This window comes from uncultured Vagococcus sp. (assembly GCF_963518325.1).
Lineage (GTDB): Bacteria > Bacillota > Bacilli > Lactobacillales > Vagococcaceae > Vagococcus_D.
This window is the reverse complement of the sequence record NZ_CAUQJB010000017.1, coordinates 1-57,671: the sequence shown is the minus strand read 5'-3', so window position 1 is coordinate 57,671 and position 57,671 is coordinate 1. Positions and strand designations below refer to the sequence as shown.

Below are 57,671 nucleotides of genomic sequence, written 5' to 3'. Positions count from 1 at the left end.
ATGCTGCCAGCGATGTCTTCATGGGCCAATTGGTAATCAAAGGGAATTGAGGCACCGAAGCTGTTGACCCAGTCCTCACTTTGAGCTTGAAAGCGGCCACTCCATAATTTTTCCATCTAATTAGTTCCCTTCTAGCGAGGCTTGAACCTCTGCATGGACTTGTGATGGTAAGCCCCAAAGTTTGATAAAGCCAATGGCAGCATCCTGATCAAACGTATCAGCAGATGTGTAAGTCGCTAAGTTTTCGTTGTACAAGCTATTAGGTGAGGTGCGTCCTTCGACAATGGCGTGCCCTTTGAATAATTTCACACGAACTTTACCGTTGACGTAAACTTGTGTCGATTTAATAAAAGCGATTAAGGCATCTGTTAAAGGATTGAACCATAAGCCGTTGTAAATGACTTGGCTTAATTGATGTTCAACGATTGGTTTAAAGTGTGCTAATTCCCGAACAAGTGTTAAATCTTCTAATTCTTTGTGAGCCAATAAGAGAGTCATGGCGCCGGGACATTCGTAGACTTCACGAGATTTAATTCCCACTAACCGGTTTTCTACATGATCAATCCTACCAACACCGTGTTTACCTGCCATGCTGTTTAAGGTTAAAATTAAATTAGCCAAACTTAAGGTTTCATCGTTTAAGGAAACAGGAATTCCTTGTTCAAAAGCAATTTCAACGTAATCTGGCGTGTCAGGTGCTGCTTCCAAGCTGACTGTTAAGTCATAAGCATCTTCTGGCGGTGTTGCCCAAGGGTCTTCTAATATGCCACATTCATTGGCGCGACCCCATAAGTTTTGGTCAACCGAGTAGGGGCTATCTAAATTAATAGGAATGGGAATCCCTTTTTCTTTGGCGTAGTTAATTTCTTCTTCACGAGACCATTTCCATTCTCTTACAGGTGCAATAATCTTTAAGTTTGGGTCAAGAGTTGCAATGGCCACTTCAAAACGAACCTGGTCATTCCCTTTTCCAGTACAACCATGAGCGATCGTTGTGGCGCCAACTTCATGGGCCAGTTCCACTAACTTCTTGGCAATTAAGGGACGAGATAATGCGGAGACTAATGGGTATTTATTTTCATACATTGTGTGAGCTTGTAGTGAAATCAAGGCAAAGTCATGGGCAAACTCCTCTTTCGCATCAATTGTATAAGATTCGCTGGCGCCAACGGTTAAGGCTTTTTGTTTAATGGCTTCCAGATTTTTTCCTTCACCAACGTCTAGGCAGCAGGCGATAACGTCATATCCTTTTTCGACTAACCACTGTACTGACACGGATGTATCTAAACCACCTGAATAGGCTAAAATAATTTTTTCTTTCATAATTGTTCCCTCCATATGCAATTTCAATCTATATTATCACTAAATATACATAAAAACAAGTGTTTTAAGAATAAATATTCATTCATGTGTAAAAAAACACCCTTCAACCAGTGAAAGGTGTTAGTCAGAGCTATTCCAAGACGATATCCTGTACAAGACCGCTGGCTTTCATAAACATATAGGTGATGATCGGGCCGACAAATTTAAAGCCTCGTTTTTTTAATTCTTTAGCTAGTTTTGCAGAAAGGGCGCTTTGGTTCGGTACATCACCAGCTTCTACATATTCAAATTGAAGAGGGGGATTGCCGACGAAGTCCCATAAAAAATTAGCAAAACTACCATATTCTGTTTGAATACGTGTAATAGCTTGAGCGTTGTTAATGGTGGCTTCTATTTTTCGCGGGTTGCGAATCATTTCAGGATCACTGATAATACGTTCCAAATCATCCGGCATAAAGCCTGCCACTATTTTAGGTTCAAAGTTGGCAAAATGTCGCAGGAAAACGGGGCGCTTGCCGACGACGACCTTCCAGCTTAGTCCTGCTTGAAAGGTGCCGACGGTTAATAATTCAAACAAGCGCTGATCGTCATAGGTAGGAGTTCCCCACTGAGCGGAGTACCAGGCGGTTTTTTTAGGTGTTTCTTTTGACATGAATCTGCCGTCCTTTCATATGGGAATTGGTTTAACTGCTTCTAATATATCATACTCCTATCGATTATAAACGAACAAATTCAATTAGTGTTCTGGTCAATATGCCGATATTTGCCAATTAAAAGTAATTCTAGATGTAATTTCACAAAAACTTTGTTAGAATAGAAGAGATTAAGGATAAAGTTGGGTGAACACCCTAAAATAGTTAAATGGAGGACGTTATGCCAGAATCTTATGAAGATCCATGTTTAAAGATTTTTAGTTTGAACTCAAACAAACCACTTGCAGAAAAAATTGCGGCGGTTGTGGGGGTAGAATTAGGAAAGAGTAGTGTCCAAAAATTCAGTGATGGCGAGATGACCATTAATATTGAAGAAAGCATCCGTGGCGATGAGGTCTATGTCATCCAAGGTACCAGCTATCCAGTGAATGACCATTTATTAGAATTACTGATTATGATCGATGCTCTTAAGCGAGCAAGCGCCAAGACGATTAATATTGTAATGCCCTACTACGGTTATGCCCGTCAGGATCGGACGGCTAAACCAAGAGAACCGATTACTGCCAAACTAGTGGCAGATCTATTAGAAAAAGCAGGAGCCACTCGTGTCTTAACCCTTGATTTGCACACGGTTCAGTTGCAAGGCTTTTTCGATATTCCAGTTGATAATTTGTTTACGATGCCATTGTTTGCTAAACATTATCAGGATTGCCAGTTAACAGGTGAAGATATCGTGGTAGTTTCACCCAAAAATAGCGGGGTTGCTAGAGCTCGTGTGCTAAGTCAGTACCTAGATGCTTCATTGGCAATTGTGGATCAATCAGACCGAGATGCGGATGTACGTAGTGGTTATGTGATTGGCGATGTGACTGGAAAAACCTGCATTTTAGTTGATGACATCATCAATACAGGGGAAACTCTGGGAATAGCGGCCAAGGTGTTATTGGAAGCAGGGGCAAAAGAGGTGTATGCCTGTGCCTCTCATGGTGTTTTTTCCGCTAATGCAGCAGAACTCTTAAGTGAGATTCCCTTTAAGAAAATTTGTGTGACTGATTCAGTTGATATCCCGGAAGAGGCCAAGTTGCCTAATTTGGATATTATTACCTGTTCTGAGTTAATGGGGGATGCCCTGAAACGCATCCATGAAAATACCCCGATGAGCCCTTTGTTTGGCTACCGGGGCTAAAGATAAGAAACAGGCGATTGCCAGTGTCTAACGACACGACAATCGTCTGTTTTTCAATTAATTGGTAGAAGGGAGTGTCTCCCATGTTAAACAGTCATTGAAGAGAGCCATTTGTTTCAGAGCGGCATTGGTCTTGTTTTCGATTGTTTTGGTTAGTTTTTCTTTGTCTTCCAACCAGTAATTAGCCAGTTCCAAATGTTGGGCTTGGCGGTTGACTTTTAGCTCAATCCGACCGATGAAGCGATTACCGTAAAGAATGGGCAAAACGTAATGACCGAATTGTCGTTGTTCAACAGGGGTATAAATCTCCCATTTATAGTCGAAATCGAATAAAGCACTGATTAATTTGCGATCCCAGATTAAGGCATCTAAGGGAGCGATAAACTCCAGTCTAGGGGTGAAACGCTCAGTTGTTAGGACCGTTTCAAGGAAGTGTTGATCTTTTTTTAATAAATAAAGGGGGGCAGTAAGTCCTTCAATAATCAGTTCGATTAAGGCGTTTTGTTTCAGTAGTTCGTCGAAGCTTTTTTGGCGATCAGCTGCTTTAAATCCAATGCCTAGCCAGGCATCTGAGGCTTTGTTCCAGAGAAATCCCACATTAGAAATTCGTCGTTGTACCATCCAGGTGTAAAAGGCTTGCTGGGATGGGAAAGGATTTTGATTACGAGTCAGTTTAGGATCACTCATCACTAGTTCCGGTAAAGTGTAGAATTTACGCGTTTTATCTTTATGGTGAATCAGCAATTCACCGCTGTGATAAAGATATTCCAAGGCAGCTCGCGATAATTTATTTTGTCCCCAATCCCAGTCAACTTTTTGATTCATATCAAAATCATTAGCGGAAACGAATTGTTTTTCCCAGATGGTAGAGGTGATAAGAGGCCGAATCATCTCAATATTCGCCACTTTTCGTTGTTGTTCCTGGTGCTTTTTTTTACTGTAGTAAAATTGTTGGAAATCTTCAATCGGAAATATCCCCAGATTTTTATCAAAATAATCGATCAATTGCCGATCGGAATAGAGCAGTTCTTCCAAATACGATTTACGATAGCTTTTTACTCGAGAGAGCAAGGTGACATCTGCTGTTCGTCCGCAGATATCTATTGGATCAAATTGTAAAGAACCAATCTCACGGATATAATCCAGGGTTCCTGTTTTCCCCTGATACTGCTTTGCACCAAGTAAACCTTGACGCAGAAGTAATAAGTTACGTGCCTGTTGATTTGTGAGATAATAAGAGTCTATCATGGTCTGCTCCTCCTTGAGGCAATCTGCCCTGATGGGCTTTAGTTAATTGTACAGGGAACGAGCGTTCGTGTAAAGGGGAACAGCCTAAATGATTAATTGTTGACCGTTGGCAAAGTATTAAAAATTTAACGTTTTTTAAGCAGAGCTATTGCATTTTTGCTTAAAACTTATTAAGATGACATGTATTGCTTTTTTAGCAGGCGATTCTAGTGACAGGTCGTATAATAATCCGAACTTCTCGTTCCACTGATCGATCGGCATAATCAAGAGAACGAGTGAGACGTTTAGCTTCTTTTCACTTAGAAGCTTAAGGGATAGTCGTGATTATTTAACAGAAACTATATGGATAAAGGGGAACGACAGTGAAGCAATTATCGATATTTTTAGGCAGTATCAGTGTGATTATTTTACTTTTATTTAGTGGTAACCAGTTATTAAATGCAGCGACACCGCAGTCCAATGATCCGAAAACGAAATTGGTGATGTTTAATTGGGGAGATTACATTGACCCTGAACTTATCAAAGAATTTGAAGAAGAGACGGGATACCGTGTTATTTATGAAACCTTTGATTCTAATGAGGCCATGGAAGCTAAGTTGAAACAAGGGGGAACCCAATACGATATAACCGTTCCCAGTGAATTTATGGTGGAGAAGTTAGCTAAAGAAAAGTTATTACTGCCATTGGATCACAGTAAAATAAAGGGCATGGCGTCCCTTTCATCTTATTTATTAGATGGCGAGTTCGACCCTAAAAACCGCTACTCAATTCCTTATTTTTGGGGAAGTTTTGGGATTTTATATAATTCAAAAGAAATTGATGGCTCGAAAATTAATAGCTGGGAAGATTTGTGGAGCCCGGAATTTAAGAATCAATTAATCTTGTCAGATGGTGCCAGGGAAACCTTTGGAATCGCCTTACAAACCCTGGGGTACTCAAGTAATACAACGAATGAGGGTGAGCTACAAGAGGCGTATGAAAAATTAGTACAACTATTACCAAATGTTAAAGCGATTTTGACCGATGAAATTAAGACCTATATGAAAATTAATGAGGCTAATCTGGCCGTTGCGTACTCAGGCGACGCAGGTGCCGTAATGGCGGAAAATCAGGATGTCAGGTATGTGATTCCTGAAAATCAGAGTAATATTTGGACGGACAATTTAGTTATACCTAAAAGTAGCCGTAACCCAAAAGCTGCCTATGCCTTCATTAATTTTATGTTGGAACCGGGCCATGCAGCTCGCAATTCCTTGTATGTGGGATATGCGACACCCAATGAAGCCGGTCGCAAGCAGTTGCCGAAAGAGTTAACGGAGGATCAGGGAATGTATCTGCCAATTGAGCAAATTAGCAAAATGGAGCATTACAATTTACTGGATCAAGTGACGTTAGAACGATATAATGAGTTATTTTTAAATTTGAAAATGGCCCAGTAGGAGAGTGACAATATGTTTGTGAAAAGTGATTATATTTACGATGCCATCAGTGGTCAAACCTTTGCTGGTTATCTGGAAATTGAAGAGCAACGAATTAAAGCAATTTTGACAGAAGAGCAAGGTCAACCATCAATCGGTGAAGGGGCTGTGTTACTTGATTATAGTCAACAAATGGTCGTTCCTGGGTTTATTGATGCGCATACTCATTTTTTTCTATCGGCCCTCATTCATCAGCAAAAAATTCATCCGTTGATCACGCGTTCAGAAGAGACCTACGCTCGTGAAGCCAGTCGTTTTAAGCCGTATAAGGGGTGGACGGTGGCTATTGGCTGGTACAGCAGTGACTGGGAAGAAGATCACTTGCCGACCAAAGAGTCCTTGGATCGGTATTTTGGCGAAGAACCTTGTGGCATGATCTCTGGTGATGCCCATACGCTATGGCTTAATTCTGCAGCAATGATTTCTTTGGGCATTACACCTGAATCAATCCCACGTGAGATCGGTGGCGAGGTGGTCATTGAAGATGGACAGTGCACAGGCGTTTTCTTTGAAGCGATTGCCATCTACTATTTAGGCAAAATTTTAGCGCCTTATCGGGAGAACAGTGTGGCGGATTATCGTGAGTATATGAGTTATTTAAATCAGTTTGGCATTACAAGTTGTACCGATATCGCTTTAACAGGTGATAAAGGGGATGATTTAATCTACCCAGCTGTTTATCAAGAATTATTAGCAGAGACACCGACCATGAGAATTAGTCTGTATCCTGCCATGCGGGAAGATACAGAGCGGATTTTAACAATGAAAAAGGAATTAACGGGAGATTATCTGACCTTAGGCGGGGTTAAGCAGTTTTTTGATGGGGTTACAAGCACTCGAACGGCTTTAATGATGGAAGAGTATCCCGAGCCGAACTACCCTGGGGAAAGCGGTCAGACATTGATTCCCTTGGATCAAATGAGAGCTTTTATTCTAGAGGCAAATCGCTTGGATTTACCTATGCGAATTCATGTAGTAGGGGATCGAGCCACTCATTTAGCTTTGGATTATTACGCTGAAAGTTATGAACGCCATCCTATGTCGGAAGGGAAATACAACACATTGGAACATTTGGAGTGTGTCCATCCCACAGATTTCCAGCGTGTCGGCCAACCTCAACTGGTATTATCTGTCCAACCCAGTCATCTATTAGTTGGGTACGAAAGTTTAGTGGATGAAGTTGGGCCAGAACGATTGCCCTTTATGTTTGCCTTCAACACATTTATTGAGAACCATGCTATTTTAGGATTTGGTACCGATACGCCTGTCGTTTTGGATGTGACGCCGCTTGACAGTATTTTTTATGCCGTCTTTCGTCAAGGTCAGGATGGTTTGCCTGTGGCGGGTATTAATCCTCAGGAGGGGATCACGATTGCTCAAGCTTTAACGGCTCATACCTTTGGGGCAGCTAAGGCCATGAGTCGCAAAGATATTGGTCATTTAAGTGTGGGGACTCTAGCCGATTTTGTTGTCTTAGATCATAATATTTTATTTGATGACCCAGACGCGTTGGCAAAAACAAAGGTAGTTGCTACTTATGTCGGTGGCCAACACGTCTGTTAAAAAGAAGGACAATTAGTTATCACCGCTAATTGTCCTTCTTTAGTTTGGATTGGATGCCGAAAATGAATTTAAAGGTGTTGTGTTTTTTTTTGGTTTGTTTGAAACCTTCATTCGTACTTATAATAAAAACGCTCTTGCCGATCCAGAGGCGGAAATAGTAGCCCACTGGAATGAGGGGACCAACGATACCTTGACATTCATATTCCTTGTCAGCTTCTTCAAATTCTGTCCTCACCAACCACGTGTTACCGATACCAAATTCGATGTATTTCAAGTTAATGTCCTTTCATACGTCATATGACTTAAATACATGTTATCACAAAATTGTTGCCAATCATATTTCTTTTCTGGGGATTATGCAAAACACGAACTATATAGATGTTATGTAGATGTTTTTACGTCATTGCTATTGATTTCCACCTTTCTTTTGTCGTATAATGAGCTCTACTAATCATAACTCGAACAACAAAGGAGCCGTTAAGTTGACTTACTCACTAATAATTAAAGGAACTGGTTTTACTAGTCGTGACAGACAAAAAGTTGATGTTTTAAAGGATGCACTTTTTTTGATTGATGATCATGGTGTGATTGCGGAGGTCATCGAAAGGAAGGAGTCATCTTATGACTCGATTTTAGCAAAATACGAACAATCGGAATATTTTATAGCTTTAGGTGAAAATGAGTATCTGCTACCAGGAATGGTTGATTTGCATATCCACGCCCCTCAGTGGGCGCAGTCTGGGACCGCATTAGATATTCCGCTGGCGGATTGGCTGCATACGTATACGTTCCCTTTAGAAGCTAAGTACAGCAATTTAGCGTTTGCGGATCAGGTTTATTCTGATTTAGTGGCGCAACTTTTAGGGGCTGGTACAACCACAGGCTTATATTTTGCGACGGTTCATCAAGAAGCCAGTTTTCGTTTGGCCGAAATTTGTGCTGCTAAGGGGCAGCGTGGTTTAGTTGGAAAAGTCGTCATGGACGATCCAGAGCAAAATCCTGAGTATTACCGAGATGGGTCAACAGAGGAGGCGCTAAATGCGACCGAGGCGTTTATTCAACGGGTCCAGCGCTTAAATGAAACTACTAAACAAGGGGTGTACCCAGTAGTCACACCACGTTTCATTCCAAGTTGTACGGATCAGGCCCTAGACGGACTTGGAAAATTGGCTGCTAAATACGATGTTCATATCCAGTCACATTGCAGCGAAAGTGATTGGGAGCATGGATATGTTCGAGAGCGTTTTGGGAAAAATGATGCCTTTGCTTTAAATGACTTTGGGTTGTTGGCGGATAAATCAGTGATGGCACACTGCAACCATTTAACAACAGAAGATGCTCGACTTTTTGCGGAAACAGGAACTGCCATTGCACATTGCCCCATTTCCAATGCTTATTTTGCTAACGGTGTGCTTCCTTTGAAAGAATACGCTGAGGACTTTCAGTTGGAAATAGGCTTGGGAACAGATATAAGTGGAGGTTTTTCAAAGAGTATCTTTGATAACATCAAACAAGCGGTTATGTCATCACGTTTATTGGAAGATGGAGTAAATACTCGTTTATCTAGTACTGAGCGGGGGGTGCCTAAATCAAGCGTGACACTAAATGAAGCTTTTTACCATGCGACTGCGGGTGGTGGTCAAGCTCTTTCCTTGCCGATTGGTAAACTGGCAAAAGGTTATGCCTGGGATGCCTTAGTTATTAAAGCAGATGTCCCAGAAGCAAGGTTGCCGATTTTTGATCAAGACGAAGCGTTAACCGATGTTTTCCAAAAACTAATCTATATGAGTCAAGCAGCAAACATTCGAAATGTCTGGGTACAAGGTCAACTTGTGCACACCAAAGGAGCGACTAATGGAAACCACAATTAGAGAAGAGCAAACAATAAATGCCCGCTTAACCGTTGGGCCAAATGAACCAGTTTCAACACCACAGGCAATTTTATTGGGCATTCAGCATGTGTTGGCCATGGATGTCTATGTTGTGCCATTTATAATTGCCTCGATTATTGGGTTGAGCGCTAAAGACACCTCAGCCTTAATTCAGGCTACTTTTTTATCAGCGGGAATTGCCACGATTATTCAATCTTACTTTTGCATGAAATTGCCTGTGGCTCAAGGACCTTCCTTTATTCCTATTGGTGCAGTTGCAGGAATTTATTTTGCAAATGGTAGTGGTACAGCAGGCTGGTCCAGTGTTTTAGGGGCATCTTTAGTGGGGGCGATTGCGATTACCTTATTGGGTTTTACTGGCGTCTTTAATAAAATGATTCGACAATTTGTGCCGCCAATTGTCGGCGGAACTATCATTTTAATCGTTGGCTTATCTCTGATGCCAGTTGCCTTAAATGATAATATTTTTAATGGGGCTGGTGGCTCGATTAATCAAAATTTACTATTGGCAACTTTAGCCGCAGTTGTTTTGGTAGTTTGTTCATTGGCGGCCTCGATTTTTCCAAAACAGGGGCGTATGATTAAAATCGCTTCAGTTATTCTAGCTTTAATCATTGGCTCAGTAACAGCTAGTTTTATGGGGCTATTGGATTTATCTGCTGTTGGCGATGCTAGCTGGTTTTCGATGATTCATTTGCCCTTTAAGGATTTTGGTTTTAGTTTCAATCCTTCGGCGATCTTTACGATGATAATCATTTACATCGTGTTAATGGCAGAAACTACGGGAACATGGTTCGCTGTGAGCAATGTCTGTGATGAAGAATTGACGGACAAACAATTAAATCGTGGGGTTATCGGTGAAGGGATTGGTTGCTTAGTGGCGAGTCTCCTTGGTTCAACGCCAGTTACTGGCTATTCTACTAATGCAGGAATTATTTCAATTACAGGTGTTGCCAGTCGGAAAGTCTTCGCGGCAGCAGGTGTTTGGTTTATCGTTTTTGGTTTTTCAGGGAAATTGTCGGCGCTGATTTCAGTTATTCCCTCTGCCGTAATCGGAGGTGTTTTTGTAGTTGTTTGTGGTATTATCGCCATTAGCGGTTTCCAAGTCATGAAGGTGATCGAAATCGGAGAGAAAGAAACGTATGTCATAGCTATTCCGATTATTATCACATTGGCTTTGACATTTATTCCAAAGGACTATGTGAGCACATTACCTCAATTTTTACAGTATCTACTAAGTTCACCTGTAGCGACTGCATCGATTGCAGCTATCGCGTTAAATAAAGTTTTGCCAAATGAAAAAAGATCATAAAAATTTAACTCAAGGTGGGACATAAAGTTGTTTGTTTTCTCGTTGGACAACTTGCCACAGATCAACACATGCTCCGAGCACTACGCAAGCTTCGATACCTTAACTCTATCCGACCTTTAATGCTGTAATATATATAGATAAGGGATATCGAAGAGAGCAGACTTTCGGAGCGCGTCTATCGCACCATATTCGTAAAAAGTATCTGCGGCTGGGACAAAATTCCCGGCCTCAGTTTTTTTGAATTAAGTTTTTTAATGGTGTAATTAAAAGGTGGCTTGGCTGAATGCCCATAAAGGACTTAAGAAAGAACAATTAAAGGAGCACGAATAAAAGCAATAATTAAATTATTATGTCGTCTTGTACTAGTGACAGGTTCTGGTTATGGAATGCTGCTGATGTTAGGGTTATTATCTGGCCAGTTTGATAGCTCTCAGCTGATTTTTTATACCATTCAAAGTAATCTTGTGATTCTTATTAGTTACGGCTATTTACTGCTTAAAAGCTTATTGGTGTCCCGTAAGGCTCAGAGGCTAGTAGCAGTTGATTTCAACGCTACGATTATGGGAGCCTTAACCTTGATGAGTTTAGTGACAGGACTGATTTACAACTTTGTCCTTGCGCCACAAATGCCAGTTGATGTGGCTTACTCAGTCAATAATTGGTCCAACTTTTTAGCTCATACCTTTACCCCGGTAATGGTATGTATCGACTGGTTAATTTTTGCTGATAAATCAACCTTAACGAAATTATCTTCTGTGACATGGCTGATTATTCCGCTGGCATACTGGCTCTTTTCAATTGTGAGAGCTCCCATTGGCGGTGCTATTCCGCAATTAGGAAATCAGAGCAGATATCCTTATTTCTTTATTAACTCGGATTTGAATGGCTGAAGTCGGGTATTAATGAATGTATTGATTTTAGTGATGGCCTTTATTGTCCTTGGGTATGTTCTTTATGGGATTAGTTTGTTACAGAAAAAGGTGGTAAGGGCTCAGCAAAGTCCTTTATAAATGGTTAGAGGTTCCTTAAGGGGACTTCTTTTTTAGATTGATGTTAATTTATCTGGTTTTTCATGGTCAGTTATTTAGTAAGATAATGATAGATTAATGGAAATGAGGAAATCAAATGATCAATCAATTTAAGCGTTTAAAGGACAGCCACTTTCAAGTAGAACCTTTCTATCTAACCAATTGTTGGGATGTGGCTTCAGCCAAACTTATTGAGAAACAAGGAGCGGTAGTTATTGGAACAAGTAGCTATGCTGTTGCTCAAAGTCTGGGGTATAATGACGGGGAAGAGGTGCCATTTAGTTATGTGGTTTGGCTGGCAGAGCGCTTAGTAGGTAATACGACCTTACCTGTTACCCTTGATGCTGAGGGGCTTTATAGCAGTGGATTAAAAGAACTTGGCCACCATGCAGAACACCTGATTAGGACGGGAATTAGTGGTCTTAATTTTGAAGATCAGCTACTGAGAGATGGGTCAGGACGTTGGCCAATTCAGGAACAGGTTAAACGCATTCGACTTATTAAAGAGGTGGCTAGTCAGCTTGAAGTAGAGATTTTTCTCAATGCTCGTACCGATGTCTTTTTTCAAGGGACAAATCACCAAGGATTAGTAGAAGAAGTCATTGAGCGGGGGCGGGCTTATGCAGAGGCTGGGGCAGACGGTTTTTTTATTCCAGGAACAACAGATGTTGCTATTGTTGAAAGAGTGGTAAATGAGGTCCCTCTCCCGATTAATATAATGGCTGAGGGCAAATCCTCCCGAGAAAAGTGGCATCAGATTGGGGTTAAGCGTATTAGCACAGGCCCTCACACGTATCTAGACCATCAGAACCAGTTAGCTAAAAAATTAAGTGAGGTGATGTCAAATGATTAAAGAACAAAGAGTGATTGATAAATATTATCAAATGTTGATAGAAAAAAACTCTCATTATGAAGGAACTTTTTATGTTGGGGTTAAAACTACCGGTGTATTTTGCCGGCCAACTTGCCCAGCAAAAAAGCCTAAAAAGGAAAACTGTCAATTTTTCGAAACAGCTCAAGAGGCGACTCTATCAGGATTTAGACCCTGTAAAAGGTGTCAGCCTCTCAACACACCTAGTACGTTGTCGCCGGCGGTAAAAAAATTGATTGAAGCCATCGAGGAAAACCCTCAGAGAAAATGGACTGATCGTGATTTTGATCAGTTGTCGATCAGTGCTAATACGGCTCGGCGGCAGTTTAAAACTCATTTTGGTATGACCTTTATTGAATATTCAAGGGCTCGCCGGCTTGGTTTAGCTTTTAATCATATTCGTAATGGTAAAACAATCATTGAGACTCAGTTGGCATCTGGTTTTGATTCAGGTAATGGGTTTCGTGATGCTTTTTCCAGTTTTATGGGAGTAGTGCCGAAAGACAATGCTGCTATCAAGGTGTTGACAATAGCATGGATAGAAACAGTTCTTGGGCCGATGACAGCGATTGCGGATGATCAAGGTCTGTATTTATTAGAGTTTGTTGATCGGCGGGGCTTAGAAAAAGAAATCGACACCTTACGAAAGAAATTGGGTGTGGCACTTGTGCCTGGAACTAACCCAGCGATTAAGCGAATTACTTGGGAGTTGGGTCTTTATTTCAAGGGAGAATTGAAGGAGTTTGAGACTCCAGTTGTGACGACATTCGGCACAACTTATCAACAACGTGTCTGGGCTGAGTTGTGTCGTATTCCGATGGGGCAGACTATCAGTTATAAGGAATTGGCCTTTCGAATGGGTGATCCAAATGCAAGCCGAGCTGTGGCTCGCGCTAATGGAGGCAATCAGTTGTCACTTTTAATTCCGTGTCATCGGGTGATTAATAGTGATGGTCAATTAGGTGGGTATGGCGGTGGTTTAAAGCGGAAGGAATGGTTATTGAAGATGGAGAAGCGAGTTAAAGAATAAAAAACACCTTCTGAGCATGCTCAGAAGGTGTTTTGATTAACTACCGCTTGATGACGGGATGAATTTTGCCAGAGCACCGGCTAACCCTTGTAAGTTACGGGTCTGAATGAGTACTTTACCCCGACCGTGAAACTCGTTGACAAGTCCTTCACCAGTAGTAAAGCCAAAAGTACCAGAAGCAACGCGGATATCATAATCTAGAGAATCTTCCCAAGCGACGACATGTTCATTATCTATAATAAAAGGAATTTGTCCATCAAGGTCCAATTCAACTAGATCACCAAAACTTGTAACTAAAAGAGAGCCACGACCAGCGGTTTCCATGACGAAGAAGCCACCAGTACCGCCAAATAAAGCGCCACTTAATTTTTGTTTTTTCATGTTGTATGTCACGCTGTCGTCACAAGCTAAGAAAACACCTGTATTTAAACGCCAGTGGATATCACCGACTTCCAGTTCGCGAATCGAACCGACAGATGGTGGTGCAATCGCAATTTTAGCCTGATCTTCCAGTCCGCTTGCTTGCGAGATAAAGAAACTTTCGCCACTTGTCATGGAGCGACCCAAGGCACTTAAAACGCCTCCAATGCCAGCTTTTCCATTGCTGTTCATTTTGCCTTCTAGATGAATTTGACCATTGTGATAAACCATGGCACCTCGTTCTAATTTGATTTTTTCACCACGATCCAAGATAATCTCTACCAATGGAAAGGCAGTTCCAGCTGTTAATTCGTATTTCATCCTAACTCCTCGCTTTCTCTTCTCTAAATATTCTGTCAAACAATTGAAATGTATTGTTTCAGCAGTCATCGTCATTAACCAATAATGAGTTTAGTTTATGTTTATAACTGATGAGTATGTCACAGGTATATAGTGATATAATTCAAGACACTTTCAATTTTATGTCTGACTATCTAGTACTGATTTCAGTTTATCAATAGTTATACCGGATTACAATCAGTCTCAGGTATTAATAGTGATAAATGGATTATTTACGTGGGCCTTGGGACTAGTTGTTAGTTCACTAATCTTAGGGATTGACTCTGTCACAGTGGTAGACTTTATAATAGGAATGAGGTGAGTGGGATGGAATATATTGAAGCGAGAACTATTTTAATGAAGACGAAAACAAGGGAGTGGTTTGGGACTGATTATACGATGAATGTGTATAAGGGCTGTCATCATGGTTGTGTTTATTGCGATTCTCGAAGCGAGTGCTACCAAATCGATCAGTTTGATCAAGTTCGAGGGAAGACCTCTGCCAGCCAATTGCTAAATCAAGAACTTCAGAGTAAGCGGCAGAAAGGCGTGGTGGGAGCTGGTTCGATGTCAGATCCCTATAACTATTTTGAACGTCAGGAATTATTGACAAGACAGTCTTTGGAATTGTTTAACCATCATGGTTTTGGTGTCTCTCTGGCAACTAAAAGCGAACTGGTTACGAGAGATATCGACTTGTTTCAAGCCCTGAAAATACATTCTCCTGTGGCTATCAGTTTATCCTTTTGTACGGTTGATGAGCAGTTAGGGCAAAAACTTGAACGTTATGTTAGCCCACCTTCAAAAAGACTGTCAGCTTTGGAAAAATTATCGGCGGCAGGAATCTATACTGGGGTAATGTTGATGCCGGTACTGCCTTATTTGACTGACAGTTGGCCGATAGTTGAATCCGTCATTAAGTCAGCCTACGAAAGAGGAGCTAGATATGTCTATCCACTGTTTGGCATGACGTTACGAGACCGTCAACGTGATTACTATTTTGCATTTTTAAAGAAGTATTATCCCGAAAAATTAAGGTTGTATAAAAAGGTGTATGACAATCAGTATTATTGTCAAAGTCCAAACCATCAGAAATTGGAGCAACGGATGAAGGAATTGTGTGATAAGTTAAACGTGTCAATGACCATGTCTAGCATTATTCGCGACTATCAGGAACCTTATCAGGTGGAACAAGGGCAGTTGTTTTAGGTTAATTATAAAAAAATGAAAAGAGCTATGATGAGCTCTTTTTTATTCTCACGGAATATTCCTGAAAATTTGCAGAGCTCTATGAAAAAGTTGCAACGGAGCAGCGCCCATTTCATCCTATACTAAGTAAGTAATCAACACAAGCTTTGCGAGTTAGCTCTTCAGGAAAAGATAAAAATTGACGTGAACCCCACCTCAACTTTTCTGTTTTTCTATAAGAGCTAAGAAATTTCAAGAAGTGTTTAACTTAGAAGGAGTGGATTCGATGAAATGGTATCAAGTGAAAATTAGTGAAATTTATGAGACGTTAAAAAGTTCGTCAACAGGATTGTCTCAAGAGGATCGGCAACAACGTTTGGCTAAAGACGGTGAAAATAAATTAACAGGCAAGCAAGAGATAAAAGAGTGGCAAAAAATTGCCAAGCATTTTAAGGATTTACTGATGATTATACTGATGATTGCGGGCGTTTTAAAGGCGATAACCGGGGATTATGCGGAGATGATTATCATCTTTGCAGTCGTCATTATCAATGCTTTAATCGGCTATTGGCAGGAGAAGAAGGCAGAAGAGTCACTTAATGGCATCAGTCAATTACTGGGTGCTGAAGCCACGGTTTTATCTGAGGGACAACGATTGACTATTGGATCAGAAGAACTTGTTGTCGGTGATGTGATTGTCTTAAAATCAGGTGATATCGTTCCTGCGGATGCTCGATTAGTCGAGACTCACCAACTGGTGATTGAAGAGGCGATTTTAACGGGCGAGTCGTTGCCAGTTGAGAAGAGTCATCAAGCATTAATCGGTGAGGCAACAACTGGTGACCAGCTAAACATGGCGTTTTCAGGTACTCAAATTCAGTCTGGGACGGGGATTGGCATCGTTGTAGCAACAGGTGATGGGACAGAAATTGGAAAGATTAATGAAGCTCTCCAGGCTGTTCCGAAACAGGAAACACCTTTGCTACGTAAGATGAATACATTAAATAAGCAGATTTTTAAAGGTTTGATGTTTTTAAGTGTTTTCTTACTTTTCTTCACTTCTTTTCGTTACGGAATGGAATTAAATCTGTTAATTTCAGCAGTTATCGCGTTGATTGTAGCCGTTGTACCTGAGGGATTACCAGCTGTACTTTCGATGATCTTGTCAATGGGTGTCAGTCGAATGGCTAAGGAGCAAGCGATTGTCAAAAGCATGCCTGCTGTTGAAACCTTGGGATCCATGACGGTGATTTGTTCTGATAAAACAGGCACCTTGACGAAAAATGAAATGTCAGTGGTATCGGTGGTAACGGCTGATGAGGCGATTGAAGTTAGTCAAAATCGACTTGAGAATCAAGAGCGATTATTGAGTATTATGGAAAATTGTCAGGATACATTGGACGAAGGGCAAGAGCTTGATTCAGTCAAAGGCAATCCGACTGAGACTGCGTTGTTACACTTTTCTAAAACGTATCAAGTGCCACGTCTGGCAACGTTGAATAAGTTTCCCTTTGATTCAAAACATAAATACATGGCAACGATCCATGAGGTTGCTGGCCAGAAGGTTCTATTCGTTAAAGGTGCTCCTGATGTGTTGTTTCAATTTGCAACGAAAGAAGAGCGTACTGAAACAGGGACAACTAGTCAATTCCGCAGTGAGTTTTGGCATGATTCGGCTAGCGACTTAGCCAAGCAAGGGCAGCGAGTATTGGCTTTTGGCTATCGGATCTTAACACCTGATTGTGGCGAACTAACCCATGAAAGTATTGAAAAAGAACTAACTCTAGTGGGGATTGTCGGAATTATTGACCCGCCAAAGGTGTCGGCAATTCAAGCTGTGTCCGAGTGTTTAGCGGCAGGTATCCAAGTTAAGATGATTACTGGTGACCATATCGACACGGCCTCAGCGATTGGTCAACAAATTGGTTTGAAGCATGTTAAAAATGGGCTGGAAGGTTATCAAATAGATGGCATGAGCGATGAGGAGTTGCAGCAACAAGTCAAGACTCACGATATCTTTGCCAGAACGACTCCCGCACATAAACTACGGATTGTGACAGCGCTACAAGCCAATGGTGAAGTGGTTGGTATGACAGGGGATGGTGTAAATGATGCCCCTGCCTTGAAAAAAGCCGACATTGGCGTGGCTATGGGAATTAAAGGAAGTGAAGTAACTAAACAATCAGCTGATATGGTGTTAGCAGATGATAATTTTGCGACAATTTCCAAGGCAGTTAAAGAAGGTCGTCGTGTTTTTGACAACTTAAAAAAGACCATCAATTTCTTCTTACCAACAGCTGTAGCTCAGGGGTTGGTTGTCATTGTGGCACTGCTAACCAATCATCCTTTGCCATTGAGCCCGATTCAAATATTGTGGTTAAATATGGTAACAACTATCACATTGTCATATGCGTTAGGCTTTGAGCCTGCTCATAAAAACACGATGAAGCGTTCTCCACGTAATCCGAAAGAGAATATCTTATCTGCTTACGCAGTATTTAGAATCTTCTATGTGTCACTGATGATTACCGGTCTTGGTTTTGTGCTGATGTACCAGTTTGATTCACCGGCGGTTCAACAAACAATTTTATTACAAAGTATCGCCATCTCTCAAGCTTTTTATATGGTCAATTGCCGTGAGTTATCGGATTTTTCACTAAATAAAGGCATTTTGACCAATCGTTCAATCTGGGTATCTCTTGGAATACTAGCTGTCTTGCAGCTGATTGTGATTTATGTGCCAATGGTTCAACGAGTGATTGGGACAACTGGTTTATCTATGCAACAACATGGGTTAATTTTAGCGATTGGGATAATTATCTTCATTGCAGTTGAACTTGAGAAAGCTACGACGAAATGGATTGTTGGAAAGATTAGTCAATTAAAAGAAGCATCAGATATCGCCTAAAAACAACAGGAATTCCAGATACGAAATGGAATTCCTGTTTTTATGTTGCTATAAACCTGAAAAATATAAATGAGCGAAGTGTTCTTTAATACTGTTAATTTCACTTTTTGTGGGAATGGTCGAAATATAAAAGACCTTATTAATTAAGGCTTGATCAATGGGATGGTTGGTGACAATGATGTCTTCTTCATCTAATTGTTTCCTTAGTAATTCTTCCATTTCTACTGAGGCTAAAGAGATTCGTCCGCCAAATATAGCATTCAATTCATTGGCTAGATAGGACTTCCAGGCAGGTTCACCTTGATAAGTGAAGTAAATATGGCGACGAGCCCGGCTTTCTTGACTAATAGCTTCGGCAAGGAGTAAAACAGCGGAACTAATAAAGTGCTCTGGGTAAACCAACGTCTGATAGAAAGGTGAAGCTGCTAGATGATTTGCCAACAATTGCCAATAGCTAGCATAATTATGTTTGCCGTAATTCAAGACTTCCAGATGGGCCAAAACAAATTTTTCTGACAAGCTAATTGATTCGGTGTATTTTAGAAAGAGTAACAGCAAATTTTTTGAGAAAAAGGTTTGGGTCAATTCCACACGTAATTCAGTGGCTAACTGACCGACGATGACATCACAGGATTGTTGCAACTCTCGGTAATGTTGACGGACAAAGGTTTCTGTTTTAATCGGAGGCACTTCGCTAAAATTCCAGCTTTCAATAAAGCAATAAAAGGCAAAAAAACCTTCTTCGCCGTCCAGATAAATCCCTTCTTGATGATAGAGTTGTGTCAAATAGGGGGAGAAGAGCTGAAACAGCGGGTCATTGATATGGGTATCGTCAATGTCTATTCGACAATTGGCTTTTATCCGAATGGTGTTAATGAAATACCAGCAAATCCCCCAGATACTTTCAACTGAAGGGCCAATTTGATCACGATCTAAAGCTCTCAGAAATTGATGATAAAAACTTTCATGTATGGGATAATCATCAAAAAAGAAATTAGCATGGGTGAAAGGTAGCAGCAAGCGGTGATAAAAGATGCGAATATCTGCCTCCGAGCCAACTAAAGTCACTTGATTTTTGGTTAAGATTTTTAACTGGTAGGGACTAAGTTTCTTATTTAAAAAGGTAATCAGTCGTCGTAAACTCTCAGTCGACGTGCCGAGTTCCGCGGCAAGGGCACTGCTAGCCTGTTTGTGACCACGAAAAAGAAACTTGAGCAGTTGAAAACTGATGGACTGTTCGACTAAATCCTCCCATAAACTTGAAATGGGAACCTCAGCTTGCCGTGATAATTTGATGCCAGAGTTACCTAAGGAGTCAATTTGCCAGCCCTCGGGTAAGGAGTCTCGCAAACTTTGGATGTCCGAGGAAATTGTCCGAGGGGACACCCCGATTTGGTCGGCAATTTCTTTAACCGTTACAATGTCAGAATTGGTTAAAAATTCTAGCAAACTAACTTTGCGGGCAATATCTTTTTCAATAATTAAACTTTGTGCAAATTGATACATATAAGACCTCCTAATAGTGTTAGCCAAAGAGCGGAATAAGAATGGTGTTATGAAAAAATCTGAATCACTATTATATAGTATAGCATCCAATAGGCGGTATCGAAAAGTCTGAACCTCCAAGGTATTAATTAATAAAATTTTCTGAAAGGAACTTAATGGAAGGCGTTTCCTTATGAGAAAGCAATTAATATTGGTAGACATGATTGATGTTTCACAATCTTTTTGTTAAGATGTAATTGTGAAAGAAACAACTAAAGAATTAAGCTTGAGTTGAGCCGGTGGTAAAAATCAAGCTAAGATGTATGGTTGATATGAACTGGTTGATCATTACAATCAATTAAGGGATTAGCAAGCTGTGCAGACTAGGGGGAATTTAGATGAAAAAATTTAGTATTGGGTTAGTTTCATTGTTATCAATCATGATGTTAGCCGGTGGCTGTGGTAAGCCCGATAAAGCTTCGACGGCAACAAAAGAAACGTCTGAGAAAACAGATGCGACATCAGGCGCGTCTGAACAACAAAAAACGTCATTAGATGAATTGAAAGACAGTTATGATGTTGTGATTGTAGGTGCTGGTGGTGGCGGTATGGCAGCAGCAATCGAAGCAAAAGAAAAAGGGATGAATCCTGTTATATTTGAAAAAATGCCAGTCGCAGGTGGTAATACGGTTAAAGCGTCAGCGGGGATGAACGCATCTGAAACGAAGTACCAAAAAGCCGAAGGAATCGAAGATACAAATGATTTGTTTTTTGAAGAAACCCTTAAAGGTGGCAAAGGAACCAACGATCAAGAATTATTGCATTATTTTGTTGATCATTCTTCAGATGCTATTGATTGGTTGGATTCAATGGGAATTGAATTGAGTAATTTGACAACGACTGGTGGAATGAGTGTCAAACGGACGCATCGTCCAGCAGATGGCTCTGCTGTCGGTCAATACTTAGTAGATGGGTTATTACGTAATGTCTACGAACGTGAAATTCCCTTATTCACAGATGCCGATGTGAAAGAAATTGTTGAAACAGATGGTGCTGTGTCGGGAGTTAAAGTGGACTTTAATGGTAAAGATAAAAAAGAAATCAATGCCAAGGCTGTAATTGTCGCTACAGGTGGTTTTGGTGCTAACCTTGATATGGTAACAGATTACAATAAAGATCTTGAAGGTTTTGTCACAACCAATCAAGACGGTAGTCAAGGCGATGGCATTAAAATGATTGAAAAATTAGGTGGGGCAACAGTTGATATGAAGGAGATCCAAATTCATCCAACTGTCGAGCAAGAGACTTCATTCTTAATTACGGAAGCGGTTCGTGGTGAAGGTGCAATTCTAGTGTCACAAGAGGGCAAACGATTTATCAATGAATTGGAAACCCGTGATACAGTGTCTGCTGCTATTATCGGTTTGAAAGAAAAAGCCGCTTATTTAGTCTTTGATGCAGGTGTTAAGGAACGCGTCACAGCAATTGATTTTTATGACAAACAAGGTTTTGTTAAAAAAGGTGACACGATTGCCGCTCTTGCTGAGGAAATTGATGTGGATCCAGCAACGTTAACCAAAACACTTGATACATGGAATACAAGTGTCAAAGACAAAAAAGATAGCGAATTTAATCGTGAAACGGGTATGGACAATGATTTAGCCAAAGGTCCATATTATGCGATAAAAATTGCCCCAGGTATCCATCACACAATGGGGGGCGTGAAGATTAATACTAAAACTGAAGTGTTAAAAGAAGACGGTTCTACGATTAAAGGCTTATATGCAGCGGGTGAAGCTGCTGGTGGTCTTCATGGACAAAATAGAATTGGTGGTAATGCTGTAGCGGATATAATTATTTTTGGTCGACAAGCTGGGGATCAATCAAGTGAGTTCGTTAAAGCTAACTAATAGTAAAGGCAAGTTATCCAATGGGGTAACTTGTTTTTTTGTTTGCCAAATTAGACTTGATCCAAGGAAAGGAGACCGATTAATCTGGATTAATTTAGTAGCTGTTCAGATATTTTACCAAAATGAAGGTAGAGCTTTGTTCTATCAAGAATAAGTAAAGCATTGTAAACTATGATTAAACCTTAAGATAACTGGAGGAGGTGGAAAATGAAGAATAAGCGAATGCAAGAAATGCTGATAGCCTTAGCTGAAACGGGTCGAGTGACTGATTTGAGTCAATGGGCAGATTTGTATAAGGTATCAAAACGAACCATTCAAAATGATTTGCAAGAAGTGAGGAACATGATTGTTTCTGACTATCACTTAAACCTGACTAAGTCTGATAAGGATTACTTAATCGCAGGTAGCTCAGAGAATCTTAAACGATTCGCTCAAGAGCGATACAAGGGCCTTGTTGATTTTTCTGAAACAGACAGTCGTCAGCTAGCAATTATGAAAAAGTTACTTGTTTTAAATGAGACGATTTCCTACCAGCAATTGTCAGACCAGTTTTTTGTCAGCAGGAGTTCGATTGCGGCGGATATGAAGCAAGTAAGGAAATATTTTGAGGTCAGTCAAGCACCTTTAACAATGGATCACCAAGGTACGACTTTTAAAGGAGACGAGTACGAGATTCAGGAAGTACTCCGTCACTTTCTGATTGACTATGCTCGGAGCCAATCAGGAGATGATCGTTTGCTGAAACAGTTGTATGGTTATTTTTTTGACGAGGCTTTAGTCAACGACTTACTGGACATTCACACGGCCTTTTTAAAAAGGATTAAAACTCAAATGAATGAACAAAACGCTTGGAATATTCAAACAGCGTTGATTAGTTTAGTTTGTCGGGGGCTGGTAGGACAACGCTTGGAAGGTCTCCTTGATGTAGATTCTTTCGAACAGTTAAGGGAAATGACGACTTATTTGTTTGCTTTAGAAATAGCCGAACAAGTTGAAGGAAAAACAGGGTTTAGCTTTTCGAAAAGCGATTTGCTTTATTTAAACAAAATTCTGATAGCTAGCGGTGTCGAACCCGTGACCTTTTTAGTGAATACTAATGCCCACTATCAGCATTTAATTGGAGAAGCGATTGTTAAAATGTCAGTCTCTATGGGGGTTAATTTGCGTGATGATTTGCTTTTACATGAGGGGCTGGTGAGTCATATTATGCCAATGATTTATCGAATTCAGCACGATATTCAAATTAAAAATCCCTTATTAGAGGTGATTAAGTCTAAATACAGTGTGATGTACGGTCTGACTTGGTTTGTGATGATGGATTTGGAAAAGGAACTGGCAATTAATCTGTCAGAGGATGAAGTCGCATTTATTATGGTTCATTTTCAGGCAGCCATTGAAAGGAAACGTCAAACCTTAAGAGTTTTATTTGTTTGTCCAAATGGTTTTGGCACCTCCTCGTTGTTGGCAAGCCAAATTCGCCAGATATTGCCGAATATTGAAAGCTATGAAACGTTATCATTGGGTCAATTGGAAGACAAAGATTTGTCAGTTTTTGATTTTATTATTTCGACAATTACGTTGGCTGTTCCTGATAAGAAGATTATCAAGGTATCACCAATTTTAACTCAACGAGATGTCAAGATGATTTTGGATAAATATGGGGATTGGTTTATAGAGCGTAGTGACAATTTTAAAGAGCCTCTTTCCTTAGTTTCTGAGAGTTCGCTGATTTCAGATGTTCTACAAGTTGCCGATATCTATGTGACAAAAGAGTTCCAAACCAAAGAGGGTGTATTGGATTTTTTATGTAGTGAGTTGGAGAAAGACGGCCAGGTAATGCCGGACTTTCGCCAGTCGATTTTTGGCAGGGAGTCATTAGCGCCAACGAATATCAGTAATGGTGTGGCGGTCCCTCATGGTAATCCTCATTTTGTTCATCGATCAAAGGTCAAAATCGTTGTTAATAGTCGTAAAATTCCTTGGGGCGATGAAGACATCGACGTGGTAATCATGTTAGCCATCACCAAAGAGGATGTGGCTCATATTGAGCCAATGCTGATGAGAGTGTTTAAAATGATTTATGATCGTGGGACTGTCGAAAAGATTTTTAAGCAGAAGAGTCAACAGATATATCACAGTATTTTACTGGATGATACCTATGATTAAGATAACGTTCAAAGGAGTTAAAAGAAAATGGCACAATCAGATTTAAACAAATTATTAACGAGGGAACGGATTAAACATGTGAGGTCAGTTTCCACATGGGAAGAAGCAACGGAGATGGCCAGTCAGCCTTTAGTCAGTGAGGGGGCAATTGAGGAATGTTACGTTGAAAATATGAAACAAAATGTGTTAGTCAATGGACCCTATATGGTCTTAACAGATTATTTTGCTCTCATGCACAGTAAGGCAGGTGAAGGGGTTAAGGAGATGGCCATGTCGTTGTTAATCACAGATCAAGCAGTCGATATGGCGGGTGTACCTGTTAAGCTATTTTTAATTTTAGCAGCCATCGATAACCAAGCTCATATCGGGGCACTGGCTCAGATTACGACAATTCTGATGAATAAAGAATTGTTTGACACATTTTTAAGGGGTGATGTTGAAGAAATCCTAAAGATTATTAACGACAATTGAAGAGTTCATTAGTCGAGGGTCTCTCTAAGAAAAGCTGTGAAAGGGGGTGGAATAAGATGAAAATTTTAGCCGTATGTGGTTTTGGCGTAGGTTCATCAATGGTTTTGAAAATGACGTTACAAAAAGCCGCAGCTGAACTAGGTATTGAGGCAGAGGTTGAAAATACAGATGTTAGCAGTGCCAAAGGGACTCAAGCAGATGTTATTTTTACCAGCAATGAATTGCTAGAGGAGCTGAAGGGATCAACTAAGTCGCCAATTTATCCGATTAAAAAATACATGGATTTAAGCGAAGTTAAAACGGCCTTGGAAGCCTATTTAGAGACACGAGGGTAGGGGTCTAAACTCTTAAGCATGTTGGTTACGATAATTCACTACAAGATTTGAGTGATGATAATAGCTATAAGAGTTTAGGATTTTTAGTTCAAGGGGACAGTGACGAGTGGCTTATCGGACTGTGAACGTAAAGGTCAGAAAAAAATGGAGGAAAATGAGATGGATTTTATTGCGAATAATATACTTAAAAATCCACCAGTTCTGCTTGGGTTAATCGCGGCGCTGGGGTTGATTGTACAAAAGAAAAATATTTCAGATATTATTAAAGGGTCTTTATCAGCAGCTTTTGGCATGGTTATTTTAAATAAAGGGGTTGAGATGTTAGTGGGCACTATTGCCCCAATTAATGTAGCCTTCCAGTCTACTTTAACAAATGGAGGCGCTACCCCGGAAGGGTTGAATGACATCACCTTTACGGCTGCTCATGGTGGTGATGTGGGTCTGGCAATGTTTTTAGGCTTGATTTTGCATTTGGCTATTGCACGCTTTACGCCAATTAAAACAATCTTTTTAACTGGTCATATGTTATGGTGGTTCCCATTTGTTTTTGTGGCCGCAGGTGTTGAAGGAGGGATGAGTGGGCTTCCTTTAATTGTCTTTGGTGCTGTTTGTTCGGCTTTATATTGGTCGGTTATGCCTTGGATCTTACGCAAATATGTTTGGGATGCTACTGGGGACAAGAGTTTCCTATTAGGTCACCCCACAGGTTTTTTAAGTTTAATTTCTGGTTTTGTTGCCAAACGCGTAGGAAATAAAGAGCGTTCGACGGAAGATATTAATGTGCCAAAAAGTCTTTCATTTTTTAGGGAAATATCTGTAACAGGCGGAATTGTCATCGCATTGATGTACGGCGTTATTGGTTTGTTGATTCCTTCTCTTGTTGAAGAGGGGGGAAATCTTGTTATGACAGCTATTAACAATGGTTTAATGTTTGGGGCTGGCTTACTGGTTATGTTATATGGCGTTAGAATGCTGATTAATCAAATTATTCCTGCCTTTCAAGGAATATCGGAAAAGCTTATTCCCAATGCGATTCCGGCTTTTGACTGCCCGATTATTTTCAATTACAAACCAAATGCCGTTATTATAGGGTTTATTGTGGCAATGATTACGTCAACGGTGATGATTGTAGTTGCAAATGCTACCAATATGTTCGGTGTGTTACTGGTACCGCTGGTGATCACTAGTTTCTTCGAATGTGGGGCAGCAGCCGTAATCGGCGAAGGACAAGGGGGCTTAAGAGGCAGTATTATTGGAACGATTACTGCGTCAATTGTGATGGTCTTGTTGATGGGTGTTTCGGTGGCCATGTTTAGTGGGACGATCTCCAATTGGTTATTAATTTTTGGCGGGAATGATTTTTCACTATTTGGACCGCTAGCTAAATTACTTGCATCTATCTTTTAATGAGGTGAAATCATGGGTTTACATTATTTTGATAAAATTAATGAATTATTGAAAGTGGTAGAGAAAGAAGAAGCCCCAGCAATGGCTGAAGCTACAGCATTATTAATTGAAGGCATTGAACAAGGTCGGTCGATTTATATTTTTGGGGCAAGTCACGCAGGAATTTTGGTTCAGGAGATGTTCTACCGAGCAGGGGGGTTGATGACCATTAACCCGATTTTCGGTAAAGAAATTATGTTGGACAATGAGCCAATCACCTTGACCAGTCAGATGGAACGACTACCTGGTTATGGCACTGTGTTAGCCAATCAAGTTGATTTTAAAGAAGATGATATTCTGATTCTTCACTCTGTTTCAGGGCGTAACCCTGTGACGATTGAATTGGCCATGGTTGCCCAATCACAGGGAGCAAAGGTGATTTCGATTACCAATATGAGGTACTCCAAATCAACTACTTCCCGTCATCCATCGGGGAAAATGCTCTACAATGTCAGTGATATTGTGATTGATAACCATGGCGATATTGGGGATGGTGCTTGCGAAATAGTAGGGATTGAGCAGCGGGTAGGTCCTTCTTCAACGGTTATTGGGGCAACAATTTTAAATGGAATCGTTGTAGAAGTTTGTCAAGGGCTTGTTGCTAATGGGATGACTTATCCACCGATTTTTTATTCCGCTAATTTAGATGGTGGCGATACACTCAATCAACAGTTATATGAGACGTATAAAAAAACCATTCATTATCGCTATTAGAAAGAAGCCACTGCCAATTTTGGCAGTGGTTTCTTTGGCTTTAAGGCAGGTTGAGAAAGCTTAAAGGGGTTGAAAGACTTCATAATGTCTGCCGACTTCGGCAATACTATGAGCATCGGAACCGAATACAAAGGGGATGCCTAAGGCTTGGGCATCTTTGAAAATTCCCGTTGAAGGGTAAGTTTGCTGATAAAAAGGTTTGTCTAAACCAGCGGTATTGAAGTCTAACTGATAATTGTTTTTCGCAATATCCCTTAAAAGAAACGTCAATTGCTGCTGATTAGTCTGAGTAAAAGCAGTATCCTCTTGAAAATACTGTTCAAATTTTTGAATGAGTGTCAGATGACCGAGTCGTTTTGGTTTATAAGGACCTAATTCGGCATTCAGAGATTGCTCGATTAGGTTGTAATAACCAGTGTAGATAGCTGGGAAATTTTGATAATGGGAGACTAATCCTTTTTCAAATTCCTCAGGCGTATAATCGAGGCACCACCAACCTGCTTTACCTTCTTGAAAGTGCACCGATAAAATACCATCTTGAGTTCGTGGCCCAAATTCAGTCAGAAAATCCTTGGTCCAGTTTTCGTATAAAGGTAAATAATCCATTTCAAAACCGATGTTCAACTTGATGTCACTTGCGTATTGATACTGTAAGTGTTCCATAGTTTTGAAGTAGAGAGACAAATCGTTCCATGCCATACTGGCAGTTTGAAGACCAGAGAGCTCTCCTGCATAATCATTAACAAAGTCTGGTGGTAAGGGGGCATGCTCTGTAATCGAATATTCTTTAAATCCTTGTTTAATCGCTTTTTGGATCATTTTTTCGACAGGCTCAAAACTGCCGTGGGGGCAAAATTCTGTATGAGTGTGACCATCTTTCTTCATTAATAAAAACCTCCAACCCAATCATCTATTTTTATAAATTATACCACTAGGTTCCTTAGAATTGGCAAAAAGTCACAAAAATATGCTGAAATTCAGCAAAATTTGAATTTTTATTCGCAAAACAGTTTACTTTAGTCGCGATAATTGCTAGGATAGACATAATATTCTGTGAGTTCTATCATTTTAAATTCAATTGTTTTTAATCTAATTTTAACGAGGGGTGACATGATGAAATGGAATCGTAGCTTGCCAAATGGCACGAAAGACAAATTATTTAAGGAGGCCAGTCAAAGCCATCAGCTTGAAACTTTGGTTAATCGACATTTCGAGGGGCGCGGTTATCAGCGCATTGAAACCCCTTTGATTGAGTTTGAAGAAGTGTTTGATGGCATGGCTCAAAAAGCCACATCTCGCTATCGCTTTTTTGATGACCAGGGGCGAATCGTTGTCTTACGTCCAGACATGACGTTGCCTGTCGGCAGGGTTATTAGCACAACAGGGGTCATACCACCTGTCCAGCTTTCTTATAGTGGCAAAGTGTTTCGCGTTAATAAAGGACATTCAGGTGAGTATAACGAGCAACTTCAGGCTGGTATGGAATTAATCGGTTATGATTCTTTAAAAGCTGAAATGGAATGTCTAATAAATGCCATTGCTTTGTCACAAAAAAGTGGCTTAACTGATTTTCAGATTGAGCTCGGTCATGCAGCTATTTTTCAAACGATTATGGCAGAATTAGCATTGACAGGTAAAGATGAAGAACAGTTTAAATGGTTACTGCAAAGTAAAAACTCCCCAGGCATGCAGACTTTTTTAATTGATTATCAAGAATATGAGTTATATCCATTAGTATCCAAATTACCGCGACTTTTTGGTACGGCAGATATCTTAAAAGAGGTGGCCTGTTTAACGTCAAATTCAAGGATATTGGCAGCTATTACTGAGATTGAGGTGTTGATTAACAGAGTGAAGCAGCTTTATCCAGAGCAGCCATTGACTGTTGATATCGGGTTGGTTCAAGAGTTTAAATATTACACCGGTGTAACGTTTAAGGGCTACACGGACCAGTCCCCTGATTGTTTCTTAAGTGGTGGTCGTTACGATAAGTTATTGACTGAATTTTCAGCTGATCCGGTGCCGGCAGTGGGCTTGGTTTTTTATTTAGACCGGATTATTTACATAAAGGAACGCAAAGGTGAGTTACGGAAGCCTCAAGGCATTCAAACCTTGATTCATTTTGAGGACGATTGTCTTAAAGTGGCAGAAGAGTTACTTGAGCGAGAGCCACTTAGCAGCTTGAGTTTGCATCATGATGTATCGGCCACTTTAAAACATGCGCAACAGTGGCAAATTCCAAGGGTTGTTTGGGTGTCTCAAACGGGGATCAGCGAATTGTTGGAAGGAGGCGGGGATTTTGAGTAAATTGAAGATAGCCTTAACTAAAGGCCGGATTGAGCAGCAAACCATCGACCTGTTGGAAGAAGTCGGCATTAATTGTGAGTTTCTCCGTAATAAGAAACGAAAGTTAGTATTTGAAAGTCCTTATGATGATTATGAATTTATTTTAGTTAAAGCAGTGGATGTGTTGACTTATGTCCAACAAGGAGTTGCTGATATCGGGATAGTTGGCAGTGATGTTTTATATGAAGATGAAAATGAGCATTATGAGATGTTGGATTTAGAAATAGGGAAATGTCAGTTTTGTGTGGCGTCGATCCTATCATATGAAACTCAAGATTATCGACGAAAGATCATTGCCACGAAGTACCCTAATACTGCGGCTCGTTATTTTCAGGAGAAGGGTGAAGACATTGAAATCATCAAGATCGAAGGATCGGTTGAAATTGCGCCTTTGTTAGGACTGGCCGATGCAATTGTGGATATTGTGGAGACTGGTGATACTTTGCGGGAAAATGGCTTGATTATCTTTGAAGAGATGATGCCTATTTCGACTCGTTTAATTGTTAATCGGGTTTCGTTAAAACGAAACAAGCAAGCGGTCTGTCAGTTAGTCGATCAGTTGGAAGGTCATATTCAACAGAAGAAAGGAGGATCTCAATGAAGATTATTAGCGGAACAATGACGGAGTTAAAGGCTTATCTATCGCGGCAGAAGAATAGTCAGGAAGATAAGACGATTGAGAATCGAGTGAAAGCGATTGTTGCAGAGGTTAAGGAAAAGGGCGATCAGGCACTAGTTGCTTATACGAAGCAATTCGATCAAGTGATTTTGGATAAATTGAAATTAGACGGGGCTGAGATTGAGAAAGGCTATCAGGAAACTGCACCTGAGGTTATTCAGGCCCTTAAAGCGGCGAAAGCCAATATTGAGTCTTTTCATTTAAAGCAAAAGCGTAATGGCTTTGTTGATGCTGAAAAAGCAGGGGTCATTCGTGGGCAATTAATTTTGCCGATTGAAACGGTGGGTTTGTATGTGCCAGGTGGAACGGCTCGTTATCCCTCTTCTGTTTTAATGAATGCCTTACCGGCTAAGATCGCAGGTGTCAAGCGGATTGTCATGGTCACTCCGGCCTCACCTGAGGGCTTGCCTTCGGGATTGTTGGCGGCGGCTAAACTCTGTGGCATTGAGGAAATTTATCAGATTGGTGGAGCACAAGCCATTGCTGCTTTGGCTTATGGTACGGAGACAATTCCAAAAGTTGACAAGATTGTTGGGCCGGGGAATGTCTATGTGGCGACGGCTAAAAAGATTTTATTTGGAACTGTAGCCATCGATATGATTGCGGGTCCCTCAGAAGTGGTAGTCTTGGCCGATAAAGAGGCGAATCCCGGGTTTATTGCGGCTGATCTGTTGTCTCAAGCTGAGCACGACGTGTTAGCCCGAGCCATCTTAATCACGACTAGTCAGGCAATTGCTGAAGAGGTCCAGAAGGAGTTGGCCAGTCAATTAACCAGCTTACCGCGAGAAGTCATTGCTAGAGAATCCCTTGATAACCACGGGGCAATTTTTGTTGTGGAAGATCTGGAAAGTCAGTTTGAGTTGATGAATGAGATTGCGCCAGAGCATCTGGAAATTCAGTTGTCAGATCCGATGTCCCATTTAAGTCGGGTGAAGCATGCCGGCTCCGTCTTTCTGGGAGCTTATGCGTCTGAACCTTTAGGGGATTATCTGGCGGGGCCCAATCATGTCTTACCAACTAGTGGGACAGCTCGTTTCTTTTCACCATTAGGAGTGGAAGATTTTGTGAAGCGGACGGCTTTTATTTCCTATACAAAAGAAGCACTGGCAGAGGAAAAAGACGATGTCATGATCCTTGCCCGTGAAGAAGGCCTTGAGGCTCATGCCCGGGCCATTCAAGTTAGATTTGAGGAGGAAAACGCATGAGAGAGGCATCATTGGAAAGACAAACAGCGGAAACATCAATTAAGATTTATATAGGCTTGGATGAGGCGGATCCTGTTTGCGAAATTGCGACAGGGATTGGGTTTTTGGACCATATGTTGACCTTGTTTGCCCGCCACAGTCGGATTAGCTTTCAATGTCAGGCTGATGGTGACTTGGAGGTTGACGGTCATCACACAGCTGAGGATGTGGGAATCGTTATTGGCAAATGTTTGAAGGAAGCCTTAGGGGATAAGGCTGGCATTAATCGCTATGGCAATGAGTATGTCCCCATGGATGAAAGTTTAGGCTTTGTTGCCTTGGATTTAAGTGGTCGTTCCTATCTGGTGTTTGATGGGGAGTTTGACAATCCCAAACTAGGTGACTTTGACACCGAATTAGTTGAGGAATTTTTCCAAGCGGTGGCATTTAACGGGGAGATGAATCTGCATATGAAAGTTATGTATGGGAAAAATACCCATCACAAAATTGAGGCGTTGTTTAAAGCCTTTGGTCGAGCTTTACGGCAGGCGATTGAGATCAACCCGAATATTAAAGGGGTCAACTCAACTAAGGGAGTGCTGTAGATGATTGTTATCGTTGACTACGATACAGGGAATACTCGAAGTTTAAGTAAGGCTTTTGAAAAAATTGGCATGGCGACCTTGATTTCTGAAAAGCCAGAGGATATTTTGAAGGCCGATGGCTTAGTACTACCAGGTGTTGGGGCATATCCCAAAGCGATGGCTGCCTTAAAGGAGCGTGGTTTGATTGTCCCTATTTTAGAGGCAGTGGCCAAAGGAACGCCGCTTTTAGGTATCTGTCTAGGCATGCAACTGCTTTTTGATTACAGCATGGAATATGGTGAGACGGCTGGTCTTGGGTTAATTCCTGGTAAGGTAGTTCCTTTTCCACGTGACTCAAGGCTGCGAATTCCCCACATGGGGTGGAATTCTTTGGAGCCGACGGCTGATTCATTAGTAAATGGAAGGGCTGGTGATTTTGTTTATTACGTTCATTCCTATTACGTGGCATGTTCTGCGGAGTATGTCTTAAGTTTCAGTGATTACGGTGTTAAAGTACCAGGAGTGGTTAAGAATGGCAATGTTTATGGCACTCAATTTCACCCTGAAAAAAGTGGTGAAGTGGGTTTGGCATTGTTAAATGGCTTTAAGAAAGTGGTGGAAGCATGATTGTGTATCCGGCAATAGATTTAAAAAATGGACAATGCGTCCGTCTTTATCAAGGTGATTTTGCTCAAGAGACAGTGGTGAATCCTGATCCTCTTAAGCAGGCTAAGGCCTTTGTTGATGCAGGCGCAACAGCGCTCCATATAGTTGATTTAGATGGTGCCCTAAGTGGTGATTTGACGAATTTACAGGTGATAAAAGGAATCCTAGCCAATAGCCCTATACCTATTCAGGTAGGTGGAGGTATTCGGTCAATGGAACAGATCGGCACCTATCTTGAGGCTGGGGTTTCCCGTGTGATTATTGGGTCAAAAGCCGTGGAAGATCCGGCTTTCGTGGCAGAAGCTGTTCACCGTTATGGAGCGAAAATCGCTGTGGGAATCGATGCGAAAGATGGTCTGGTTGCCACTCGTGGTTGGTTAGAAGTCTCGGATCAAGATTATCTGACTGTGGCATCGGAAATGGCAAAACTAGGTGTTGAAACGGTGATTTTTACAGATATCGCCAAGGATGGCACCTTATTAGGGCCAAATTTAGAACAGCTCAAGGCGCTTGCTGAACAAGTCCCACATTTAAATTTAATTGCTTCTGGCGGCATTAGTTCCCGAGAGGATCTTGAAGCAGTTAGAGCATTAGCCGTTTATGGTGTGATTACAGGCAAGGCTTTATACAATGGGAATTTATCAATGGCTGACGTGGTGGAGGTGGGGGAATAATGTTAACCAAACGAATTATTCCTTGTTTGGATGTTACGGCAGGCCGAGTGGTGAAGGGCATTAATTTTGTTGATTTACAAGATATTGGCAATCCAGTTGAAATCGCCAAAGCCTATTCGGAGGCCGGGGCAGATGAATTGGTTTTTCTGGATATCACGGCCACAGTGGAAGAGCGAAAAACCATGGTGGAAGTGGTTCGGGAAACTGCTGCAGAAGTATTTATCCCTTTGACGGTGGGGGGAGGCATTCAATCAGTGGATGATATGCACGACCTCTTGCGAGCAGGAGCGGATAAGATTTCCTTGAATTCAGCAGCCCTTAAACGCCCTGAATTGATTCAAGAGGGGGCAGAAAAATTTGGCAATCAGTGTATCGTAGTAGCAATTGATGCGAAATACGATGATTCCAGTCAATCTTGGCATGTTTTTAGTCAAGGGGGGCGCGTTGATACAGGTTTGGAAGTCATTGCCTGGGCCAAAAAAGCGGTGTCCCTTGGGGCAGGCGAAATCTTGTTAACCAGTATGGACGGTGACGGGACGAAGGATGGTTATGACCTTCCTTTAACCAAGGCAGTAGCAGAGGCTGTCAGAGTCCCTGTGATCGCCTCAGGTGGCTGCGGCAATGTCCAACATATGATCGACGTCTTTCAGCAAACAGAAGCCTCAGCCGCATTGGCGGCCTCTGTTTTTCATTATGGAGAGCTGGCAATTAATGATATTAAACAAGAACTAAACAAAGAAGGGGTGGCGGTTCGATGGTAACACCAGATTTTTCTAAAGGACTTGTCCCAGCTATTATTACCGATTATCAGACGAAAGACGTGCTGATGTTAGCCTATATGAATGAAGAAAGTTATCAACAGACTTTGGTGACGAATGAAACTTGCTTTTATTCCCGTTCGCGTCAGGAATTGTGGCATAAAGGAGCAACCAGTGGGCATATTCAACGGGTTAAAAGTATTCAGCTGGATTGTGATCGAGATACCCTATTAATCGCTGTTGATCAAGTGGGGGTAGCTTGTCATACAGGCTCTCGAAGTTGTTTTATTCAGAAAATCAGAGAGGTTGATGGACATGAATAGTTTAAATGAGTTATATGAAGAAATTGTGGCACGGAAAAGTAAGCCTAAAGCAGGCTCTTATACGACGTATTTATTTTCAAAGGGATTAGATAAAATTCTTAAAAAAGTTGGCGAAGAAGCGACGGAAGTTGTTATTGCCGCTAAAAATCATGATAAGCAAGAATTAATTGCTGAAAGTGCAGATTTAATTTATCACTTAACGGTTTTACTAGTGGAAGAAGGAATTAGTTTAGGGGATTTGGAAACAGAATTGAAAAAACGTCAGGGGAAAATTAGTAAAACCCAAGATCGAGCGGAGATTAAGGAGTTATAAGGAGGAGCAACAAGCATGAGAGAAAAGACGACACTGGCTAGCTTAAGTCCCTATGTCCCAGGGAAGCCACTGGCAGAGGTTCAGCAAGCCTTTGATTTAGCTAAGGTAGTCAAATTGGCTTCAAACGAAAATCCTTTTGGTTCATCAAAAAAGGTTCAGGCCGCATTGAAAGAGGCTTTAGGTGATTTGGAATATTATCCCGATGGTGGTGCTAAGGCATTAAAAACCAAATTAGTCGAATTTCTTGGCGTTAAGGAAAATCAGTTATTAATAGGGGCTGGCTTGGACGATGTGATTCAAATTATCTCCCGCTCTCTCTTGAATCCCGGTGACGAGATTATTGTGGCAGATCCAACCTTTTCACAATACGAACTCCACGGAGTAATTGAAGGAGCAGAGGTTGTAAAGGTTCCCGTTGATTCTCAGGGCTTGATGGACTTGGCGGGGATGTTAGCGGCGATTACGGATCAAACGAAAATCATTTGGCTATGTAATCCCAATAATCCTACAGGCACGTATATTCCTCAAAGAGAAATTGCCAGCTTTATTGCGAAGGTACCCAGTGATGTTCTCGTCATCAGCGATGAGGCCTACCAAGAGTACGTCACATGTGAAGCCGAAAGCACTAGTCTCCCTTTATTGGGAACCTATGCTAATTTATTAGTGATGCGGACTTTCTCAAAAGCCTACGGGTTGGCTGGTTTAAGGATTGGATACGCTGTGATTCCCGAACAATTGGGCCGTGCTTTTGAAATTGTCAGGCCGCCTTTCAACACCAGCAGTCTAGCCCAACGAGGGGCGATTGTGGCATTGGAGGATCAATCGTTTATCGCTCAAACAGTGGCTGTCAATCGGCTTGAAATGGCCAAATGGGAGACCTTTATGGCGGCGCATGGGTTAACTTATTATACGTCCCAAGCTAACTTTATCTTCTTTGATACCCAAAAGGACAGTCACCTTTTAGCCCAGAAATTGATGGCAACAGGTTTTATTGTGAGAGCAGGCTTGCGACCAGGCTGGTTGCGAATCACAGTCGGTCATGAAGAAGATAATCAGCAACTTCGCCAGACATTGGCACCATTATTGGCATCAGAGCAATAGGAGTGGGGAAACCCGCTCTTTTTTATTTGCCCAAACCGTCGAAATGCAACGACTATTGGGTGTAAACTGTAAAGTGCAATAATGACGAGGAGGGTTGCTTGTCTATGGTGGCGAATTATACTAAACTTAAGTGACACTTAAGGAGGTCACTATGTTTAATGATAAAATCAGAGAATTAAGAAAAGGATTTGGCGTATCTCAGGAAGAACTGGCTGAGAAACTTGGAGTTACTCGACAAGCGGTGACTAAATGGGAAAGTGGCTCTGTTTTACCAGATATCTTAAATGTAATAAAGTTGAGTGAACTGTTTAAAGTCAGCATTGATTCTCTGGTGAAGGAGGAGTGCTCTGATGGTAGCTTAAGGGTTCAGCTGGATATGAGGGAATGCCAGTCCTTTGTCCATCTGGCAAAGCGGCATACCTATGGGGCAAATGGTCCTCAAGAGACGTTAGTTCTTCGTCATGGATCCAAGGATTATCGTTTTCAAGAAGGCGACTATCATTATCATGATAGCTATGTGGGGAATGAGGTCTTTGTAGGAGAGGAACTGGTTTATCATCAGCAACGCCCCCTTTGGGCACTAGCTTATTCAGGAAAGGTACTGAGTGATCGTTTTTCTTCGTCCTTTCTCAAAGAAGCATTGATGCGCGTCCCCAGAAACTCACCTTTTAGAGGACCCAACCAGTACAGTAAAGGGAGTTACCATTACTACTGTCAAACTGAAGGGGATTTTGAGTGGTTTCAAGGGAAGGAAATCATCTATTATGAACAAGAAAAAGTGTTTGAATTATATTTCCATGGCGGAGAATTGAACTGATATTGCTAAAAAAATAGATAAAACGGTTAAAAATCAATCCTTTTATTGTTATAATGGTAATGCAATGGTGACTGGCTGAGCATGATAAAAAATGCTCAAACTTTAAGGTAGGAAGAAAGGGTATATTAAATCGTCACACCGAAAGGTCTTTTCATTGTACGAACGATTCGGCAAGAAGATTGGCCCTTACACTGGCTTTAGCGATAATCGTTTAATTGAACGTCAAGGGGGAATTTTCGAACTGCCTTTGTTTGACTAATCCTAAATTGCAAATAAAGTGAAACACCTCCTAGTTCAGAGGTGTTTTTTTCGAATATAGAAATAAAGTCTGGTATCTTCATTGATTGTCTGTGAGCTAGGAAACTCTGGTGGAGATGTGGAAAGCAATCGCCAGAAGTTTAAAAGATGTGGAAAATAGATAACTGGAAAAAAGAATGAATTCGTTTACAATTTGAAGTGTAGTTAAGTGATCGAGACTTGTTTGTTATAATACTTTCCATATCGAAGAATGAGGGTGGAAGATTGGTGTTGGATGAGTTGGATTTTGAAATTTTAGCATTGCTGTATAAGCAAAAGGAACCATTGGCAAGTGAGCAGATTGGGACATGGATTAACCGCAGTTCTCGCACAGTCCGTAATCGGATTAAAGTGGTTAATGAAAACGTTAGGAGGTATGGGGCTCGAATTGACATGTTGCCAGGAGTTGGAGTTCAATTAAAATTGACCATCAGTTAAAATTTGCGAGACTGATGGAAAGGGTAGAAAAAGGGACTGGGACAGCAGATACTGATTTGCGTGAGTGCATTATCCTCTTTATCTCTCAAAGGAATTATTTAACGGCAGAAGATCTTTGTGAACAATTATTTATTTCTCGGTCAAAATTAACCACACTATTAAAGGAACTGCGACGGATTTTAAACCAATATCGACTAAGGCTCGCAAGTAAAGCTCATTATGGAATGAGGATTGAAGGCAGTGAATTAAATTTTCGTCGCTTTATTGCCAGTTATTATGTGCAGGATGGCATATTAGAAAATGGCAATCATTCACATGACCCGATTTCGGTTGAAGAAAGAGATCGGGTTTACCACGATATTTTAATGATCGTTCAAGAACAACTTAAATTAGTAAATTACACCATGCCGATTGCCATTCAAAAAAACTTAGTTAATCATTTGGTTATTATGTTGCGTCGGAGCTCTGCAGGTCGGTCAATCGAGCTGAGTCCGTCTGTTGCAATTACTGAGGTTAATGGGAGGGAAGTTCAACTAGCCACCTGTATTATCAGGCAAATTGAAAAGGTGTATTTAATCAGTGTATTACATGGGGAAATTGATTATATTGCCATGCATTTAGTTGGAAAAAAAGTTCTGACAACCAATGACACTAAAAGGATATCTCCTGAGATTAATCAATTAGTGGCAGATATTTTACAAAAAATTTATGACAACAAGAAGATTGATTTATTGCAGGATTTTGATTTAAGAATGATGTTGGCTCTTCATCTAGTTCCTTTATTATCACGAATTAGGTATGGGATTGAGCTTAAAAATCCAATTCTTGATGAAGTGAAAGTTGAATCCGTAGCAGGTTATGATTTAGCCATTATCTGTGGTCAGATGATTAACGAGAATTATCACACGATTCTTTCAGATCATGAATTGAGTTATTTTGCGATTCATTTTGATGTTGCCTTGCACAAAAAGCAAGAACAAATTGACAAAAAAGATGTGTTGATTATTTGTGCAAGTGGACGGGCCAGTGCCCAACTGCTAAAAATCAAATTTGAGCAATTATTTACTAAGTATTTGTCTTCCATCAGCGTTTGTGATGTCAGTGACATACCGGATAATCCCAATGAAGATTATGATTACATTTTTACGACGATTAAGCTGCCAGAGGATGTTAGGTTGTCAGTGCCGGTCTTTGAATTTTCATTTTTCTTAGATGATTTATCAATCAAAAAAATAGAGTCGGTATTGATGAAAAAGAATGAGGTGTTGCAGTATTTTTCCAAAGAGTTGTTTGTTGACTGCCTTGATTTGCCAAATCGACAAAGGATACTCGATGAAATGATAAGAACGATTGAGAAAGTCAAAAAGGTTCCTAAAGAGTTTGGCGAGCTCGTCTGGGAACGAGAACGGTTTTTAGGGACAGATTTAGTCACTAATATCGCCTTTCCCCATCCTTCAAGAGTGGTGACGGATGAGACCTTTATTGCGGTTGCCTTACTGAAAGAGGGGATCATATGGGAACAACGGCGAGTGAAAATCGTGATCTTGGTTTCAATTAGTAAAGATGACAGTGAATTGTACAAGCCTTTGCTGGAAAAAATTGTAGGGGTGATGACATCGCCGGAAAGAGTAAATAATATATTGCGTCAGCGAACCTTTGAGTCATTAACGAGGGAATTAGAAAATATATAAGTGAAAAGGTGAAAGAATGGATAAGCGTTATGTTAATTTAGAAGGAACGTTTAATTTTAGGGATATTGGGGGCTATCAGGGTTTGGGCGGTCGGAAGGTTAAGTATGGTCAATTGTACCGTTCAGATGAATTGAGTAAATTAACGCCGACAGATGTGACAAAGCTAAGTGAGATGGGAATAAAAACCATTATCGATTACCGAAATGAGAAGGAACGACTGGATAATGAGGATTTGCCGATTCCTGGTGCAAGGCTTATTAAGCTAGATCCGATTGCGAATATTGCCGCTTTAGCGGCCAGTGAAAACAATGAAGCAGATGTATACGATTTATCAAAGATGACGGCGAAATTAGCGAAAGAGTTAATGACTGTTCAAAATCGTGAATTTGTAATGGGGCTGCGTAGCCAAGAGGTCTTTAAAGAAATGCTTGAATTAGTAATGAATCCAGAAAATACACCTCTGGTTCAGCACTGTCGTGGCGGAAAAGATCGAACGGGATATGGTATTGCACTGATTCTTCTGTTGCTAGGAGTTTCTAGAGAAGAGGTAATGGCGGACTATTTGTTGACCAACTATTACAAAAAAGATAAAAATGAGTCTAGTTTGAACGCGATGCTGGCTGAGACCGGAAATGCTGATATAGTGCAAGCCATGCGCTATTTCAAAGAAGCTAATGAGTTGTTCTTGAAAACTGCCTTGGACATAATTGATCATGATTTTGGTGGAATTGAAGGGTATGTTAAGGATATTCTACAGGTGACGGATGATCAAATTGACTCATTAAGGAATTTGTATTTAGAGTAGTTAAAATGGGAGGAATACCATGGATAAACTTAAAGGAACGTTATTGAAAGTAACAGGTAAGTTTCAAGAAAATATTTATATGAAAGCAATATCGACTGCTATGATGGGTTTAATGCCGATTATGATGATCAGTTCTGTGGCCTCATTAATCGGTGCCATTAATATTGGCCCTTCAGCTGCATTTATGGAAGCAACGGGGATCCGCAGCTTATTGACACAAGTTAATGCTATGACCATTGATATTGTGTCAGTCTATGTAGCCTTTTTAATTGGCTATAAACTGAGCGAATTATTGGACTCAGATGCGGTAAACGGGGGAATTGTTGGTCTATTATCTTTTTTGATCCTGACGCCGCTGACAGTTACAGAGGAATTTAAAGGTCTAAGTACTGAAAACCTTGGCTCCACAGGGATGTTTGTGGCCATGATTGGTGGGTTAGTGGGTGCTCGCTTATACGCCTTATTTGTTGAAAAGAATTTTGTTATAAAAATGCCGGACTCAGTTCCGCCGGTGGTCAATAAATCCTTTGCAGCCATTGTCCCAGGCGTATTGGTTTCGACTTTAATGGCCATTGTCTATGTAGTCTTAAGTCAAACACCATTTGGAAGTTTATCAGCATTGGTCTATAAAATTGTGCAAACACCAATGACAGCTTTAGGGGCTAATATTGTAGCATGCATGCTGATTGTCTCTTTTATAGAGTTATTGTGGTTTTTCGGTATGCATGGTGTCTTGGCGGTTTATCCGATTTTGATGCTAGTTTTTTATGAGCCAGGTGTGGCCAACTTAGCCGCTTATGGTGCTGGTGAGGCCTTGCCTTATCTTTTTACAATGGGATTTATTTTGAATAATCGTGGAGCCAGATCCTTTGCAGTGGCGATCTTGTGTATCTTCAGATCCAAGTCAGAACGCATGAAAGCGGTTGGGAAAGTTGGCTTGATTCCATCGATGTTTGGCATATCTGAACCAATTAAATTCGGGATTCCTCAAGTGATGAATGTCAGCATGCTAATTCCATTGCTGTTAACTCCGGCTGTTTCAGTGCTAATCGCTTATTTACTCACTATTGTTGGCTTTTTGCCCTATCATAATGGTGTCCAAATTCCAACTGGTTTTCCTATCATCATTCAAGGTTTTTTATTTAACGGCTGGCAAGGAATCATCTCTCAGCTGCTTCAATTATTAGCTTGTATTTTAATTTATATACCCTTTATAGCTGTTCAAGATAAAGTCTATCTGACAGAAGAAGGGCAAAACTAAATGAATGATAAAGGAAGTGTAAGTCGTATGAAAAAAATAATTTTGTTATGTGCTGGGGGGATGTCTACTAGCGTCCTCGTTAATAACATGAAAAAAGAAGCGACAGCTCAGCAATTTAACTGTGAAATTGATGCGTATGCGGTTGATGCTGCTAAAAAAGTGGGAGCTGAGGCTGACTGTATTTTGATTGGTCCACAAATCGCTTATAAACTAGAAGAAGTCAAAAAGGTTGTCCCTTGTCCAGTCGCTGATATTGATATGGCGATTTATGGCATGATGGATGGCAAAAAGGCCTTGGAAATGGCACAAAAATTGATAGGAGTCTTGTAATGAAAGAACTGGAATTGACCTCTTTTCAATTGATTACCAATGCAGGCGGTGCCAGAAGCAAGTGTTTTGAAGCAATTAACAAAGCTAAAGAGGGCGATTTTGATCAAGCGATAGCTTTCATTAAAGAAGGGGAAAACTTTTTTTTATTGGCTCATGAGGCTCATCGTCATTTGATCCAAAAAGAAGCTAATGGTGATCAAATAGTGATGACGCTCCTACTCTCCCATGCTGAGGATCAGTTAATGAATGCTGAGTTGACAAAAGAAATCGCTTTGGAATTTATTGCAGTTCATCAGAGAATCAAAAAACTGGAAGAAGCCATTCTGCCAAAATAATAATTGTCAAAAAGCCGAAGTTAGTCAACTTCGGCTTTTTTTATTGGGATTTTTAGGGTTATCAGAGTTCCGTTAGATTCCATGGTGTTGACTGATAGACAGTAATCGTCTTGATAGATCAAGCTTAAGCGCTGATTAATATTGTGGATGCCGATACCTGAGAAGGTTTTATCGGAGTGATCCTCGGCATTTGCGAAGCCCACACCGGTGTCGATGATTTCGATTTCCAAATACTCATTGACCAGTGAGGCGTCAATCACAATAGTACCTGACATATTGTGAGGGAAGCCATGAATAAAGGCATTCTCAATAAAGGGTTGCAGGACTAATTTGGGGATCAAAATCTCATTAAATTCTGGGAAAACCATTGAGAGCAATTGGATGCGATCACCATAACGTGTTTGCAATATTTTGGCGAATTGCTGACTTAAAGTTATTTCTTCTTTTAGGGTGATCATTTCTTTGTCATTATAAATACTGTATTCAAGTAGTTTTGAGAAGGCTTCAATGGTCTCAGCGGCTAACTCATTTTGATTTTGAAGAATTAGAAACTTAATACTTGTTAAGGTGTTGTAAATAAAATGAGGTTTTATTTGTAACTGAAGAGCCCCAATCTCTGCTTCTTTTTTTTCGTTTTCGGCCTTTATTAATTGTTGGACGAAGATGTTTAACCCTTGCTGCATGTGGTTATAGGAGGTAATTAACTCTTTAATTTCTTTTGTTCCACTGACAGTCATTGGCTGATTAAAATCACCTTCTATTATTTTCGGCGTCAGGGCAATTAATTGATAAATCGGTTTAAGGATATGTCTAATATAAGCAGAGAGGACAATTGAAATAATGGCAATAATTAGGATTAATACGGTTAGCACAGGTGGCCAAACGTTCATTTGCTTCCCTAATGCTTGCTTGTCAATGGTACTGATTAAGCGAAGGTTAAGGGTTTGAATGGGTGTTTCCTGTTCAATGAACCGTGGAAGTTGCTGTTCCTGATTAGTGGTGGTTCCCAATAAGGATGGGTTATTTGACGAAATTATTTTATTTTCTGCGGTCACAATTTTGATTGTATTGACATTGGTTGCGATAATGTCATTGTAAAGAGAACTGAAATCAGCCTCGGTAATTTCAATAAAGGCATAACCTAAAATAGACTGCCGATCGTCTAGTACGGCACTGACGAAAAGGTGAATAGCTTCACCTCTAGTGAGTGCGGTCAGACCACTTGACAGGAAAAAGGCCTGAATATGCTCGGGATCGGTATTAACTTGTTTGATAAATTCTTTATTGATTAGTTCATCCTGAGAATAAACTCGTGTGCTTTGATTATAATAAGTATTGTCATTCAGGCCGATTAGGATTAAATTATAATTAATGCCATCGTACAAGGTCGTTTTGGTTTCATCTAAAAAGTGCCTGAGAGCGACAATATCTTGATATTTTTCCTGAGTTGTACGGAATTGTGTGAAATAATTTTGAGTGGCGTTGCTGCTCTTTATGCTGGAAAGCATGTTGTTGATCGTGTTATTTAGATTCTCGAATTCAATTGAAGATCGTTCAAGGATTAACTGATTGGACTCAACATAAGAGTTAATATAGCTAGATTCTGAACGCTTTACAGCTATATTGGCTGTTAGAATTCCCAAACAAGTTAAACTAACAATAATAATCATTAGAAGCTCGTAATAGAGTTCCCTTGAAAAAAACTGTGCTTTGATTTTTTTAATCACGCTCAACCGTCCTCCTATACTTGGATGGCGTTAATCCAACGGCTTTTTTAAATACTTTCGAGAAATAACCAACATCTGAAAAACCAACTTCTTCAGCGATTTCGTTAATGGATTCAACTTCTTGACGTAATAACTCTTTCGCTTTTTCAATGCGAATTCGATTGATATAATCTGAAAAATTAGTTCCCATAACAGAGGTGAAATAATTCGAAAGATAGTTGTAGTTAAAATGAAAGTGTTCTGCCACATCGTTTAAGTTAATTTTTAGCTGATAATTCGCTTGAATGTATTCTAAGATTTGTTGATCCACATTAGCAGACTTTTTAGGTTGCCGAATAGTAGCGAAAATTGACAGTATCTCTTGATTTAACTCCTGCAAACTTTTTTTACCAGTGATGGATTTTAGGACAGAAATTTTTGTTTCAGCTAATGTGATACCATCGACAGTTGCGGCTTGAAAAAGGGATAGTGCAAGATTTAAGTAAATGGAAATAATCTCTTCCCGAGGGATAAAAAAGGGTGACTTGACAAAATTATTGTAAAATATGGTATCAAATGTATCCCATTGCTTCTGATTAATGATTTTTTGCAAACGACCGTTTTGCTTGTTGAGATTATCAAGAGTGTTATCGTTCCATGAATACTGCCATAATAGAATAGTTTGGCCATAAAAGGACAGCTCTGTTTTTAAATAAATCAGAAGATCAATGGCTCGTTGGATCGGGCTGATGGTGGTCGTTTTCGGAAAGATGACGGCCTGCTGACTGAGTTCATCTTTAAACAGGTCAGTGTCTAATTCTTTCGGAGTGTTGATTAATAGTAAGTGATGGTTATCTTGAGAATATAAATGGCAGTTAGCCAAGTTGTTTTGTTCCATGTATTGAATAATACCGTGAAGTGGTAAGTCTGATTGGTTTAATAATAAGATGCCATAAATAAAGTCATCTGTAAATTGAGTAGTGGTGACTGCCGAAAAATCTTCCACTCTAAGAATAGTCGTTGCTGGTAACTTGGACTGCAAGGTGATACTGTAAGGCACATTTTTTTCAAGAAACGCTTTCATAGATCTGTGATTAACCGTCGGTTTTAAAATATAGTCTTTGGCACCACTGAGTAAGGCATCTTTCACATGCTCAAATTCATTTGAACTACTTAGGACTAAAGTAGTGATAGCTGGATACCGTTCTGTGATAATCTTGGTTAACTCAATGCCTGTCATAGTGGGCATAATAATATCAGTAATGACCACATCAACTTCGTGGTGGGTTAAAAAAAGAAGCGCTTCCTCCCCAGACGTAAAAACGCCAGAAATACTAAATCCCAATTGCTGCCAAGGGATAATATTTTTTAATCCTTTTAACAAATAGTCTTCATCGTCTACTAAAATAACACGGATTAATTTATTTGGTCGCAATCTATTTTCCTCCTTTGATTAGAGAGAGTTACTCCTACCATAATCGATATCCCCATTATATTTGTCAAACAAACAGCTCGAACGAGTGACTTAAAACAGGATATGCCCCTATTATATCACAGGTTTTTTTATATTAATTTTTAGAAAACTGGAAAAATCACAGATTTTTGTAATTATTACAGAGAATCATCAAGAAGTGTTGTAATCGTTTTCTATTCTCGGTATATTGAGGGTGTTAAAAATAAAAAGAGACAAGGAGAATCATGATGAAAAAAGTAAAAATATGGTTGGTGCTTATCGTAAGCGTTTTATTGATTGCCGGTTGTTCAAGTAAAGAAGACGCAGCCAAGTCCGAAAAAGATAATAAAATAACTGTTTGGGCTTGGGATGAATCATTTAATATTAAAGCGGTTAACGAAGCTGTTAAAGCATATGAGAAAAAAGAAGATGTCAGTGATTTAGAAGTAGAAGTCGTAACAATGGCCCAAGACGACATTGTTCAGAAGTTAAACACTAGCTTGTCTTCTGGAAACTTGGATGGGTTGCCTGAAATTGTATTGATCGAAGATTATCGCATTCAAGGGTATTTGACTTCCTTCCCTGATTCATTTACGCCTTTAACAGACATTGTAAAAGAAGCTGATTTTTCTGAATATAAATTTGCTGTTAATAAAGTTGGTGATGAAATTTACAGTGTTCCCTTTGATTCAGGTGTGGCAGGTTTGTTTTATCGGACAGATTATTTAGAAGAAGCGGGCTATCAGGCAGCAGATATGAAAGATTTGACTTGGGAAAACTATATCAAAATTGCCAAAGATGTCAAGAGTAAAACAGGTAAAAATATGATTGCCTTAGATCCCAGTGACTTAGGTACTTTGAGAATCATGATGCAATCTGCGGGCTCTTGGTATTTAAATGAAGATGGTGAAACCTTAAATATTAAAGATAATAACGTCTTAAAAGAAGCCTTGAAGGTTTATGTGGATCTGATGAAAACAGATGCAGTAACCCAAATTTCTGATTGGGATTCTGGCGTTAATGCAGTGAATTCTGGAGCTGTTGCTTCTTCTCCGACAGGTGCCTGGTATGCCGGTACGATTATGGGGGCAGAGGACCAAAGCGGTAAATGGGCCATTGCCGAGATTCCCCGTTTAGGGAATGTTTCTGAATCAATTAATGCATCAAGTATTGGTGGAGCTAGCTGGTATGTCTTGAAGGATGTTGGCAATACTAAGTTAGCTAAAGAATTTTTAGGAGCGACCTTTGCCACAGATGTTGATTTAATGAATACCTTAGCGGCTGAGATTGGTTTGGTAAGTACTTTGAAAGCTGCCAGAGACGGTGAGAACTACAAAGAGGAAAGTGAATTTTTCAGTAATGAAAAAATCTTTGAAAATTTTTCAAATTGGTCAGCAGAAGTTCCAGCAGTTAACTACGGTTTACATACATATGCCATTGAGAACATCTTTACAGAGTACGTCCAAAAAATTATTGGTGGTGCCGATATTGATAAGACCTTAGAAGATGCTCAGAAGCAAATTGAAGCTGCGATTCAAAATTAAATGAAAGAATAGGTTGAAAAGCTCAATACGTACTCGACATCAGAGTGAATTGAGCTTTTCACTTTCAAATGTTCGTCCTTGTTCAGCGGTGAATAGACAAACCGAAGACATGAAAAGAGTCATATTTTCGGTTTGCCAATTCCCTGTCAGTCTTTTAGAAACAATATGAATTCATAAGACAAAAATGTAATGAAACAAATAGGATATTGGCGGAATGTGCTTATTCAAATTAGGAGGTATCAGAATGAAAAAGAACAAAGAATCATTAATCGGTTATCGTTTTACGATTTTAGCTGTCGTTCTTATTGTTATTTTAGTATTTGTTCCAATGGTTCAGGCCTTGGTTATGTCTTTTCAAACAGGGACACCGATGGCGATGAAGTTCGATGGGTTAGCTAATTATCAACGGATGCTATCCGATTCGACTTTTAAAAAAGCGGCTCTTAATACCTTGCTATACTTAGCAGTGCAAGTGCCTATTATGATTATTTTATCGATGATTATTTCTGTTTTTTTAAATCAAAAGGACTTAAAATTTAAATCGTTTTTTAGAATTGCTATTTTTTTACCTTGTATCACGGCTTTAGTTTCTTATTCATTAATCATGAAAACATTGTTTCAAGAAAGTGGGTTAGTTAATACGATTCTTATGAATATCCATGTGATTGGAGAGCCTATTCAATGGTTAACACACCCAGTTTGGGCGAAGGTTTTAATCATCATGTCAATTACTTGGAGATGGACAGGCTACAACATGATTTTCTTCCTTTCGGGTTTGCAAAATATTGATCCTTCAATTTATGAGGCAGCAGAGATTGATGGCACAAATGAAATTCAAAAGTTTTTCCGGATTACAATGCCAATGTTAAAACCGATTATTTTATTTACGACCATTACCTCTACTATCGGGACATTACAACTTTTCGATGAGGTGAATAATATTACAGGAGGCGGGCCAGCTAACGCCACAATGACCTTGTCTCAATATATCTATAACCTGAGTTATAAATTTACGCCTAACTTTGGTTATGCAGCAGCGGTATCCTTTGTGATTGTGATTGCAATTGTTATTTTAGCAATGATTCAAATGAAATTAGGAGGAGATAAAGATGAGTAGAAGAGCAGGCAATATTTTTAAATACATCTTCCTGTCGATAGCGGCATTTATTTCAATTTTTCCCTTTGTTTTTATGATTTTAGGTATGACCAATAAGTCAATCGACGTGAGCACAGGGAAATTACAAATAGGGTCGGAACTCATACCCAATATGACGCATCTTTTTGAAAATACCTTGAATTTCAAAGGAGCCTTTTTGAATTCATTGGTCATCGCTATTATAACAACTGTTCTGGCCTTAGTGATTTCATCATTAGCTGGTTATGGCTTTGAAATATATAAGACGAAAGTCTCAGATCGAATATTTAATGTGATTTTATTGTCGATGATGGTTCCTTTTTCAGCGTTGATGATTCCTTTGTATCGGATGTTTGGCAAAATGAATGGGGCGGGATTTAAAGGGCTCGGCTTAAATTCCTATTTCTCAGTAATTATCCCCGCGGTAGCCACAGCCTTTTTAATTTTTTTCTTTAGGCAAAATATCAAATCTTTTCCGAAAGAATTAGTAGAAGCCGCTCGAATTGATGGTTTAAATGAGTTGACAATCTTTTTTAGAATCTTTGTACCAATCAATAAAAACACCTATGCAGCAGCGGCGATTATTACTTTTATGGGATCATGGAACAGTTATCTTTGGCCATTAGTTGCATTGCAGTCTCCAGAAAAAAGGACGCTGCCACTGATTTTGTCAGCGATGGGAGCATCGTACACACCTGATTATGGCATGATGATGTGTGGGATTGTCTTGTCAACCTTGCCAACGGCCATCTTGTTCTTTATGATGCAAAAACAATTTGTTCAAGGCATGATTGGTTCGGTTAAATAATTGAAAAAAGGAGGACCTACCATGGTTGAAATCTTAGTCAATCAACAAAGTAACATTTTTCATCTTAAAAATGACACAATGAGTTATGTCATTAAAGTGGAGGAGCAGGGACTTGTGTCCCACCAATACGTGGGATCTCCTCTTGTGAGCTATGAAGGGGGGAGGAATTATCCGCGAGTTGATCGCTCTTTTTCGCCTAATTTTTATGCAGCTGAAAATCGTTTGTACTCTCGGGATACGCTACCGCAGGAGTTTAGTTCATACGGCAGTGGCGATTTTAGAACTACCGGTGTTAAAGTGAAGCAAGCAAATGGTTCAAATGTGGTTGATTTTCGTTTCGACTCATACGAGCTATTGGACGGAAAGCCACCACTAGAGGGATTACCTCATTTTTATTCTGATCAAGCTAAGACGCTGATAATCAAATTAAAAGATAGACTGATAAATGGGTTAACATTGTGTCTGCTTTATTCGATCTTTCCAGAAGGGGCTATTGTTCGATCAACAAAGATTCTTAACAATAGCCAAGAATGCCTGACAATTGAAAAAATCGACAGTTTGCAATTGGACTTTGTTGATGCCGATTATGAGCTAGTCTCCTTGCCAGGTGCCTGGGCAAATGAGCGCCAATTAAAACGCGAACCCTTAGAATCAGGTATCAAGATGTTAAGATCGGAACGGGGATCAAGTAGCCATCAGCAAAACCCTTTTGGGGCTCTGTTGAGAAAAGAAACCAACGAGTTTCAAGGAGAAGTCTTTGGGTTTTCACTGGTTTATAGTGGCAGTTTTCAGTTTACTTTTGAAAAAGAGCAATATGATCAGTTGCGACTTAATATTGGCATGAATGAACAACAATTTAGCTGGGAACTTCAACCTAATGCTAGTTTTCAAACACCAGAAGTCATCATGGTGTATTCCGACCAAGGTCTTAACGGGATGTCAGCTGTTTTCCATCAAATGACTAAGGACTGTCTGTTGCGTGGAAAATATAAAAAGAAAGAACGGCCGATTTTAGTTAATAACTGGGAGGCTACCTACTTTGATTTTGATGAAGGAGCCATCAATCAGTTAATCGATGAGGCGGGTGATTTAGGGATTGAGCTATTTGTTTTAGATGATGGTTGGTTTGGTAAACGAGAGGATGACCGCACGTCTTTAGGGGACTGGGAAATCAACGAGCAGAAGTTGCCTAATGGCTTAACTAAAATGATTGCTCACGGAGCAGAAAGAAAGGTGGCATTTGGTTTATGGTTTGAACCGGAGATGGTTTCTGAAGACAGTCATTTGTTCAGGAATCATCCGGAATGGGTGCTCCAAGTGCCAGGAAGAGAAAAATCCCGAAGTAGAGATCAATTTGTATTAGATTTTTCACGAAAAGATGTCCGGGAACATATTTATCAAAAAATGCAGGTGATCTTGTCTCAAAATGAAATTAGCTATGTGAAATGGGACATGAACCGTCATTTGTCAGAGGTATACTCCGTTGGGCGGCTATCTGCTAATCAAGGTGAAACTCATCATCGTTATGTATTGGGGCTATATGATTTTTTAGAAAAACTAACGACAGAATTTCCAAAAGTCTTATTCGAAAGTTGCTCAGGAGGTGGTGGCCGTTTTGATCTCGGGATGCTATATTACATGCCACAAACCTGGACCAGCGATAACACCGATGCTGTAGCTAGATTGAAAATTCAATATGCAACAAGTCTGCTTTATCCAACGGTTACAATGGGGGCCCATATTTCAGATGTGCCAAATCACCAGACTCAGCGCATCACCTCATTAGAAATGCGAGGCCATGTGGCTATGTCCGGTACTTTTGGATATGAGCTGGATTTAACGGCTATTTCAAAAGAGGAAAAACAAGAAATAAGTCAGCAGATTACCTTTTACAAACAACACCGTCAATTGATTCAATACGGACAGTTTTACCGCTTATTAAGCCCTTTTGAAGGCAATGATTGTGCGTGGATGTTTGTTAGTCCGGACCAGTCTCAGTGTCTCGTTTTTTATTATAATGTCTTGGAACGGGCATCTGCGCCCTTTCGTATATTAAAGCTAGCAGGCTTGTCTGAATCTGCTGTCTATACAAATCAGGAATTGGGTTCTTTTAGTGGTTCTGAATTAATGTGTAGCGGTTTTTATACATCAGTTATAAAAAAAGGTGATTTTAGAAGTGAATGTTATTATTTTGAAAGAAGCGAGGGGAAGAGATGAGGCAAGAGGTAATCTACTATGGCGGAGACTATAATCCAGAACAATGGGACCGTGAAACCATTATGGAAGACATGGAATTGATGAAGAAAGCTGGCGTAAACTATGTCAGCATTAATATTTTTGGCTGGAAAAATATTCAACCAGCAGCTGGTGTTTACGATTTCACTCATTTGGATTGGTTAATGGACCTCTTGCATCAACATAGCATTGCTATTGACTTGGCCAATGGTACGGCATCGCCACCAGCTTGGCTAGTGAATCAATCCCCTGAGATGATGCCAATTGATAGCGCAGGTCAGCGTCTTGTCCATGGCTCACGGCAGCACTACTGTCCAACATCACCTGTTTACCGCAGAGCTATCCAAGAGTTGACAGAAAAGGTAGCTCAGCGTTATGCAAAGCATCCAGGGCTGGTCATGTGGCACATAAACAATGAGTATACCTGTCATGTTCATGAGTGCTACTGTGATCATTGTCGAATGAGTTTTCAAAGCTGGCTAAAACAGCACTACCAGACGATTGACAACTTGAATCACGCCTGGTCGACGACTTTCTGGAGTCAAGCTTACAGTAATTGGCAGGAAATTTTTTTGCCGGAAAGAATGCCAACCTTTAAAAACCCCAGTCAACAGTTAGACTATAAACGGTTTATTTCGGATATGAATTTGGAGCTATTCCAAATTGAAAAACAGGCTATCTCGGCTTATTCTCAGATGCCAATTATGACTAATCTTATGGGGCTTCACGAGCATGTCGATGGCTTTAAGTGGGCGAAAGAAATGGATGTCGTCAGCTGGAATACTTATCCCAATCCTCGCGAAAAAGTCCCTTATGGTCAGTTTTTAGCGAACGATCTAACAAGAAGTTTAAAAAAACAGCCCTTCTTAATTATGGAGCAAGCAACTGGTGCTGTAAATTGGCGTAAGATTAATAAACGTAAAGCACCAGGTCAAATGCGTCTATGGAACTATGAAAGCATTGCTCATGGTGCTGACGGGCTAATGTTTTTCCAATGGCGTCAATCTAAAGGCGGTGCGGAAAAATACCATAGTGCCATGGTACCACATTCCGGAAAATCAACTTCAAGGATTTATCAAGAAGTTGCCCAGCTAGGAAATGAACTAGCTCAGTTAAAGGAGTTGGTTGGAACTCGGTTTGTTGCAGATGTGGCTATTGTTTTTGATTGGGAAAACTGGTGGGCGTTGGAGTTGGATGCTAAACCATCGGCAGAAGTCACTTATATTCGTCAAATGATGCGAGTTTACCAGGCGCTGAGAGAGTCTCATATCAGTGTTGATTTTGTTCACCCGAGTGAGGACTTGTCTGCATACCGGTTGGTGATTGCTCAGAATCTTTATATGATCTCAGCTGAAGACAGTCAGAACTTGGCCAGCTATGTTAAAAAGGGAGGCACACTATTAGCTAACTTTTTCAGTGGTATCGTGGATCAAAACGATAGTGTTTATTTGGATGGTTATCCTGGTGCCTTTAAAGAGGTTTTGGGTCTTGAGGTGGATGAATTTTCACCACTCTACCCAAATGAACAGGGGGCCATCACGGTTGAAGGGCAGTCTTATCAGACCATTATTTGGGAAGAAGAGCTACATCTTCTCGGTGCTGTATCCTTAGGGAATTATGAGAGTGAGGGGTTAGAGGGAATGCCAGCGTTTACTAAAAATGATTTCGGATTAGGGCATGCTTATTATCTGTCGACTCAATTGACTCAGGCTGATTATACCAAATTTTTTAAGCATTTTCTAAAGGAGATGAACTATCAGCCTCCTCTCCAGTTAATTAAGGTGGAAGAGGCTGATGTGTCTATTACATATCGAGAATCTGAGACAGCCATCTATGGTTTTATCCTTAATTATGGGACTCAGCAGGTTAAAATAGCTGTCTTAAAAGAAGGAATTGACTTACTTTCCGACCAGCAGGTAAGCTCAATCGATGAAGTTGATTCTCAAGATTTGAGAATTATTAAATTTAACAAATAGATGATTGAGAAAGATAGTTAACAATCAGAGATGGAGGATGACATGTCACAGATATTTGAAATTAAAGATGATTTTTATTTAGATAACCAACCATTTAAAGTGATTTCAGGAGCCATTCATTATTTTAGAGTAGTGCCGGAATATTGGGAGCATCGCTTGAAAATGTTGCGAAACATGGGGTGTAATACGGTTGAAACCTATGTTCCATGGAATTTTCATGAACCTCGAGAAGGAGAGTTTGATTTTAGTGAAGGGCTAAACATTAGACAGTACATTCAATTAGCCCATGACTTAGGCCTTAAGGTGATTTTGCGACCCTCTCCTTATATTTGTGCAGAGTGGGAATTTGGTGGCCAACCATCCTGGTTATTAAATGACCCTGAGATGCGTGTCAGAAGTAATTACCAACCTTATTTAGCAAAAGTGAAAAATTACTACGAACGTTTTTTTATGGAAGTAAAAGATTTACAAATCACGGCTGGTGGGCCGATTATTATGATTCAAGTGGAAAATGAGTTTGGTGGTTATTCAAATGACAAAGACTATCTAAGGTCAATGGTAGAGCTGCTGAAGATTAATGGCGTAAACGTTCCGTTAGTCACTTCAGATGGTCCGTGGCATGACATGTTGGCTAATGGAAGTCTTCCTGACATGGCCTTGCCGACAATTAACTGTGGTTCAGAGGTTAGCGCTCATTTTAAAAAGCTGCGAGAGTTTCATGGGAAACCTGCTCCCTTAATGGTAATGGAGTTTTGGATAGGCTGGTTTGACGCCTGGCAAGACCCTGCCCATCACACGACAGATGTGGTGGCATGTGCCAACGAGTTGGAGGCTATTTTAAGCGAAGGTCATGTTAATATTTACATGTTTCATGGTGGTACTAATTTTGGTTTTAGTAATGGAGCCAATTATTACGGTAAATTATTGCCTGATACTACCTCTTATGACTATGACGCGCCGTTGAATGAGTATGGAGAGCCCACAGATAAATACGTTGCCTTCCAAAAAGTGATTCAAGGCTATCGACAGTTTGAAATCGAAGAGATTCCGCCTATTAGTCGTTTATCTCCTAGGCGCCTTAGTTTGACTGCTCAAACGGGGTTAACGTCTAATTTAATTCATATTGCCAGCGAATATACTGGCACATATCCTTTAAATATGGAAGCTATGGATCAACCATTTGGTTATGTTTATTATGTAAGTGATATTGGTGGAAAACGAAAAATTGAAGATTTTCGCTTAATTGAGACAGCTGACAGGGCTTCTGTTTACGTTAATGATGAACCAATCTTAACCAAGTACGATACAGATATGGCTGAATCTGTGGCATTTGATTTGACGAGTGATTCCAATCAATTACAGATATTGGTTGAAAATATGGGGCGCGTCAATTATTCTGTGACGATGAACAGTCAGCGTAAGGGGATTGTTGGTGGAGTAATTATCAATGGTGCTTTTCAAACAGGCTGGCGAAGTTATTCTCTGGATTTCGGCAGATTAACTGAACTTGATTATGAGTTAAAAGTCATTGGAAATACACCTACCTTTAATAAATTCGAATGTCAATTAGATGAAGTTGGTGATACTTTTATCGATATGTCCCAATGGGGGAAAGGCGTCGTGTTTGTCAATGGCTTTAATCTAGGCCGCTATTGGCAGGCAGGGCCGCAAACCAAACTTTACATTCCAGGCCCTAAGCTTAAGTTGGGCCTCAATGAAATTGTTATCTTTGAAACAGAGGGCAAGGAACAAAATCAGGTGATTTTAACGGATATTCCTGATGTGACAAATGGCCTTCGTAATTAATAGAAAATAAGCTGCAGCCAGTTGTTGAGACTAATAACGGGTTGCGGTTTTTTTGTGCTGAGTCAAACGGTTAATAGTGAAATTTCATACCAGTCTGAAAAAGATGACTTTTTATTTATTCGGTCTCTTGCTATTCTCAAGTAAGTCAGATGTTGGCGTTTATAACAGGTATGGAGGAATAGGATGAACATTAAACAAGATAGAATAGAACGTATACTGAAGACGGTTAACGTTGATAAAAATAAAGGATTGACAGAGGAACAGATTGATCGGAACCGAGAAAATTACGGTAAAAATGAGTTTGAAGAAACCAAAAAAGAAACGTTGTTTCAAAAGATTTTTCATCATTTATTTGAAGTGATGAATGTTATTTTAATAGCGACATCAGCTTTTTCGTTTATTTTAGCTTTGCAAACGCCAGATGAGGGATATGTTAAGTCTATTGTTATTTTATCAATTGTTATTATCAATATTTCAGTGTCAATTTTCCAAGAAGGAAAGGCGGATAATGCTTTATCTGCGTTAAAGCAATTATCAGCACCTCATTCGGTTGTCCTACGACAGGGGAAAAAGACAACGATTCAATCGGAAGAATTAGTTGTCGGTGACATAATATATTTAAGTGTAGGTGATCAAATAGGCGGCGACGTTCGATTGTTATCAGCAAATTCACTTCAAATTGATGAGTCCTCTTTAAGCGGCGAAAGTATTCCGATTGAAAAGGACCCTGATCAGTTGTTTGAAACAGATGTGCCAATTGGCGATCAACTAAATATGGCGTTTTCTGGCACGAATGTTTTAAACGGCAATGGGCATGGTGTCGTTGTTGCTGTTGGGATTGAAAGTCAGATGGGGCAAATTGCCAAGTTGTTGGTCAGTCAAAAGAAAGATAAAACCCCCTTGCAAAAAAGGATTGATCGATTAGCGAAACGTTTGGCGGTTTTCGCTTTTCTAGCAGGTGGGTTAATTTTTATTATAAATTCGCTTACTTCGTCAGTCCCTGTAGTTGAAAATTTAATGACTGCTGTCATTTTGGGGGTTGCTGCTGTGCCAGAAACCTTGCCAGTAATTGTGACCCTTAGTTTAATATACGGTGTGGAAAATATGGCGCGGAAAAAGGCGATTATTCGTAATATTCCAGCAGTAGAAACACTGGGAAGTGCTTCGGTCATCGCTTCTGATAAGACTGGTACATTGACCCAAAATAAAATGGTTGTTAAGCGTTTGTGGGTCTTGAATGAAACGGTTAAATTTGCGGATGAACAAACAAACTGGAGCGTGGGTGATCGAAAACTAATCGACTATTTTGCCTTAGCATCTAACGCAACGGCAGAACTAAATACGGAAAATGAGTGGGTCGTTCATGGTGATCCAACTGAATCAGCCATTATTCATTTATTAGGAGAACTTGAAGGAACAAAAAGTGAGTTGGAATCAAAATATAAACGAGTATTTGAGTTACCATTCGATTCTTCAAGGAAAAAAATGACCACTGTCCATCAGTTGGATCAGGGCTACCTGGTATTAACCAAAGGAGCTTTTGATCGGTTAACGACAAATCTAACGAATAAGCAATGCTTTGACGAAGCTGAAGCACCAAAGATACATGATGACTTTGCAAAAGATGCCTTAAGAGTTTTGGCATTGTCTTATAAATTAATTGATCAGTTACCAGCCGATGGGAAAGAAAACGAATTGGAAGAGGAACAAACTTTTTATGGGATGATTGGCATTATTGATCCTCCTCGACCGGAAAGCGAGTTAGCCGTTGCAGAGGCAAGAAAAGCAGGCATTAAACCAATTATGATTACAGGTGATCATCTACTAACGGCTAAAGCAATTGCTAAAGAACTTGACATTTACCGAAGTGGCGATTTGGTCATAACGGGTATTGAGTTAGAAAAAATAGAGGATGAAGAGCTGGAAGAAAAAATCGAACAAATCTCTGTTTACGCTCGAGTATCTCCAGAAAATAAAATTAGAATTGTTAAGGCGTGGCAACAAAAAGGTAAAGTAGTTGCCATGACAGGAGATGGAGTTAACGATGCCCCCTCTTTAAAAGCAGCCGACGTTGGGACTGCCATGGGGATTGCGGGGACTGAGGTAGCAAAAAGTGCTTCGGATATTATTTTAGCCGATGATAACTTCGAAACCATTGTCAAAGCGATTTCTGAAGGGCGCCGTGTTTATAGCAATATCAAAAAGACAATCTATTATCTGCTATCTGCCAATGTGGCTGAAATAATTATTATGCTTTTGGCTGCTATTGTTGGATGGGGGATGCCGTTAAACGGTCTTCAACTACTCTTTATAAATGTCTTAGCTGACGGGATTCCAGGATTTGGTTTAAGTCGAGAGAAGGCGGAAGCAGGCATCATGCTTGAGCCACCAGTTGGTGTTGATGAAAGCCTCTTTTCAAGAGGTGGCTACCGACGTATTGTAACAGCTGCTGCCACGTTTACCGTGACATCACTTGTAGCCTTTTATCTAGGGAATTTTGTCGATCTTGGGACGGTGGCGCCTGGTATTGGCGTCGGCCAAACCATGACATTTTTGGTGCTATCTATTTCTTCAACCATTCACATTTTTGTCGCTCGCAGCAATAAGCCACTAATTAAAGCTGGTTTAAGAGAGAATAACATGATTTTGTGGACAGCCCTCTTTTCTCTTGCATTGACGATTATGGTAGCGGTAGTACCTGTTTTAGCTGCTGTATTAGGGCTGGTGTCTTTAGGTATCATACACTGGGCGATTGTCTTAGGATTATCCAGTTATATCTTAGTGGTGGTCGAGTTAGAAAAATACATATTACATCGAATGGGCAAACGTTTTTTTGCCTAAATATAAGAGATAGGCATACTCCCTTGGCGATTGCCAGTTTAACCGACTCTTAACAAGGCCGTTTTAGAATTAAGACTTGTCCGTCGTTTCCACAAAAATTGCGTGATGGTAGGAAAACGTTGAGGGACAATCCAGTTGCTTCATCTTTGAAAAACGGCAAGTGAGATGATAAGGTAAAGATAACATACAGCATAACCCAATAAGCAATTTTTTAAGAAATAAGGGACATTAGGCACAGCTCCGTTCACATCAATCGCTAAGTACAAGAGAGGTACAAAGCATTGAAGGTCGGACCATCATAGTTAAAGGAGTGCCGTTATTCTTAAGGCTTTAGTCTTTAGAGGTAAGGGACACTAGGCACAGCTCCGTTCACATCAATTGCTAAGTACAAGAGAGGTACAAAGCATTGAAGGTCGGACCATCATAGTTAAAGGAGTGCCATTATTCTTAAGACTTTAGTCTTTAGAGATAAGGGACAACGGACCATCATAGTTAAAGGAGTGCCATTATTCTTAAGACTTTAGTCTTTAGAGATAAGGGACAACGGACCATCATAGTTAAAGGAGTGCCGTTATTCTTAAGGCTTTAGTCTTTAGAGG

At 40.2% G+C, this 57,671-nt stretch carries 50 protein-coding genes (1 of these 50 running past the window's edge); 40 read left to right on the top strand and 10 right to left on the bottom strand.

The features are described from left to right. The 3 genes from argH to RWN13_RS14055 form a co-directional block, all read right to left on the bottom strand. Window positions 1–116, bottom strand: partial view of an argininosuccinate lyase gene (gene argH, locus RWN13_RS14065; protein ID WP_314064841.1) — the 5' portion only. The gene continues 1,261 nt to the left of window position 1, outside the view; the window shows 116 of its 1,377 coding nt (coding positions 1–116); the start codon lies at window positions 114–116; the stop codon falls past the left edge of the window. A 4-nt stretch (window positions 117–120) separates the two neighbouring features. Continuing rightward, window positions 121–1,323: an argininosuccinate synthase gene (locus RWN13_RS14060; RefSeq protein WP_314064839.1), complete on the bottom strand. Its 1,203-nt coding sequence runs from the start codon at window positions 1,321–1,323 to the stop codon at window positions 121–123. Window positions 1,324–1,453: 130 nt separating this feature from the next. Next, the gene (locus RWN13_RS14055; RefSeq protein ID WP_314064836.1) at window positions 1,454–1,975 is read right to left on the bottom strand and encodes a DNA-3-methyladenine glycosylase I; all 522 of its coding nucleotides are present in this window, start codon (window positions 1,973–1,975) and stop codon (window positions 1,454–1,456) included. Window positions 1,976–2,196: 221 nt separating this feature from the next. Here RWN13_RS14055 and RWN13_RS14050 point away from each other — a divergent pair, with 221 nt between their 5' ends. After that, a complete protein-coding gene (locus RWN13_RS14050) occupies window positions 2,197–3,162 on the top strand; it encodes a ribose-phosphate diphosphokinase (protein WP_314064833.1) in 966 nt (321 codons plus the stop codon). 57 nt (window positions 3,163–3,219) lie between these two features. On the opposite strand, the gene RWN13_RS14045 is transcribed toward RWN13_RS14050, so the two are convergent. Further along, window positions 3,220–4,410 carry a DNA glycosylase AlkZ-like family protein gene (locus tag RWN13_RS14045; RefSeq protein WP_314064831.1) on the bottom strand — a complete coding sequence of 397 codons (1,191 nt, stop codon included), beginning with the start codon at window positions 4,408–4,410 and terminating at the stop codon, window positions 3,220–3,222. Window positions 4,411–4,772: 362 nt separating this feature from the next. Here RWN13_RS14045 and RWN13_RS14040 point away from each other — a divergent pair, with 362 nt between their 5' ends. Further along, window positions 4,773–5,849 carry an ABC transporter substrate-binding protein gene (locus tag RWN13_RS14040; protein ID WP_314064829.1) on the top strand — a complete coding sequence of 359 codons (1,077 nt, stop codon included), beginning with the start codon at window positions 4,773–4,775 and terminating at the stop codon, window positions 5,847–5,849. Window positions 5,850–5,861: 12 nt separating this feature from the next. Then, on the top strand, window positions 5,862–7,451 hold the full coding sequence (locus tag RWN13_RS14035) for an amidohydrolase family protein (protein WP_314064826.1): 1,590 nt from the start codon (window positions 5,862–5,864) through the stop codon (window positions 7,449–7,451). A 25-nt stretch (window positions 7,452–7,476) separates the two neighbouring features. Here RWN13_RS14035 and RWN13_RS14030 read toward each other — a convergent pair whose 3' ends face one another. Continuing rightward, window positions 7,477–7,725 carry a DUF3977 family protein gene (locus tag RWN13_RS14030; RefSeq protein WP_314064823.1) on the bottom strand — a complete coding sequence of 83 codons (249 nt, stop codon included), beginning with the start codon at window positions 7,723–7,725 and terminating at the stop codon, window positions 7,477–7,479. 208 nt (window positions 7,726–7,933) lie between these two features. On the opposite strand from RWN13_RS14030, the gene guaD reads away from it, so the two are divergent. The 5 genes from guaD to RWN13_RS14005 all read left to right on the top strand — a co-directional run bounded on the left by guaD (window position 7,934) and on the right by RWN13_RS14005 (window position 13,584). Beyond that, window positions 7,934–9,322: a guanine deaminase gene (guaD, locus tag RWN13_RS14025; RefSeq protein ID WP_399553674.1), complete on the top strand. Its 1,389-nt coding sequence runs from the start codon at window positions 7,934–7,936 to the stop codon at window positions 9,320–9,322. Next, window positions 9,318–10,655, top strand: a complete 1,338-nt coding sequence (locus tag RWN13_RS14020; protein WP_314064914.1) for a solute carrier family 23 protein — start codon at window positions 9,318–9,320, stop codon at window positions 10,653–10,655. The genes guaD and RWN13_RS14020 overlap by 5 nt, the downstream gene beginning before the upstream one ends. Before the next feature lie 395 nt (window positions 10,656–11,050). Beyond that, on the top strand, window positions 11,051–11,545 hold the full coding sequence (locus tag RWN13_RS14015; RefSeq protein WP_314064818.1) for a Pr6Pr family membrane protein: 495 nt from the start codon (window positions 11,051–11,053) through the stop codon (window positions 11,543–11,545). A 235-nt stretch (window positions 11,546–11,780) separates the two neighbouring features. Then, on the top strand, window positions 11,781–12,536 hold the full coding sequence (locus RWN13_RS14010) for an isocitrate lyase/phosphoenolpyruvate mutase family protein (protein ID WP_314064817.1): 756 nt from the start codon (window positions 11,781–11,783) through the stop codon (window positions 12,534–12,536). Then, complete coding sequence (locus tag RWN13_RS14005; RefSeq protein ID WP_314064815.1) at window positions 12,529–13,584, top strand: trifunctional transcriptional activator/DNA repair protein Ada/methylated-DNA--[protein]-cysteine S-methyltransferase; 1,056 nt, start codon at window positions 12,529–12,531, stop codon at window positions 13,582–13,584. Before RWN13_RS14010 ends, RWN13_RS14005 begins: the two co-directional genes overlap by 8 nt. A gap of 36 nt (window positions 13,585–13,620) precedes the next feature. Here RWN13_RS14005 and RWN13_RS14000 read toward each other — a convergent pair whose 3' ends face one another. Further along, entirely contained in the window at window positions 13,621–14,325 is a 705-nt protein-coding gene (locus RWN13_RS14000) for a TIGR00266 family protein (protein ID WP_314064813.1), read from the bottom strand. Window positions 14,326–14,670: 345 nt separating this feature from the next. Between RWN13_RS14000 and RWN13_RS13995 the strand changes: the two genes are divergently transcribed. Then, window positions 14,671–15,552, top strand: a complete 882-nt coding sequence (locus tag RWN13_RS13995; protein ID WP_314064811.1) for a radical SAM protein — start codon at window positions 14,671–14,673, stop codon at window positions 15,550–15,552. Between the two features lie 265 nt (window positions 15,553–15,817). Beyond that, window positions 15,818–18,439, top strand: a complete 2,622-nt coding sequence (locus RWN13_RS13990; protein WP_314064809.1) for an HAD-IC family P-type ATPase — start codon at window positions 15,818–15,820, stop codon at window positions 18,437–18,439. Between the two features lie 48 nt (window positions 18,440–18,487). Here RWN13_RS13990 and RWN13_RS13985 read toward each other — a convergent pair whose 3' ends face one another. After that, complete coding sequence (locus RWN13_RS13985; RefSeq protein WP_314064807.1) at window positions 18,488–19,945, bottom strand: helix-turn-helix domain-containing protein; 1,458 nt, start codon at window positions 19,943–19,945, stop codon at window positions 18,488–18,490. A gap of 377 nt (window positions 19,946–20,322) precedes the next feature. Here RWN13_RS13985 and RWN13_RS13980 point away from each other — a divergent pair, with 377 nt between their 5' ends. From RWN13_RS13980 to RWN13_RS13955, 6 genes are all read left to right on the top strand, one after another. Then, window positions 20,323–21,834: a flavocytochrome c gene (locus RWN13_RS13980; protein ID WP_314064803.1), complete on the top strand. Its 1,512-nt coding sequence runs from the start codon at window positions 20,323–20,325 to the stop codon at window positions 21,832–21,834. A gap of 207 nt (window positions 21,835–22,041) precedes the next feature. After that, window positions 22,042–24,000 (top strand): BglG family transcription antiterminator, encoded by a 1,959-nt coding sequence (locus RWN13_RS13975; protein ID WP_314064802.1) that lies wholly within the window; start codon window positions 22,042–22,044, stop codon window positions 23,998–24,000. Between the two features lie 27 nt (window positions 24,001–24,027). Then, window positions 24,028–24,471 carry a PTS sugar transporter subunit IIA gene (locus RWN13_RS13970; RefSeq protein WP_314064800.1) on the top strand — a complete coding sequence of 148 codons (444 nt, stop codon included), beginning with the start codon at window positions 24,028–24,030 and terminating at the stop codon, window positions 24,469–24,471. A gap of 56 nt (window positions 24,472–24,527) precedes the next feature. After that, entirely contained in the window at window positions 24,528–24,806 is a 279-nt protein-coding gene (locus tag RWN13_RS13965; protein WP_314064799.1) for a PTS sugar transporter subunit IIB, read from the top strand. A 159-nt stretch (window positions 24,807–24,965) separates the two neighbouring features. Then, a complete protein-coding gene (locus RWN13_RS13960) occupies window positions 24,966–26,213 on the top strand; it encodes a PTS ascorbate transporter subunit IIC (RefSeq protein WP_314064796.1) in 1,248 nt (415 codons plus the stop codon). A gap of 12 nt (window positions 26,214–26,225) precedes the next feature. Next, a complete protein-coding gene (locus RWN13_RS13955) occupies window positions 26,226–26,966 on the top strand; it encodes an SIS domain-containing protein (protein ID WP_314064794.1) in 741 nt (246 codons plus the stop codon). Between the two features lie 60 nt (window positions 26,967–27,026). Here the strand turns inward: RWN13_RS13955 and hisJ are convergent, their stop codons facing one another. Beyond that, on the bottom strand, window positions 27,027–27,851 hold the full coding sequence (gene hisJ / locus RWN13_RS13950; RefSeq protein WP_314064791.1) for a histidinol-phosphatase HisJ: 825 nt from the start codon (window positions 27,849–27,851) through the stop codon (window positions 27,027–27,029). Between the two features lie 225 nt (window positions 27,852–28,076). Here hisJ and hisZ point away from each other — a divergent pair, with 225 nt between their 5' ends. The 17 genes from hisZ to RWN13_RS13865 all read left to right on the top strand — a co-directional run bounded on the left by hisZ (window position 28,077) and on the right by RWN13_RS13865 (window position 41,568). Further along, window positions 28,077–29,273 (top strand): ATP phosphoribosyltransferase regulatory subunit, encoded by a 1,197-nt coding sequence (hisZ, locus tag RWN13_RS13945; RefSeq protein ID WP_314064789.1) that lies wholly within the window; start codon window positions 28,077–28,079, stop codon window positions 29,271–29,273. Continuing rightward, entirely contained in the window at window positions 29,266–29,913 is a 648-nt protein-coding gene (gene hisG / locus RWN13_RS13940; RefSeq protein ID WP_314064786.1) for an ATP phosphoribosyltransferase, read from the top strand. Before hisZ ends, hisG begins: the two co-directional genes overlap by 8 nt. Then, window positions 29,910–31,196, top strand: coding sequence for a histidinol dehydrogenase (gene hisD / locus RWN13_RS13935; RefSeq protein WP_314064783.1), 1,287 nt, complete (start codon window positions 29,910–29,912; stop codon window positions 31,194–31,196). The genes hisG and hisD overlap by 4 nt, the downstream gene beginning before the upstream one ends. Next, entirely contained in the window at window positions 31,193–31,780 is a 588-nt protein-coding gene (gene hisB / locus RWN13_RS13930; protein ID WP_314064780.1) for an imidazoleglycerol-phosphate dehydratase HisB, read from the top strand. Before hisD ends, hisB begins: the two co-directional genes overlap by 4 nt. After that, window positions 31,781–32,386 carry an imidazole glycerol phosphate synthase subunit HisH gene (hisH, locus tag RWN13_RS13925; protein ID WP_314064778.1) on the top strand — a complete coding sequence of 202 codons (606 nt, stop codon included), beginning with the start codon at window positions 31,781–31,783 and terminating at the stop codon, window positions 32,384–32,386. It abuts the gene before it with no gap. Then, complete coding sequence (hisA, locus tag RWN13_RS13920) at window positions 32,383–33,099, top strand: 1-(5-phosphoribosyl)-5-[(5-phosphoribosylamino)methylideneamino]imidazole-4-carboxamide isomerase (RefSeq protein WP_314064775.1); 717 nt, start codon at window positions 32,383–32,385, stop codon at window positions 33,097–33,099. The genes hisH and hisA overlap by 4 nt, the downstream gene beginning before the upstream one ends. Then, the gene (hisF, locus tag RWN13_RS13915) at window positions 33,099–33,860 is read left to right on the top strand and encodes an imidazole glycerol phosphate synthase subunit HisF (RefSeq protein ID WP_314064771.1); all 762 of its coding nucleotides are present in this window, start codon (window positions 33,099–33,101) and stop codon (window positions 33,858–33,860) included. Before hisA ends, hisF begins: the two co-directional genes overlap by 1 nt. After that, a complete protein-coding gene (gene hisI / locus RWN13_RS13910) occupies window positions 33,854–34,180 on the top strand; it encodes a phosphoribosyl-AMP cyclohydrolase (RefSeq protein WP_314064768.1) in 327 nt (108 codons plus the stop codon). Before hisF ends, hisI begins: the two co-directional genes overlap by 7 nt. Beyond that, a complete protein-coding gene (gene hisE, locus RWN13_RS13905; RefSeq protein WP_314064765.1) occupies window positions 34,173–34,493 on the top strand; it encodes a phosphoribosyl-ATP diphosphatase in 321 nt (106 codons plus the stop codon). Before hisI ends, hisE begins: the two co-directional genes overlap by 8 nt. Before the next feature lie 15 nt (window positions 34,494–34,508). Next, complete coding sequence (gene hisC / locus RWN13_RS13900; protein WP_314064762.1) at window positions 34,509–35,594, top strand: histidinol-phosphate transaminase; 1,086 nt, start codon at window positions 34,509–34,511, stop codon at window positions 35,592–35,594. A gap of 151 nt (window positions 35,595–35,745) precedes the next feature. Further along, window positions 35,746–36,411: a DUF5680 domain-containing protein gene (locus RWN13_RS13895; RefSeq protein WP_314064759.1), complete on the top strand. Its 666-nt coding sequence runs from the start codon at window positions 35,746–35,748 to the stop codon at window positions 36,409–36,411. Between the two features lie 525 nt (window positions 36,412–36,936). Next, entirely contained in the window at window positions 36,937–37,146 is a 210-nt protein-coding gene (locus RWN13_RS13890) for an HTH domain-containing protein (protein ID WP_314064756.1), read from the top strand. A gap of 14 nt (window positions 37,147–37,160) precedes the next feature. Further along, window positions 37,161–38,837, top strand: a complete 1,677-nt coding sequence (locus RWN13_RS13885) for a PRD domain-containing protein (RefSeq protein WP_314064753.1) — start codon at window positions 37,161–37,163, stop codon at window positions 38,835–38,837. A 16-nt stretch (window positions 38,838–38,853) separates the two neighbouring features. Continuing rightward, entirely contained in the window at window positions 38,854–39,642 is a 789-nt protein-coding gene (locus RWN13_RS13880) for a tyrosine-protein phosphatase (RefSeq protein WP_314064750.1), read from the top strand. A 19-nt stretch (window positions 39,643–39,661) separates the two neighbouring features. Next, the gene (locus RWN13_RS13875; RefSeq protein WP_314064747.1) at window positions 39,662–40,903 is read left to right on the top strand and encodes a PTS transporter subunit EIIC; all 1,242 of its coding nucleotides are present in this window, start codon (window positions 39,662–39,664) and stop codon (window positions 40,901–40,903) included. A 27-nt stretch (window positions 40,904–40,930) separates the two neighbouring features. After that, window positions 40,931–41,233, top strand: a complete 303-nt coding sequence (locus tag RWN13_RS13870; RefSeq protein WP_314064744.1) for a PTS sugar transporter subunit IIB — start codon at window positions 40,931–40,933, stop codon at window positions 41,231–41,233. After that, window positions 41,233–41,568, top strand: coding sequence for a PTS lactose/cellobiose transporter subunit IIA (locus tag RWN13_RS13865; RefSeq protein WP_314064741.1), 336 nt, complete (start codon window positions 41,233–41,235; stop codon window positions 41,566–41,568). The genes RWN13_RS13870 and RWN13_RS13865 overlap by 1 nt, the downstream gene beginning before the upstream one ends. A gap of 20 nt (window positions 41,569–41,588) precedes the next feature. Here RWN13_RS13865 and RWN13_RS13860 read toward each other — a convergent pair whose 3' ends face one another. Then, window positions 41,589–43,295: a histidine kinase gene (locus RWN13_RS13860; RefSeq protein WP_314064738.1), complete on the bottom strand. Its 1,707-nt coding sequence runs from the start codon at window positions 43,293–43,295 to the stop codon at window positions 41,589–41,591. Then, window positions 43,288–44,709 (bottom strand): helix-turn-helix domain-containing protein, encoded by a 1,422-nt coding sequence (locus tag RWN13_RS13855; RefSeq protein WP_314064736.1) that lies wholly within the window; start codon window positions 44,707–44,709, stop codon window positions 43,288–43,290. The genes RWN13_RS13860 and RWN13_RS13855 overlap by 8 nt, the downstream gene beginning before the upstream one ends. 266 nt (window positions 44,710–44,975) lie before the next feature. Here RWN13_RS13855 and RWN13_RS13850 point away from each other — a divergent pair, with 266 nt between their 5' ends. The 7 genes from RWN13_RS13850 to RWN13_RS13820 all read left to right on the top strand — a co-directional run bounded on the left by RWN13_RS13850 (window position 44,976) and on the right by RWN13_RS13820 (window position 57,072). Then, window positions 44,976–46,271 carry an extracellular solute-binding protein gene (locus tag RWN13_RS13850; protein ID WP_314064733.1) on the top strand — a complete coding sequence of 432 codons (1,296 nt, stop codon included), beginning with the start codon at window positions 44,976–44,978 and terminating at the stop codon, window positions 46,269–46,271. A 244-nt stretch (window positions 46,272–46,515) separates the two neighbouring features. Continuing rightward, window positions 46,516–47,388, top strand: coding sequence for a sugar ABC transporter permease (locus tag RWN13_RS13845; protein WP_314064730.1), 873 nt, complete (start codon window positions 46,516–46,518; stop codon window positions 47,386–47,388). Further along, window positions 47,381–48,214: a carbohydrate ABC transporter permease gene (locus tag RWN13_RS13840; protein ID WP_314064727.1), complete on the top strand. Its 834-nt coding sequence runs from the start codon at window positions 47,381–47,383 to the stop codon at window positions 48,212–48,214. The genes RWN13_RS13845 and RWN13_RS13840 overlap by 8 nt, the downstream gene beginning before the upstream one ends. 21 nt (window positions 48,215–48,235) lie before the next feature. Then, entirely contained in the window at window positions 48,236–50,431 is a 2,196-nt protein-coding gene (locus tag RWN13_RS13835) for an alpha-galactosidase (RefSeq protein ID WP_314064724.1), read from the top strand. Then, a complete protein-coding gene (locus RWN13_RS13830; protein ID WP_314064721.1) occupies window positions 50,428–52,425 on the top strand; it encodes a beta-galactosidase in 1,998 nt (665 codons plus the stop codon). The genes RWN13_RS13835 and RWN13_RS13830 overlap by 4 nt, the downstream gene beginning before the upstream one ends. A gap of 42 nt (window positions 52,426–52,467) precedes the next feature. Beyond that, a complete protein-coding gene (locus RWN13_RS13825) occupies window positions 52,468–54,231 on the top strand; it encodes a beta-galactosidase (RefSeq protein ID WP_314064718.1) in 1,764 nt (587 codons plus the stop codon). Between the two features lie 183 nt (window positions 54,232–54,414). Next, the gene (locus RWN13_RS13820; RefSeq protein WP_314064715.1) at window positions 54,415–57,072 is read left to right on the top strand and encodes a cation-translocating P-type ATPase; all 2,658 of its coding nucleotides are present in this window, start codon (window positions 54,415–54,417) and stop codon (window positions 57,070–57,072) included. Window positions 57,073–57,671 lie beyond the last annotated feature (599 nt).

Coding starts and splice junctions, on each gene's coding strand:
- RWN13_RS14035 (WP_314064826.1), top strand. CDS start 5,862: ATGTTTGTGAAAAGTGATTATATTTACGATGCCATCAGTGGTCAAACC.
- RWN13_RS13990 (WP_314064809.1), top strand. CDS start 15,818: ATGAAATGGTATCAAGTGAAAATTAGTGAAATTTATGAGACGTTAAAA.
- hisF (WP_314064771.1), top strand. CDS start 33,099: ATGTTAACCAAACGAATTATTCCTTGTTTGGATGTTACGGCAGGCCGA.
- RWN13_RS14015 (WP_314064818.1), top strand. CDS start 11,051: ATGTTAGGGTTATTATCTGGCCAGTTTGATAGCTCTCAGCTGATTTTT.
- RWN13_RS14050 (WP_314064833.1), top strand. CDS start 2,197: ATGCCAGAATCTTATGAAGATCCATGTTTAAAGATTTTTAGTTTGAAC.
- hisD (WP_314064783.1), top strand. CDS start 29,910: ATGAAGATTATTAGCGGAACAATGACGGAGTTAAAGGCTTATCTATCG.
- RWN13_RS14000 (WP_314064813.1), bottom strand. CDS start 14,325: ATGAAATACGAATTAACAGCTGGAACTGCCTTTCCATTGGTAGAGATT.
- hisJ (WP_314064791.1), bottom strand. CDS start 27,851: ATGAAGAAAGATGGTCACACTCATACAGAATTTTGCCCCCACGGCAGT.
- RWN13_RS13970 (WP_314064800.1), top strand. CDS start 24,028: ATGGCACAATCAGATTTAAACAAATTATTAACGAGGGAACGGATTAAA.
- hisA (WP_314064775.1), top strand. CDS start 32,383: ATGATTGTGTATCCGGCAATAGATTTAAAAAATGGACAATGCGTCCGT.
- RWN13_RS14045 (WP_314064831.1), bottom strand. CDS start 4,410: ATGATAGACTCTTATTATCTCACAAATCAACAGGCACGTAACTTATTA.
- RWN13_RS13830 (WP_314064721.1), top strand. CDS start 50,428: ATGAGGCAAGAGGTAATCTACTATGGCGGAGACTATAATCCAGAACAA.
- RWN13_RS14010 (WP_314064817.1), top strand. CDS start 11,781: ATGATCAATCAATTTAAGCGTTTAAAGGACAGCCACTTTCAAGTAGAA.
- RWN13_RS13850 (WP_314064733.1), top strand. CDS start 44,976: ATGAAAAAAGTAAAAATATGGTTGGTGCTTATCGTAAGCGTTTTATTG.
- RWN13_RS14060 (WP_314064839.1), bottom strand. CDS start 1,323: ATGAAAGAAAAAATTATTTTAGCCTATTCAGGTGGTTTAGATACATCC.
- RWN13_RS13825 (WP_314064718.1), top strand. CDS start 52,468: ATGTCACAGATATTTGAAATTAAAGATGATTTTTATTTAGATAACCAA.
- RWN13_RS13995 (WP_314064811.1), top strand. CDS start 14,671: ATGGAATATATTGAAGCGAGAACTATTTTAATGAAGACGAAAACAAGG.
- hisE (WP_314064765.1), top strand. CDS start 34,173: ATGAATAGTTTAAATGAGTTATATGAAGAAATTGTGGCACGGAAAAGT.
- RWN13_RS13965 (WP_314064799.1), top strand. CDS start 24,528: ATGAAAATTTTAGCCGTATGTGGTTTTGGCGTAGGTTCATCAATGGTT.
- RWN13_RS13895 (WP_314064759.1), top strand. CDS start 35,746: ATGTTTAATGATAAAATCAGAGAATTAAGAAAAGGATTTGGCGTATCT.
- hisZ (WP_314064789.1), top strand. CDS start 28,077: ATGATGAAATGGAATCGTAGCTTGCCAAATGGCACGAAAGACAAATTA.
- RWN13_RS13865 (WP_314064741.1), top strand. CDS start 41,233: ATGAAAGAACTGGAATTGACCTCTTTTCAATTGATTACCAATGCAGGC.
- RWN13_RS13975 (WP_314064802.1), top strand. CDS start 22,042: ATGAAGAATAAGCGAATGCAAGAAATGCTGATAGCCTTAGCTGAAACG.
- hisI (WP_314064768.1), top strand. CDS start 33,854: ATGGTAACACCAGATTTTTCTAAAGGACTTGTCCCAGCTATTATTACC.
- RWN13_RS13980 (WP_314064803.1), top strand. CDS start 20,323: ATGAAAAAATTTAGTATTGGGTTAGTTTCATTGTTATCAATCATGATG.
- RWN13_RS13985 (WP_314064807.1), bottom strand. CDS start 19,945: ATGTATCAATTTGCACAAAGTTTAATTATTGAAAAAGATATTGCCCGC.
- hisB (WP_314064780.1), top strand. CDS start 31,193: ATGAGAGAGGCATCATTGGAAAGACAAACAGCGGAAACATCAATTAAG.
- hisC (WP_314064762.1), top strand. CDS start 34,509: ATGAGAGAAAAGACGACACTGGCTAGCTTAAGTCCCTATGTCCCAGGG.
- RWN13_RS13960 (WP_314064796.1), top strand. CDS start 24,966: ATGGATTTTATTGCGAATAATATACTTAAAAATCCACCAGTTCTGCTT.
- RWN13_RS13835 (WP_314064724.1), top strand. CDS start 48,236: ATGGTTGAAATCTTAGTCAATCAACAAAGTAACATTTTTCATCTTAAA.
- RWN13_RS13955 (WP_314064794.1), top strand. CDS start 26,226: ATGGGTTTACATTATTTTGATAAAATTAATGAATTATTGAAAGTGGTA.
- RWN13_RS13870 (WP_314064744.1), top strand. CDS start 40,931: ATGAAAAAAATAATTTTGTTATGTGCTGGGGGGATGTCTACTAGCGTC.
- RWN13_RS14005 (WP_314064815.1), top strand. CDS start 12,529: ATGATTAAAGAACAAAGAGTGATTGATAAATATTATCAAATGTTGATA.
- RWN13_RS13875 (WP_314064747.1), top strand. CDS start 39,662: ATGGATAAACTTAAAGGAACGTTATTGAAAGTAACAGGTAAGTTTCAA.
- hisH (WP_314064778.1), top strand. CDS start 31,781: ATGATTGTTATCGTTGACTACGATACAGGGAATACTCGAAGTTTAAGT.
- RWN13_RS13840 (WP_314064727.1), top strand. CDS start 47,381: ATGAGTAGAAGAGCAGGCAATATTTTTAAATACATCTTCCTGTCGATA.
- RWN13_RS14055 (WP_314064836.1), bottom strand. CDS start 1,975: ATGTCAAAAGAAACACCTAAAAAAACCGCCTGGTACTCCGCTCAGTGG.
- RWN13_RS13885 (WP_314064753.1), top strand. CDS start 37,161: ATGGAAAGGGTAGAAAAAGGGACTGGGACAGCAGATACTGATTTGCGT.
- RWN13_RS13845 (WP_314064730.1), top strand. CDS start 46,516: ATGAAAAAGAACAAAGAATCATTAATCGGTTATCGTTTTACGATTTTA.
- RWN13_RS13820 (WP_314064715.1), top strand. CDS start 54,415: ATGAACATTAAACAAGATAGAATAGAACGTATACTGAAGACGGTTAAC.
- RWN13_RS13880 (WP_314064750.1), top strand. CDS start 38,854: ATGGATAAGCGTTATGTTAATTTAGAAGGAACGTTTAATTTTAGGGAT.